This window comes from Bacillota bacterium LX-D (assembly GCA_031628995.1).
Lineage (GTDB): Bacteria > Bacillota > DUOV01 > DUOV01 > Zhaonellaceae > JAVLUO01.
Map to the genome: position 1 here is coordinate 1 of JAVLUO010000008.1, position 56,602 is coordinate 56,602.

Sequence of the window (56,602 nt, forward strand, 5' to 3'; positions counted from 1 at the left end):
GAACCACCCGTTCCCATCCCGAACACGGAAGTTAAGCCCTCCAGCGCCGATGGTACTAGGGAGTATTCCCTGGGAGAGCAGGTCACTGCCAGAATTATATATTCCCTGATAGCTCAATGGTAGAGCACTCGGCTGTTAACCGAGTTGTTGTAGGTTCGAGTCCTACTCGGGGAGCCATTACAACTACCTATCAAGTAAAACGATAGGTAGTTTTTTTATAGCTATTTTATAGTGGTTCATATGCTAAATCGTGGGATTGTTTCATTGTATATCTGACCTGATTAAAAAAATATATTTTGTTAAAAATATAGATAATGACTTGACATTTTAAATATTTATTATATTATTTAATTGAAAGGTCAAACTTGGTCAAAAGGTTAAAGATAGTCAGGGGTGCGTATTTTATGGGTAGTTTAGTCGATGCGATTGAAGCTTATATAAAATACAATTTGGAAAAGAGTCCAACAAATTATGTGGAACTGCAGCGCAGTGAATTGGCTTTAAAGTTTGCTTGTGTTCCTTCGCAGATTAATTACGTGTTAAGTACAAGATTTACTGTGGAACAAGGTTATTTGGTTGAAAGCCGCCGGGGAGGCGGAGGTTACCTTCGTATAGTTAAATTACCAATTAATCAAGATGAACATCTATATCGTCTAATAAATGAAAGTATCGGTAAAATAGTAAATCAAGCGGCTGGTGAGGGTTTAATCAAAAGGCTCCTTGAAGAAGGTTTTTTAACTAAGCGAGAAGGAATGCTAATGAAAGCTATTATCAAAAATGAAAGTATTCCACTTGAAGGGATGCAAAGAGATTTAGTCCGTGCCAATCTGCTTCGGGTAATGCTTTTAACCATACTGCGCGAGGAGTTTCAAGAATAGTATTTGTTTAACTTATTCGGAGGTGGGTTATTATGCTGTGTCAGCAATGCCAAAAGAGGCCTGCAAAAGTGCATATTACTAAAATTGTAAATCAACACAAAACTGAATTAGATTTATGTGAGGAATGTGCTAGTATGTACCAGCAGGAATGGAGCGGTTTTTTTGAACCAACCTTTTCTATAAATAATCTTTTGGCAAGTATTTTGTCAAATGATCCTCAAATAAAGAGTAGTTCTAACAATGTATTGCAAGGCAAGGTTTGCCCACTATGTGGACAGCATTATGCTCATTTTGCTCAGACAGGAAAATTAGGATGTGATCACTGTTATGAGAGCTTTAGTAATGGAATAAATCCATTGCTTCGTAGAGTGCAAGGTAGTCAAACTCATAAAGGGAAGATACCTAAGCGAATTGGTGGAAGTTTAAAAATTCAAAAAGAATTGCAAGACTTACGATATAGGTTACAAGGGCTAATTTTAAATGAAGAGTTTGAGGAAGCCGCTGAAGTTCGAGATAAAATTAAAGAACTGGAAAAGAAACTGAGGGGAAAGGAAAAAGGGGTGGAATAGATGAGAAACATTTTTAAACACAGTAAGTGGATGGAAGGCTATGGCCCAGAGGCAGATATTGTATTATCGAGCAGAGTCAGACTAGCCAGAAATTTTAAGGATATCCCTTTTCCTCAAGTACTCAGCGAACAAAAATTATTAGATGTTGCTGATACTGTTGAACATATGGTACCGGAACTTTTATCTAATAATAAAATTGATACTTTAGAATTTATTTTATTAGATAAATTATCTGCACTAGAAAAGCAAATACTAGTTGAAAAGCATTTAATAAGTATTCAGTTAGCGGAAGGAGGAAAAGGCAAAGCTGTACTCTTAAATAATGATGAATCCATAAGTATTATGGTAAATGAAGAAGATCATTTGCGAATTCAATGTCTGTTGCCTGCTTTGCAATTAAATGAAGCTTTACGAATAGCTAACTTGGTAGATGATGCTTTAGAAAGTAAGTTAGATTATGCTTTTCGCGAACCATACGGTTATTTAACAAGCTGCCCTACTAATGTTGGAACTGGTCTAAGAGCATCCGTAATGATGCATTTACCTGGACTAGTTATTACTAATCAAGTAAAAAAAGTACTTTCTGCGCTGCCAAGAGTAGGTTTAACAGTTAGAGGGCTTTATGGGGAAGGCAGTGAAGCTTCAGGGAATTTATTTCAGATATCTAATCAAATTACCCTAGGACAATCTGAAGAAGATATTATCTATAACTTAAATTCTGTTTGTAATAAAATTATTGAACAAGAACGTTCGGCTAGAAAAGCTATGCAAGCAGAATGGAAAATACAGTTGGAGGATAAAGTAAATAGGGCTTATGGTCTTTTAACACATGCTAAAGTAATAAGCTCTGAGGAAGCAATAAGGTTATTGTCTGATTTACGTTTGGGCATAACCATGAATTTAATTAACGGTGTAAAAACGGACCAACTTAATGAATTATTAGTTGCTATCCAACCTGCATCTCTTCAAGCCCATTACGAAAAGAGTATGTCTTCATTTGAGAGAGATGTAAAAAGAGGAGAACTCATTAAAAAGATATTAATAGAAAAGTAGGTGATTAATTATGTGGGAAAGGTTAACGGAAAGAGCGCAAAATGTGATTAAAATAGCAAAAGAGGAAGCACAAGAGCTAGGTCACCCTGCCATTGGAACAGAACATTTATTGCTCGGCTTAATAAAAGAGGGAGAAGGCGTTGGCGCTAGAGCTTTAAAAAGTTTAAATATAAATATAGATGATATTCGTAACGAGATTACTCAATTATTAGGTAAAAGCTCATCAAGTACTGCCGATATTAGTTTTACACCACGAGCTAAAAGAGTATTAGAACTTTCTTTAATTGAAGCCAGAAAAATGGGCGTTAATTACGTTGGTACTGAACACTTACTATTAGGCATACTTAGGGAAGGCGAAGGTGTGGCTGCCAGAGTGCTAGCTAAATTTGGTATAACAGCAGAAAAAATAAGAAATCAAGTTATGAGTCTCCTTGGCGGTAGTGCCAAAGCATTTAATCCATGGGGGATATTTTTTATTGGAGGCGAAGATCCAGAGTTTACCTCAGGACAGAATATGCAAAGTTCCTCCCAGGGAAAAAGTACTGGTACTTCTACACTAGATCAATTTGGCAGAGATTTAACTGCTATGGCTAGAGAAAATAAGTTAGATCCTGTAATAGGCAGAGAAAAGGAAATAGAAAGAGTCATCCAAGTGTTAAGTAGAAGAACTAAAAATAACCCAGTTTTAATAGGTGAACCTGGTGTTGGGAAAACAGCAATTGCTGAGGGATTGGCACAACGTATTGAAGAGAAAAAGGTGCCAGAAATACTTTTTGGCAAAAGAGTAGTGACCTTGGATATGTCTGGAATGGTTGCAGGTTCCAAATATAGAGGCGAATTTGAAGAGAGATTAAAAAAGGTATTAACTGAAATTACACAAGCAGGCAATATTATTTTATTTATAGATGAGCTGCATACCTTAATTGGTGCAGGAGCAGCAGAAGGAGCTATTGATGCTGCTAACATTTTAAAACCATCATTGGCTCGAGGGGAAATCCAATGTATAGGTGCCACGACTTTAGACGAATACAGAAAACATATTGAAAAAGATGCAGCTTTAGAGCGTCGTTTTCAGCCCATTACGGTAGGTGAACCAACGCAGGAAGAAACTGTTAAAATTTTATATGGTTTAAGGGATAAGTACGAGGCCCATCACAGGGTTAAAATTACTGATGAGGCTATAGAGGCAGCAGTTAGACTTTCTGATCGATATATTACAGACCGATTTTTACCCGATAAAGCAATTGATTTAATCGATGAAGCTGCTTCACGAGTGCGTTTAAATGGACATATTGCTCCTCCCGATTTAAAAGATATGGAAGCAAAACTGGAGGAAATTCGCAAAGAGAAGGAGGCAGCTGTTCATAGCCAAGAATTTGAAAAAGCAGCTACTTTAAGAGATAAAGAGCATGAAATAAGGGATAACCTACAAAAACTAAAGCAAGATTGGGACGCCAAAAAGGGTACCACTAAATCCCAGGTAAATGCTGAAGAAATTGCTCATATTGTTGCTGATTGGACTGGAATTCCAGTGACAAAATTAGCTCAAGAGGAGAGCGAAAAGCTATTAAAATTGGAAGATATCTTGCATGAAAGGGTTATTGGACAGGATGAAGCTGTAAAAGCTGTCAGCAGGGCAGTTCGCCGTGCACGAGCTGGACTGAAAGACCCTAAACGTCCAATTGGTTCATTTATTTTCCTAGGGCCTACTGGCGTAGGTAAAACTGAGTTAGCTAGGGCTCTAGCTGAAGGACTTTTTGGCGATGAAAACGCTTTAGTGCGCCTTGACATGTCCGAATACATGGAAAAGCACACTGTTTCTAGATTAATTGGAGCTCCTCCTGGCTATGTAGGCTATGAAGAAGCCGGTCAGTTAACAGAAGCTGTCCGTCGCAAGCCTTATACAGTAGTATTATTTGATGAAATTGAAAAAGCCCATCCCGATGTGTTTAATATACTATTGCAAGTACTAGAAGATGGCCGCTTAACAGATTCCAAAGGTAAAACTGTTGACTTTAGAAACACAGTGCTTATTATGACCTCTAATGTAGGCGCAAGCAAGCTGAAAGGAACTCGAACTCTTGGCTTTAGTACTACTGAAAAAGCAGAAGAATCCTATCAAGCAATGAAAGACAGGGTAATGGATGATTTAAAACGTACCTTTAGGCCTGAGTTTTTAAATAGAATCGACGAACTTATTGTCTTCCATTCCTTAAGCAAGGAGCATATCCTTGATATCGTTGATTTGATGATTAATGAAGTTAATAAACGGTTAAAAGAACAGGACATTGAAATAACTGTTACTGACGAAGCTAAAGCAAAATTAGTAGAAGAAGGTTTTGACGAGGAATATGGGGCAAGGCCTTTACGCAGAACTATTTTACGCCTAATTGAGGATAATTTAGCTGACGGTATGTTAGAAGGCAAATTTAAAGCCGGTGATAAAATTACTGTTAAATTGTTAGATAGGAAAGTAGTTTTAGAAAAATAATTTTAGCAAAATAAAATCTCTGATTAACTTCAGGGATTTTATTTTTTCTTGAACAATGGTACTATGGCAATAAAATGGGCTGTTAAAAGGATGAGATTACTGTGTCGAAGATTAAAACAAAATATATCTGTCAGCAATGTGGTTTAGAAACAGTAAAATGGTTAGGAAAATGTCCCGGATGTGGTGAGTGGAATAGCCTGGTGGAAGAATTAATACCACAAGAACCCTTTTTAAAAGGTGGGCTAGCACTGGGGTTATCATCTGGACAAAAGCCGGAACAAATAAATAAGGTAGAAACAGACGAATACCCACGGTTTTCAACAGGCTCAGAAGAGCTTAATCGGGTATTAGGTTTGGGGATTATGCCAGGTTCCTTAACATTAATAGTTGGAGACCCGGGTATAGGCAAGTCCAGTCTTACCCTGCAAGTGTGCTCTTTCGTAGCCGAAAACCGTGGAAAGGTGCTCTATGTTACTGGAGAGGAAAGTGCTCGGCAAATTAGGCAAAGGGCTGACCGACTTAAGGCCTTAAATGAAAATTTATTTGTGTTAAGTGAAACTAATCTAGAGATTATAGAAAAATATACACTGGAACTAAAGCCTGAGCTATTAATTATTGATTCAATTCAAACAATCTTTAAACCAGATATTCAAAGTGCTCCAGGCAGCGTCAGCCAAGTTAGGGAAAGTGCGGCCCAACTGTTGAGGCTTGCTAAAACTAATGTCATAGCAACTTTTTTAGTAGGACATGTGACTAAAGATGGGACCCTTGCTGGGCCAAGAGTACTGGAACATATTGTTGACACTGTTCTTTATTTTGAAGGAGATCGAAATGCACAATTTCGGGTCTTAAGAGCAATTAAAAATCGTTTTGGCAGTACTAATGAAATAGGATTATTTGAGATGTGTAATCAGGGATTAGTCGATGTTCCTGATGCGTCTAAGATCTTTTTAGCCGAACGGCCCGTAGATGTTCCAGGCAGTGTCATTATCCCAACTATTGAAGGAACTAGACCATTATTAGTTGAAGCTCAAGCTCTTGTTAGTAAGTCCACTTACCTGCCCCCGCGCAGAACATCGGATTCTGTTGATATTAAACGCATTCAATTGCTTTTGGCTGTTCTTGAAAAGCGGGTTGGCTTAGGATTTGGCAACATGGATGTTTTTGTTAAGGTTGCTGGAAGAATTACTATCGATGAACCTGCTATCGACCTAGGGTTAACAGTTGCTCTAGCATCCAGTTTAAAAAATGTAGCGACTGATAAAGCTACTGTAATTTTTGGTGAGGTTGGCTTGACAGGGGAAGTCCGTGCGGTCACCCAAGTTGAACAGAGGATTAAGGAATCTGAAAAAATGGGATTTAGACGGATTATATTACCTAATGGAAATTTAAATAATTTATCACCCAACATTTCACTAGAGTTAGTAGGAGTGAAGTCGGTAGAAGAGGGTCTTCAAGCGGCTTTTAAGTAGTAGATTAAAGTTAACGAAATATGAATATACAACAATATGGTTAACCCCTAAATGATAGCTAAGAACTATTTGGGGGTTTTTGTATTGACATGTGCTAATTCTCAGCATAAAATTAATTCATTATTTTAGAATAAGCTAATATATTTATTAATAAATATTAGCAATATGGGGGATGTAAAATGGTTTTTCTTGCCGAAATTTTTAGATGGCTCAACAGCCAATTATTGCAAATGAAATGGTTGGCACACTTAATTGAATCCCTGGTGGAAAATGTTTTTGGTCTCCCAACGGATAGCCGTTTAGGTGGAAGTATTCACTTTTTCATCTACGATACCATAAAGATATTAATACTTTTATCAGTCTTAATTTTTATCATATCTTACATCCAAAGCCACTTTCCACCTGAACGGACCAAAAAAATATTAGGAAAGTTTGGCGGTATTACTGGCAACATCATGGGGGCATTGCTGGGCACAATTACTCCCTTTTGTTCATGTTCCAGCATACCGCTTTTTATCGGATTTACGGAAGCAGGTTTGCCTCTTAGTATAACTTTTTCTTTTCTAATCTCTTCACCAATGGTTGACCTGGCTTCTTTGCTACTATTACTCTCAATTTTCGGGGCTAAAATTGCTATTGCCTATGTTTTTGTAGGGCTTATTCTCGCTATTGTGGGAGGTACCATTATCGGCAAGCTTGGTATGGAGCAATATGTGGAGGACTATGTCTGGGGAATACAAAGCCAGGAAGTTGAACTGCCTGAAATGACAAAAAGGGAACGGATTAATTATGCTCTTGATCAGGTTAAAGAAATCGTACATCGTGTTTGGCTCTATATTTTAATTGGAGTAGGTATTGGAGCAGCTATCCATAATTGGATACCCGAGTCTATTATTGAAAATGTTATAGGTTCAAACAACCCTTTTTCAGTTATTTTAGCTACCCTAGTAGGAGTGCCTATGTATGCAGATATTTTTGGGACCCTTCCTATTGCCGAAGCACTCTTTGATAAAGGAGTAGGAATTGGTACGGTGCTGTCTTTTATGATGGCAGTAACTACTTTGTCTCTGCCTTCTATGATTATGTTACGTAAGGTTGTTAAACCGATGCTGTTATGGACATTTATTTGTATTGTCACCTTTGAGATTACTCTAGTTGGATATTTATTTAACGCATTTTCATTTTTTTTAGTTTAGTCAGCTTTGTGAAAGAGAAGAATTTTGAAAGGATGTTGATAGTATGAGTAATGAAAACAAAGAGTTTTGTTGTTCCGACTTGTCCTGCTGTAGTCCTATTAACAAGCAGGAAGAACCTAAAAGACAGCTTGTGGTTGGAAAGTTCTCCTACTATTCGCGTCAATGGTCATGATATTCAGTTTGAGGTAAAAGAAAGCGTATGTAGTTCATGCAGCGATTTAAGCGGCGTTGAAACTGACTGGCACCATTGAAGGGCGCAAGTTTCTTAGGTGGTAATAAGTTTTGCTTATTTTCCTTACCAAAAAATTTTTAGTAAAGTGTTGTATATTTATAAATAATGGCATATAATATATGTGCATATGCGAATAAATAAATATACAATAAATGGTGATTAAAAATGCAATTACTGCTGAATATCTTAAAGGCACTGTCTGATGAAACACGGCTGCGCATAATTAACTTGTTATATGAAAAGGAGCTCTGTGTATGCGATATAATGGAAACCCTGCAAATTACTCAGACCAAAGCTTCCAGGCACCTTTCTTATTTAAAAAACAGCGGACTTGTATCAGATAGAAAGCATGCACAGTGGGTATATTACTCAATTATACATGATACTCAGAATAAATTTTTAGATAGTTTGGTATTCGATAATTTAAGGAATTTAGAGCAGTTCAAGAATGACTTGGCAAACCTAAAGGAGTGGCTGCGAAGAAAAAATATCCCCTGTGATTAAGGGCGAGTTAAGCAATAATAAACTAAGGGAGAAGTGATGGTGTGAAGGTGAAAGTTGCATTCGTATGTACAGGTAACTCTTGTCGAAGCCAAATGGCAGAAGGTTTAGCCAAGCGTTACGGAAATAATGTATTAGAGGTTTATAGTGCAGGCACACACCCTGCGGAAGAAGTCAATCAAAACGCAATAGCAGTTTTACAGGAAATTGGGATTGACATTAGTGACCAATACCCTAAACTATTAAACGATATTCCTCACGAAATGGATGCTCTAATCAAAATGGGCTGTGGTGTTGAGTGCCCCTTTATTCCCAGTAAGTACCAAGATGATTGGGGACTTCCCGACCCTGTAGGTCAGCCAATAGAAGAATTTAGGAGGGTTAGAGAAATTATTAAAGAGAAGGTTCTAGCTCTTGTTAAAAAAGCCCAAAATAATGAATTGTTTTAAGGAGGGTAAAAAATGTCCGAAAAAATTTCAACTCAATTAAATTTTTTGGATCGCTGGCTCACCTTATGGATTTTTGCGGCAATGGCTCTGGGGGTATTAATTGGCTATGTTTTTCCAGGGGTAGCGGATTTATTAAACAGATTTTCTATTGGCACAACGTCTATTCCCATTGCAGTAGGTCTAATTGTGATGATGTATCCGCCCCTAGCCAAAGTTAAATATGAAGAATTGGGGAAAGTATTTCGCAACAGAAGAGTTATCACTTTATCTTTAGTGCAGAACTGGATCATTGGTCCTATATTAATGTTTTTTTTAGCCATAATATTTTTACATAATTATCCCGAATATATGGTAGGACTAATTTTAATTGGTTTAGCTCGTTGCATTGCTATGGTCATTGTCTGGAACAGCTTGGCAAAAGGAGACGGTGAGTATGCGGCTGCTTTAGTAGCTCTAAACTCTATCTTCCAAGTAATATTTTACTCCTTTTACGCCTACGTGTTTATTACACTTTTACCAAGCTGGCTTGGGCTGCAAGGAATGGTCGTTCATATTTCTATGGCAGAAGTAGCAAAGAGTGTAGCAATTTATTTAGGTATTCCTTTTGTAGCAGGTTTTTTAACCCGTTATTTCCTATTGCCAGCAAAAGGACGAGAATGGTATGAAAAAACTTTTGTGCCTAAAATCAGTCCTTTAGCTCTGATTGCTTTATTATTTACAATTGTCGTTATGTTTTCCTTAAAAGGAAATTACATTATTAAATTGCCTCTGGACGTAGTGAGAATTGCTATTCCCTTAGTTATTTATTTCTTAGTTATGTTTTTAGTATCTTTTTATCTTAGTAAACGTATAGGCATTAATTATGAACAAACAACAACCCTAGCTTTTACAGCGGCTAGTAATAACTTTGAGTTAGCAATTGCTGTTGCTGTAGCTGTTTTTGGTATTGAGTCAAGTCAAGCTTTTGCAGCAGTTATAGGACCACTCATAGAAGTACCAATTATGATTTGGCTAGTTAATGTAGCTCTTGGCTTTCGAAAAAAATATTTTGTAGAGGCACCCAAGTAAAGAAATATAGAAATGTCATTAGATTTAACATGAGCCATTTATAAGGCTCATGTTTTTTTATAAAAAGTTTAAATTATGCAATAAATATTAAAATATTTTAACATGATTATTATCTAATTTTTGATATTATAAGATTAGGATAATGTATGCGCTTAGATACTGTTTAAGGAGTTGAATCGGGTGACTTTAATCAAGCATTTACGGAATTTTTTAACTCCAGAACTTTTGTAAAAGAAATCATAGCACAATTCGTCTATTAAAAAGTTATTGCAAAAAATTTACTTGGTCTTTCATTTTATTATTGCATATTTGTAAAAATTAGTTTGCAATTGGAGTTTTTTTGAACTTTTTTTAAAGTTATTAAGCAACATCTACAACAAAAAGATATACTAAGTCTAAACAGATATTCAACACATTTCTTTTAGTTATGATTGTATTAATAATTTATAAGATATTTAAAAAATTACAGTAATACGTAAAACAAATTGGCGTCTTCAAGCAATTTGTCTTGAACGTTGATTTTAGTATTTTTTCATTAGCTTAAACTAGCTTCATTTTTGAAATGTGCAAACTCGCTTTTGCTATCTACATATTTTTAGTAAAGCTTAATACTATTTTCTTAGCAGTTTAAAAAGGGGAAATAAAAAATTATAAGAAGGTGTGTATTTTGAAAAAGTGGTTTACTTCCATGATTTTTGACACGAGTGCTCATACTACCACTTTTTTAATTTAACCGACTAACTTAACTAAAGTCGTTTTGTACTGTAAAAATACGTATCTGTCCGATCATTTTTTATGCTTAGATTATTTCTGTCTAAAAGCAAGCCATAAAGTAGTTTAGCATCTGTGCTTAGTCCTCTGAATCGTTCCGAGAACAATTCTTTAGGTATTCTATTATAAATTTTTGAGATTGTTTTCCACAATTGACAGGGGTTTGGAGAATATGCGAAAACGAAAAATTTTACAAAGGTGATTTTTAGAGTATAATTAAAGTATAATTGTATGGGAGGTGACTAAAATGTTTACAGTTGGCGATAAAGTAGTCTATCCCATGCATGGTGCTGGAGTTATCGAGGCTATAGAAGAAAAAGAAGTACTAGGAGAAAAAAGAAAGTACTATGTCATGCGTTTACCGCTGAGTGAGATGAAAGTTATGATACCTTTTGATAATGTTGGCGGCACAGGTTTACGTCAAGTTATTGATGAAGCTGGTTTTCAAAAAGTTCTAAAAATTTTACAGGATCCTAAAAACGATATGTCTACAAGCTGGAATTTAAGGTATCGGGCAAACTTGGAAAAAATTAAAGGCGGAAATATTTATGAAATAGCCGAAGTAGTTAAAAATTTAAGTATCAGGGATAGGGAAAAAGGTCTTTCGGCAGGGGAAAAGAAAATGTTAGAAAGTGCGCGCCAGATACTAATCAGCGAATTGGTTTTAGCTAAAGATGTAGAAGAACCCCAGGTTAAAAATTTATTGGAAGGGGTATTGACTTGATTCTTTCTGGGGAACGAAAGTTCCTTTTTTCTTAGGAATAGCAGACAAAGTATTGGCGATGGAAAATTTTTGAACTAATTAACTTGAATTAATTTCCAGTATTATTGTATAATAAAATCCTAAGTTAGTAAGAATATTAAAAGGAGGTGGAATAATGATTAGAGGGATAATTAGAGTAATTATAGCACTTTCGGCAGCGGCTGCTGGGGCTTCCTTAGGTTTATTTGTAACTGAGACATGGGTTGATGGCTCTGCCGGATTAAAATGGGCTATCTGGGGATTAACTGGAATTTTTACAGGACTTATAGGGTTTAGTTTAGCACCAAAGTTAATTTCTGCTACTATTCAAACTGCTAAATGGTATGAAAGCAAGTTGAATAGGACACCTACCCAAGATATATTTGGAGGGGTGATTGGTTTAATTGTTGGACTTATTATAGCTAATTTATTAGGTATTCCAATTTCCAGATTGCCATTTGTAGGTCCTTACTTGTTTATTGCAGTAAGTTTACTTATAGGTTATTTGGGCTGGAATGTAGGCGCAAAGAAAAAAGAAGAATTTTTTGGGCTTCTAGCAGTGCTGCGCCCGGGCAGTAAAGATAAACAAGGAAAAGGTGAATTGCCTAAAGCTAGCTATAAGATTTTGGATACAAGTGTAATTATCGACGGCCGGATTGCGGATATCTGTAAAAGTGGATTTGTGGAAGGGACTCTAATAATACCTAATTTTGTTTTGGAAGAGTTGCGCCATATTGCGGATTCTTCAGATCTGCTAAAAAGGAATCGAGGACGCAGAGGCCTAGATATATTAAACATAATCCGTAAGGATTTGGATGTAATGGTCAAAATTTATGAAAAAGATTTTGATGACATACCTGAAGTAGATAGTAAACTAGTTAAGCTAGCCCAGGTAATTGGAGGTCAAGTCATTACGAATGATTATAATTTAAATAAGGTGGCAGAACTGCAAGGAGTAAAAGTGTTAAACATCAACGAACTATCAAATGCTGTAAAGCCCGTTGTTCTGCCTGGAGAAGAAATGATTGTCCAGGTAATTAAAGATGGTAAAGAACTTGGACAGGGTGTGGCTTATTTAGATGATGGGACGATGATTGTGGTAGAAAATGGTAAAAGATATATTGGCCAGATCATTGGTGTCATGGTTACTAGTGTGCTGCAAACTGCTGCCGGCAGAATGATTTTTGCAAAACCTAAAACTTATGAAAAAAAGTTTAACGACCAGCCTGCATTGGAGGTGAATGCTGGTGTCTGAAGTTGCAGCAGTAATTGTTGCAGCAGGACGAGGAAATAGAATGAGGTCCGAAATTCCTAAACAGTACCTAAATCTTGTAAATCGTCCAGTATTAGCGCATACATTACAAATATTTCAAAGCTGTCCGTTGATTAATGAGGTAATACTAGTTGCCAATAAGGATGAAAAGGATAAAACTCAACAGGAAATAATTAAAGCTTATGCTTTTGATAAAGTTACACAAGTTGTTGCTGGAGGTAGGGAAAGACAAGATTCAGTTTATAATGGGCTGCTTGCTCTTAGTGCTGAAACTAATCTAGTGGTCGTGCACGATGGTGTACGGCCACTTTTGACTGTTGATCTTTTGGAAAGGAGTATTTACGAGGGCCAAAAATACGGGGCAGTTATACCAGGAGTTCCTGTTAAGGATACAATTAAAATTGCAAATACAGAGGGCTTTGTTCAAAAGACACCTCCCAGGGATGCCCTTTGGGCAGTCCAAACCCCTCAAGTTTTTAAGAAAGATTTGCTGTTGGCTGCTATGGAAAAGGCAAAAAAAAGCAATTTTTGTTGTACTGATGAGGCTGGAATAGTAGAATGGTATGGAGAAAAAGTTAAAATTTTTCCAGGTGAATTAGAAAATATTAAAATTACCACACCCGAAGATTTAACATTTGCTACTATGATATTGGAGAAGAGATAAGATGAGAGTTGGAATTGGTTATGATGTGCACACTTTGGAGCCTAAAAGAAAACTAGTTCTTGGTGGTGTGGAAATACCCTATGAACTAGGTCTGGCAGGTCACTCCGACGCTGATGTTTTGCTGCATGCAATCATGGATGCTCTTCTAGGTGCGGCGGCTTTAGGAGATATAGGCCGCCATTTTCCCGACACAGACCAGGGCTATAAAGATATTTCCAGCATGGTACTGTTGTTGGAAACGAAAGAAAAAATAACTGCAGCGGGTTTTAAAGTTAATAATATAGACGCAGTAGTTGTTGCCCAAAAGCCACACTTAGCAGCATATATTCCTCAAATGCAAAAAAATATTGCTTTAACTTTAGAAATAAAGGAGCAGCAAGTCAATGTAAAGGCAACTACTACAGAAAACTTAGGTTTTACAGGACGTGGAGAAGGAATAGCTGCACAAGCTGTCTGTATGCTCGATGAGCTGAATAATTAATAGATTTTGCTTTATTATAGCTGTGATGGAGGTAAAAATAGTGGAAAAAGTTCGATTGCGTTTTGCACCTAGCCCTACAGGACCATTACATATTGGCGGTGCAAGGTCAGCTTTATTTAATTTTCTTTTAGCTAAAAAACTGGGCGGGGATTTTATCTTACGCATTGAGGATACGGATTTAGAGCGTTCCAGCAGGGAATCGGAAGAGAATATAAAAAACTCTCTGAAATGGTTAGGAATTACCTGGAACGAAGGCATAGATGTAGGTGGCTCCCATGGGCCGTATCGGCAAACTGAACGTTTGGATTTATACCGTCAAGCTGCAGATAAATTGTTGGAAGAAGGGTTAGCTTATCGCTGCTATTGTAGTGAAGAAGAGTTAGCTGCTCAAAGGGAAGCATTAATCGCTAAGGGTGAATTACCCCGTTATTTAGGAAACTGCCGTCATTTAACTCCTGCCCAGGAAGAGGAGTATCGCAGTCAAGGCCGTAAACCAGTGATTAGATTTAGAGTACCAGATGATCAACTGATTAAGATTCATGACTTGGTACGTGGAGAAGTTACTTTTGAGAGCAACGGCATTGGCGATTTTGTTATTGTCAAATCAGATGGTATTCCAACTTATAATTTTGCTGTAGTTATCGATGATAGTACTATGGGTATTACCCATATCATTCGGGGAGAGGAACATTTATCTAATACGCCTCGCCAAGTGTTGATTTATAATGCTTTGGGACTAAAACAACCTCAATTTGCTCACATATCTTTAATTTTAGGCAAAGACCGTTCAAAAATGAGCAAAAGGCATGGCTCTACTTCTGTAGTTAATTATCAGGAAGCAGGTTATTTGCCTGAAGCTATTGTTAATTTTTTAGCATTGCTAGGTTGGTCTCCTGAAGGAGAGGAAGAAATATTTAGCCTGGAAGAATTGATTCAGCAGTTTTCCCTAGATAGAGTGGCGAAAAACCCAGCAGTTTTTGACTTGGAAAAGTTAAAGTGGATTAATGGATATTATATCCGCCAAAGTTCACCAGAGAGAATAACAGATTTAGCAATACCTTTTTTGCAAAAAGCAGGGATTTTAACTAAAGAGGTTGATGCTCAACAATATGAGTGGCTTAAAAAAGTTATTTCAGCTATTCAGCAGAAATTTGATTACCTTAGTGAAGTACCGGAACATGCTGCTGTCTTTTTTCCAGGGAACCATAAGGTGCAGGACGAAGAAGCCAAAAAGTTAATTGAGGAAGAACAAGTGCCTCAGGTAATAAATCTTCTGATTCAAAAACTACGTGCCCAACCTCAATTAACCCCTGAAAATGTTAAAGTTATGCTGAAAGAGATTACAAAAGAATTAAAATTAGGGGGCAAAAAAGTATATATGCCCATTCGGATTGCCCTAACGGGACAGATGCATGGTCCGGAATTAACCGATTTAATTCCCCTCTTAGGCATTGAAGAAATAATTAAAAGAATAGAGGATAATCTTCAGCTAAAGATTAGTTAATTTCTTGACAGAGGAATAGTGAGCCGCTATAATTTGTTCTAAATTAAGCGTAAAAACGATGATAGGGGAAAGTAACAACAGTTTAGTCTGACTAGAGAAAACTGCCGTGGCTGGAAGCAGTTGAGGCTTATTGTTGTGAAGTGCACCCTGGAGTGGAGAGTTGAAATTCAGTAGACTTTTACGGTAGGCACCGTTATTGGCCAAGGGGATGACCCTTTTAAAAGTGGGGCTTGTTTTTTAAGCCCAAACAGAGTGGAACCGCGAACCTTTCGCCTCTGTATTGAGGCAAAGGTTTTTTTATTTGCATAGAATATGCTGTAGCCAGAATGAGAATATTTTAAAAAAGAAATAAACTAGGCATGTTAAGGGAGTGGTTACCTATGTTTGCCAAAGTTAAAGAGGATATTGCGGCAGTATACGAGCGGGATCCTGCTGCTCGCAGTACTTTAGAAATTTTATTGACTTATTCGGGACTGCATGCTATTTTGCTGCATCGGCTTGCCCATTGGCTTTTTCAAAAGAAGATGTTGTTGCTGGCTAGGATTATATCTCAGTTTAGCAAATTCCTGACTGGAATTGAGATTCACCCTGGTGCTAAGATTGGCCGAGGCTTTTTTATTGATCATGGCATGGGTGTGGTTATAGGTGAGACAACTGAAATTGGTGACAACGTTACTTTATACCAGGGAGTTACATTAGGGGGAACTGGCAAGGAAAAAGGCAAGAGGCACCCAACCATTAAAAACAATGTGGTAGTAAGTGCAGGAGCTAAAGTGCTGGGCTCAATTACTATTGGGGATAATGTTAAAATTGGAGCAGGCTCCGTTGTTTTAAAAGATGTTCCACCTAATTGTACTGTTGTTGGTGTTCCTGGCAAAATTGTCGTACGTGATGGTAAAAGAAATAAAATTGACTTGCAGCATAATCAGCTTCCTGATCCTGTAGCGGAAATGATTGTAAAGCTTCAGCAGCAAGTTGAGACATTAGATAAAAGAGTAAAAGAATTGGAGGTTAAAAATAATCAATGACTATACATGTTTACAATACGTTAGTTAAAAATAAAGAACCTTTTGTTCCGGGAGAACCGGATAAAGTTAAGATGTATGTCTGCGGCCCTACAACATATAACTATATTCATTTAGGAAATGCACGACCAATTGTAGTCTTTGATACGATTCGTAAATATTTAGAATATAAAGGTTATCATGTTGATTATATTCAAAACTTTACTGATATAGATGATAAAATTATTCGCAAAGCATCGGAGGAGAAAGAAGACCCGTTAGCTTTAGCTAAAAAATACATTGCTGAATATTTCCAAGATGCTCATGCCTTAGGGGTAAAAGATGCTACACTGCATCCTAAGGTTAGTGAACACATACCTGAGATTGTAAGTATGGTCAAATCTTTGGTGGATAAAGGGCATGCTTATGTGGTTGATGGAGACGTATATTTTGATATTAGAAGTTTTCCTGACTATGGTAAATTGTCGGGCCGCTCCCAAGATGAACTACAAGCTGGTGCTAGAGTTGAGGTTGACCAACGGAAGAAGGATCCTATGGATTTTGCCTTATGGAAAGCTGCTAAACCTGGTGAACCTGCTTGGGAAAGTCCCTGGGGCTTAGGACGGCCAGGCTGGCACATCGAATGTTCTGCCATGTCCTTAAAATATTTAGGCAATTCTTTTGATATTCACGGGGGAGGTTATGATTTGATTTTTCCCCATCATGAAAATGAAATTGCTCAGGCGGAAGCTGCAACAGGTGCTCCTTTCGTTAAATACTGGCTGCATAACGGCTTTATCACAGTTAATCAAGAAAAAATGTCTAAATCTTTGGGTAATTTCTTTTTAGTTAGGGATGTGTTGGCTAAATTTCCGGCCGATGTGGTACGTTTCTTTTTGTTAGCTACCCATTATCGCAGCCCATTGGATTTCGATGATGTAAAGCTGGAGGAAAATAAAAAAGCTCTAGAAAGAATTAAGAATACTTTCCGCAGACTAAAGGAAGCAATACAAAAAGCAGAGACTGAGCGGCTTAATCAAGATTATTCTGATGATGCTGCAGAGAAATTACTTGCACAGCTTAATAGCAATAAACAATCCTTTGAAAAAGCCATGGATGATGATTTTAACACCGCCTTGGCAATTGGTGTTATTTTTGATATGTGCCGTGAAATTAATACTTATATCCACCATCTAGGTATACTGCCGGGCGATTTAGATGTACTTAAAAAGTCTTGGCAGCTGTTGAAAGTATTAGTTGAAGATATTCTAGGCATTATTCGAACAGCTCAATTAGATTCAGTTCAGGAAAATGATCAATCTAATGGTCTAGTAGAAAACCTATTGAATTTACTGCTGGAAGTGAGGCAAAATGCAAGAAATAAAAAAGATTGGGCTATGGCCGATTTAATCCGGGATAGATTAAAGGATGAGGGAATTATAATAGAAGATACACCTCAAGGAGCTAGATGGAAACGCTAGGAGGGGTGTTTAGATGCGTATTTCGATAGAACTTGAGGAAAATTGTGAACCGGAACAAATATCTCCCCTTGCCCTGGCGTATATTGGCGATGCAGTTTTGGAGCTTTATGTAAGAACTTTTTTGGTGAATCAAGGTTCTTTTAAAGTCAATGCTTTACACAAAAAGGCAGTAAAATTTGTTAATGCAGTAACCCAGGCAAGTCTCTTAAGAAAAATTGAAGAAAGTCTAACCATGGAAGAGCTGGCTATAGCTAAAAGAGGGAGAAATGCTAAATCGGGCCATGTACCTAAAAACGCCGAGGTGATCGATTATCGTTATAGTACAGGATTAGAGACCCTAATTGGTTTTTTGTTCCTGAAAGGACGTACAGATAGAATAGCTGAAATATTTTTAGTGTTGCGCCAAATAGTTGAAGCAATAGAAATTTATTGAAGATAGGGAATTGGAGGGAACAAATGTGCTAATACAGAAACCTCAAGTTTTTGTCCCTGCAAGCCAGCTGGGGGAAGAAGCTCTTTTAAAATTAGAAAGATATGGACGAGTCTGTTATAAATCAGAAGAAAAAACAGAGGATAAATATAACCCCAATTTTTTTAAAACACTGCTTAAAGGTGGACATGAATCTGTTATTGAACATGAAAAGGTCACGGTTTTATTTGTAGTGGATAGAGGTATTTCCCATGAAATTGTTAGGCACCGGATAGGTAGTTATAGTCAGGAATCCACCAGGTATTGCAATTATGCTAAAGAGAAATTTGGGCAGGAAATAGTGGTAATTGAGCCTTACTTTTTAGTGGGCAAGGATGGATATCATTGTTGGAAAAAAGCATGCTTGTCTTGTGAGGAAAATTATTTGGAAATGTTGGATTTGGGTTGTACTCCTCAGGAAGCTCGTTCGGTTTTACCTAATTCCCTAAAAACAGAGATTGTAGTTACCTTTAATTTTAGGGAGTGGAGACATTTCTTTAAACTGCGGGCTTCGCAGGCTGCTCACCCCCAAATTAGACAAGTGGCAATACCGTTGCTTCTACTTTTCCAAGAGAAATTGCCTGCTTTATTTAAAGATATTGAGTATGATACATCTTTTCAAAAAGAACACTATGGGGAGATAGTTCTAACTGATGACTTATTTCAAAAGATTGAAAATTGATACATTTATTCAGGTGCAATAAATAAGCCAATTATAGGAAGTGAATTATTTGACGTACGATACAATAGAAGGTCGTAATCCTGTTTTGGAAGCTCTACGGGCCGAAAGACCCATTAATAAAATCTTTTTAGCTAAGGGTGGCGGGGAGCACACCTGGCAAGAAATTATTAATTTAGCTAAAGTAAGAAATGTACCAATTCAATGGCTGGCCAAACAACAGCTTGAGGAGAAGGCTTTAACTAAAGCTCATCAGGGAATTATTGCCTTAGCCAGCCCTATAAACTATGTTTCAATTGAAGAAATTATTGCAAATGCTAAACAAAAAGGAGAAGATCCCTTTATTGTAATCTTGGATCATTTAGAAGACCCTCATAATTTAGGTGCTATTCTTCGAACTGCAGATGCAGTAGGCGTTCACGGAGTTATTATTCCTTCCCGTCGTGGGGTAAGTGTCAATAGCACAGTAGCCAAAACTTCGGCAGGTGCAGTGGAATATGTACCTGTTGCCAAAGTAACTAATTTAGTGAAATGCATTGAATCTTTAAAAGAACTAGGTTGTTGGGTAGTAGGTTTAGAGGCAGATGCTGAAAAGATGTTTTCTACGGCAAATCTATATGGTCCATTGGCTGTCGTTATTGGCAGTGAGGGAAAGGGGATAAGTAGGCTTGTGAAAGAAAATTGTGATTTTACAGTAAAAATTCCCATGAAAGGTCAGCTTAATTCTTTAAATGCTTCAGCGGCAGCTGCCGTTATGTTTTACGAAATTTTCCGTCAGAGAAAGTACAAATAGTCAAAGGGGCTATAAGGTGGTAATTTTTTGGAAGATGTTTTAATTGTAGACGGATATAATGTTTTAAACGGCTGGCCGGAACTAAATAAGGTAAAAGAAGAAAGCTTGGAACATGCCAGAGAAAAATTGATTGATATCCTCAGTGAGTACAGCGCTTTAAAAGGTGTCCAGGTAATTGTTGTTTTTGATGGACAAATGGTCAAAGGCGGAATTCGGAATGCACAATTTATAAGCGGTATTGAAGTAATTTACACAAATGAAGGGGAAACAGCAGACAGCGTTATCGAAAAATTAATGCACCAACTGCCAAGTAACCTTTTAGCAGCTGTTGCTACTTCTGATTGGGACGAGCAAAAAATTGTTTTAGGCAAAGGTGCCATCAGGATGCCCGTTCGTGAATTAAGGGAGCAAGCATTAGCCCTAGAAAAAGATGTTCAAAAATTTTATCATGTCGGAAAACAAAAAACCGACCTTTTAGAGGCACGTATCGAAAATAAGGTGAGGGCAGTATTGGAAAAATGGCGTCGCCAATAGCAGCACATTATTTTGCAGGTTAATTTCTCGCTTGCTAAGGTAAATGCCATAAGGTATAATAAGTCTTACAGGTGGACAAACTCTGCTTTTGCATTTTATTATGTTGTCTTAAAAAGTCGTTGGTGGGGGCGATTAGATGGGCGTTAATCTCCAAAGAGAGGTTTGCGATACATATGATGGTGTAGACGATGAGATACTTGTAGACGCGGCTCAAGAGGGGGACGATGTAGCCCAAGAGTATCTAATCAATAAATATAAAAACTTTGTTAGAGCCAAAGCTAGATCGTATTTTCTGATTGGAGCAGATAGAGAAGATATTATCCAAGAAGGTATGATTGGACTATATAAAGCTATTAGAGATTTTCGCGGCGATAAATTATCCTCTTTTAGAGCTTTTGCTGAGCTTTGTATAACTAGGCAGATAATTACAGCTATCAAAACAGCCACTAGGCAAAAGCATATTCCTTTAAATTCTTATGTATCTCTAAATAAGCCGATTTATGATGAGGATTCCGATCGTACTCTTTTAGATGTAATATCCGGTTCGAAAATAACTGATCCGGAAGAACTAATTATTAGTCGGGAAGAGTTCGATGATATTGAGGAAAAGATGGGTGAAATACTTAGTTCCCTAGAGTGGCAAGTTCTAATGTCTTATTTAGAAGGCAGGTCATATCAGGAAATTGCAGTGGAATTAAAAAGACATGTTAAATCTATAGATAATGCTTTACAGCGTGTTAAACGCAAACTAGAGCGGTATCTCGAAAAAAAAAGGATGGGTTAATAAAAATGCTTTGTCAGGAAGCATTTTAAATTTATTATTTATTATTTCAACAATTAATTTCGATTAGTAACTTGCATAAATTTGACAGTCTGATTTTGAAAACGAAGTATTTTTAATGCTTGACATCTGTAGACTAAAATATTATAATGTATTTTGTCAGTCGACGCCGAAAGGTGCTGATTGCTAGAAAAATGTGGAGAGATTCCCGAGTTGGCCAAAGGGGGCAGACTGTAAATCTGCTGGCACAGCCTTCGCTGGTTCGAATCCAGCTCTCTCCACCATCTTACATCGCGGGGTGGAGCAGTTGGCAGCTCGTCGGGCTCATAACCCGAAGGTCGATGGTTCAAGTCCATCCTCCGCAACCAGTTGCCTATATAGCTCAGTAGGTAGAGCGTCGCCTTGGTAAGGCGGAGGTCACCGGTTCAATCCCGGTTATAGGCTCCATAGAAAATTAATATCGGCAATACTTTCGAATGACAGAAAGTATTGCCGATTTCTATATTTAGACTATTTGCTAATTTACTATAGGTGCTAGGTACTGATGTCGGCCTGGTTTGACAGATAAGGCAAAATAAGATAAAATATGGAAGAATACATACAATCAATGAATTTAAATTAAGCCTAGCGAATTGATTTTTATTAAGTGTCATTAGAGAGGTGTTTTAAATGGCAAAGGAAAAATATGAGAGGAAGAAACCTCACGTTAACGTAGGAACCATAGGACACGTAGACCATGGTAAAACAACCTTAACAGCAGCAATTACCTTCACCTTATCAAAAGCAGGTGGAGCAGTAGCAAAAGCATATGACGAAATTGACGCTGCCCCAGAAGAAAAAGCAAGAGGAATCACCATTAACACAGCGCACGTAGAATACGAAACAGAAAAAAGACACTATGCCCACGTAGACTGTCCAGGACACGCTGACTACGTTAAAAACATGATTACCGGTGCAGCTCAAATGGACGGTGCAATCCTGGTAGTATCAGCAGCAGACGGACCAATGCCCCAAACACGGGAGCACATTTTACTATCCCGTCAAGTAGGAGTACCATACATCGTAGTATTTTTAAACAAATCAGACATGGTAGACGACGATGAACTAATGGAACTAGTAGAAATGGAAGTAAGAGAACTTCTAAATGAATACGAATTTCCTGGAGATGACACACCAATCGTTGCAGGATCAGCAGCAAAAGCATTAGAATGCGGTTGCGGTTCCAGAGACTGCGAATGGTGCGGCAAGATTTGGGAATTAATGGATCAAGTAGATGAATATATTCCAACACCGGAAAGACCGGTAGACAAACCATTCCTCATGCCTGTAGAAGACGTATTCACCATTACCGGACGTGGAACAGTTGCTACAGGAAGAGTAGAACGTGGAACAATTAAAGTAGGGGAAGAAGTAGAAATAATTGGTTTAAATAGCGAAACACGCAAAACAGTAGTAACAGGGGTAGAAATGTTCCGCAAACTGTTAGATCAAGCAGAAGCAGGAGACAACATTGGAACACTATTAAGAGGTGTAGAACGTAAAGAAATTGAACGTGGTCAAGTATTGGCTAAACCTGGTTCAATTAAACCACACACCAAATTTACAGGAGAAGTATACGTCCTAACTAAAGAAGAAGGTGGAAGACATACACCGTTCTTCAACGGATACCGTCCGCAATTTTATTTCAGAACAACAGACGTAACAGGCGTAGCACACTTGCCGGAAGGTGTGGAAATGTGTATGCCGGGTGATAACGTTAAAATGGAAATAGAATTAATTACCCCAATTGCTATTGAAGAAGGCTTACGTTTTGCTATCCGTGAAGGCGGCAGAACTGTAGGAGCCGGTGTTGTTACTGGAATTAGTGAGTAGTAAATAGTAAACAAACTAAGGAACAGGAACATTTAAGCCAGCGAGATACAATAACAAGTTTATTTGGGAAATTAAGAAGCCGGTTCATCCGGTTTCTTTTTTAGTTCGTCCGGCATGTTGCTGAGCCGATGGGCTGACATGCATAAGCACCAATGACGAGTAGTCAGCATAACGAAACAGGTGAAATAATGAAGAAACGGTACAGTTTGATAGACAAAGTATATAAGAAAGATAACCCGGAAAAAGCCTTTAAGGCCGTAAAAGCAACAATGGCGCTCCCGGAGCAGATGGAGACTTCGGCTTTACCTTACTCGATTAATCCAGTAATATTTTTTAAAAACTTATAAAAAATATCATAATTGGCAAAAAGATAGCTATAGGAGTCTTACTATTGAGATGTTTAAGGGGTAACTCTTGACAGCGTATTCTAATTGTGCTAAACTAGATTAGTAAATCGTGCAATGGGCTTGTTTACCCTAGGGGAGGTGGCACTATGAGAATAGGCATAACGCTGGCTTGTACTGAATGCAAACGGCGTAACTATACAAGTATGAAAAATAAAAAGAATAACCCGGATAGAATGGAATTAAAAAAGTACTGTAGCCACTGCAAAACTCATACTTTGCATAAAGAAACAAAATAGTAATAAGGAAGTGAACGCCAATTGGCTACTAAGAGTTTGGCTAAGCCAGCCAGCGCTAATAAAGCTGCGAAATTCTTTCGTGGTGTCATATCTGAGTTGAAAAAAGTTCAGTGGCCAAACCGCAAGGAAATTTTGACTTATACTTTAGTTGTGTTGGCGTCCGTATTTGTTGTTTCAGCTATGATATGGATAGTTGATTCTATTTTTAGTTCAATTCTTAATGCAATTATTTAATTTGCTGGATTAACTTTTTGGCTTCGGATTGGAGGGAATGGTGCATCCATAGATGCCTGGCTAATGGAAAAAGAATGGTTTGTGATTCATACTTATTCGGGATACGAGAATAAAGTTAAGGCTAATTTGGAAAAAAGAGTTGAATCAATGAATGTTGGAGATAAAATTTTCCGGATTCTCGTACCGCAAGAAGATGAAGTTCAAGTTAAAGAAGGAAAGAAAAAAATAACAAAAAGAAAAATTTACCCAGGCTATGTTCTTGTTGAGATGTATATGACCGATGAATCCTGGTATGTTGTCAGAAATACTCCTGGTGTTACCGGGTTTGTTGGAACAGGGTCTAAGCCGGTTCCTCTCCACACAGCCGAAGTGAAGCAAATCTTAAAACAAATGGGCGTAGAAGAACCTCGAACCAAAATAGATTTTCATGTAGGCCAAGAAATACGTGTTGCTAGTGGACCTTTTGAAAATTTTATTGGTGTCATTGAGGAAATACACCTAGAGAAGGCCAAAGTTAAAGTGGCGGTATCCATGTTTGGTCGTGAAACACCTGTTGAATTAGATTTTTCACAAGTAGAAAAATTATAAGTTCTAGTATTGGCTAGTTTAATAAGGAGGTGGACAAAATGGCAAAAAAAGTTATAGGTTTAATTAAATTACAGTGCCCGGCAGGGAAGGCTAATCCAGCTCCTCCGGTAGGACCTGCACTTGGTCAGCATGGTGTAAATATTATGGCTTTCTGCAAGGAGTTTAATGAGAGAACTGCTGCGCAAGCTGGCTTGATTATTCCTGTAGAAATTACTGTATTTGAAGATAGATCTTTTAGCTTTATAACTAAGACTCCTCCGGCGGCCGTATTGTTAAAGAAAGCTGCCGGTATTGAAACAGCATCTGGTGAACCTAACAAAAAGAAAGTAGCTAAGGTTTCTAGAGATAAAGTTAAAGAAATTGCAGAAACCAAAATGAAAGATTTGAACGCAGTAAGTATTGAAGCTGCAATGCGTATGATTGAAGGTACTGCAAGAAGCATGGGTATTGATATTGTATAGACATAGTATGACTTAAAATTTGTGGGAGGATAAATCCGTTTGACCACAAGGAGGTAATAGATAATGGCAAAACACGGTAAGAAATATGAAGATGCTTTAAAATTGTTTAACCAAGATGAATTATACGATGCAAAAGAAGCTTTGGATATTGTTAAAAAAACAGCTACAGCCAAATTTGATGAAACTATCGAAGCCCATGTAAGACTAGGAGTAGATCCTCGACATGCTGATCAGCAAGTCCGGGGCACTGTGGTATTACCAAATGGTACCGGTAAAACTCGTACTGTTTTGGTTTTTGCCAAAGGAGACAAAGCAAAAGAAGCTGAAGAAGCTGGCGCAGATTTCGTTGGCAGCGACGAAATGGTTGCTAAAATTGAAGGCGGATGGCTTGGTTTTGACGTAGCCATTGCAACTCCAGATATGATGGGAGCTGTAGGTAAATTAGGGCGTGTATTAGGACCTAGGGGATTAATGCCAAACCCTAAAACAGGCACAGTAACCTTTGATTTAAACAAAGCGATTAAAGAAGTAAAAGCCGGTAAAATAGAGTTTAGGGTGGATAAAACATCGATTGTACACGTTCCCCTTGGCAAAGCATCATTTGACTATGATAAGTTAGTTGAAAACTACAATGCCTTCGTAGAAGCCTTGCTTAAAGCTAAACCGGCGGCATCCAAAGGGACTTATATAAAAAGTTTTACCATTTCTTCAACAATGGGACCAGGTGTTAAAATTAATCCTTTAAAATTAATTTCTAAATAAAACATATAATTAAATTTGAAATAAAACTTGATTTATCTCAAATGAAGATATATATTGTATTTAACTGTAGACAGCAGGTGCATTTATGCTTAAAGTACAGCCTGCCGAGGTTATTTTAAAGTGAAATGGTTATACTTGAATTTTAACCATAGACTTAAACCTCTGTTTCTACAACAGAGGTTTTAATATTTTTACCTCAAATACTTTACTTTATTAGTAAGGGGGTGTCACCTTGTCCGATCAACAAAAAGAATTAAAGCAGCAGGTCGTTAATCAAATTAAAGAAAAACTTCAGGATTCTGCTTCGGCAGTACTTACGGATTATCGTGGACTAAATGTTGCTCAGGTTACTAAATTGCGTAACGAACTGCGTCAGGCAGGCGTCGAATATAAGGTATTGAAAAACACCTTAATTAAAAGAGCTGCAGATGATCTAGGCTTAGAAGGGTTAGATCCATACTTAGAAGGCCCCACTGCTCTTGCTTTTAGTAAGGATCCTGTTTCACCGGCTAAAGTTTTATTCGATTTTGCCAAAGAAAATAAAGCTTTAGAAATCAAGGCTGGGGTTTTAGAAGGCAAAGTAATTGAAGTACAGCAGGTTAAGGCTCTAGCTGATTTGCCTTCCAAAGAAGAACTTTTGGCCAAAATTGTGGGCGGTATGCAAGCTCCGTTATATGGATTTGCTGCTGTGCTTAACGGAAATCTTCGAAATTTTGTTTACGCTTTGGAAGCTGTACGTCAACAAAAAGAAGCTAATGCTTAATTGTAAGTACAATTATATTTAAAATTAAAATTTGCTATTACAAAAATGTGATAAAACGAAAGGGGAAAATTTATAATGTCTAAAGTTGCTGAAATTTTAGAAGCCGTAAAAGGCATGACTGTATTAGAATTAGCTGAATTAGTTAAAGCTTTTGAAGAAGAATTTGGTGTGAGCGCTGCAGCACCTGTTGCAGTTGCAGCTGCACCTGCTGCCGCTGCTGCACCTGCAGCTGCTGCCGATGAAAAAACTGAGTTTGACGTAATTTTGACAGGCGCTGGCGACAAGAAAATTAACGTAATTAAAGTCGTTCGCGAAATTACCGGCTTAGGCTTAAAAGAAGCTAAAGAATTAGTTGATGGAGCTCCTAAACCTGTTAAAGAGAAAATTGGTAAAGAAGAAGCAGATTCCATTAAAGCTAAACTTGAAGAAGCAGGCGCTGCTGTTGAAGTTAAATAAGAAAATTAAATTAACATCGTTAATTTTTAGACTCTCATAAATTAAGGCACAATTGTGCCTTAATTTATTTTTAGCTTTCGCATTTAATATCTAATTTGACAAAAACCAGAATATATGTTATTATCAAAAAATGTCATTAGATTCTAATATTTTTAAAAATATGCATAAGAAATTATCAAATGGGAATAATAGGCAGATATGAAAGCAAGTGCTAATCAAGTGTAATTTGTTTTACTTTGTAGTAAATGTTGATTGGTATTGCTTTAATTATTTGTCTAATTTTTGATATGCGTATGGGGGTGAAAGTATGGTATATCCTGTTAAAGTCGGAATCAGGGAGAGGTGGAGTTTTGCCGAAATCCAAGAAGTTCTTGATATGCCTAACTTAATTGAGGTGCAAAAGAACTCATATAAATGGTTTATTGACGAGGGTTTGCAAGAAATGTTTGAAGATATCTCTCCTATACAGGATTTTACCGGCAACCTAATTTTAGAATTTATAGGTTATATACTTGGTGAGCCAAAATATTCAGTTGAGGAATGCAAGGAGAGAGATGTTACCTATGCAGCCCCGCTTAGGGTTAAAGTAAGATTAATTAATAAGGAAACAGGAGAAGTTAAGGAGCAAGAGGTCTTTATGGGGGATTTTCCCTTAATGACCGAAAATGGAACTTTCATTATTAATGGGGCGGAAAGGGTAATTGTTAGTCAGTTAGTACGTTCCCCTGGCGTCTACTATAGTGAACAAGTAGATCCTAGCGGTGTAAAGTTGTATGGAGCTACGGTTATTCCTAATAGGGGTGCATGGCTGGAGTTTGAAAGCGATGTAAATGAAAATCTATATGTACGGGTTGATCGCACTAGAAAAGTGCCTGCTACAGTATTGATTCGTGCCTTAGGTTATGGTACTAATGCTCAAATCTTAGAGCTTTTTGATAATGACCGGAGAATACAACTTACTTTAGAAAAAGATAATGCAAACAGCGAAGAAGAGGCATTGATAGAAATTTATAAAAGGCTCAGACCCGGTGAACCCCCAACAGTTGATAGCGCTCGTTCACTATTGGAAACCTTGTTTTTTGATCCAAAGCGCTATGACTTAGGAAACGTAGGACGCTATAAATTAAATAAAAAGTTAAAACACGGAATCCTCTATCGAGAAAGTGACGAGGAAGAAAAAAAAGAATACATAAAATCCTTAACCAAGGAAGATATAATAGCTACACTGGCAAATTTCCTGCGCCTAATGAACGGTGAGATCAGTCCGGATGATATTGACCATTTAGGCAATCGCCGATTACGTTCAGTAGGGGAACTGCTGCAAAATCAGTTCCGCATTGGTTTGTCAAGAATGGAAAGAGTTGTTCGGGAAAGAATGACAATTCAGGATGTAGAGGTTATTACTCCCCAAGTCCTAATTAATATTCGCCCTGTAGTAGCTGCGATTAAAGAGTTCTTTGGCAGCAGCCAGCTTTCCCAATTTATGGATCAGACTAATCCTTTAGCGGAACTTACCCATAAAAGACGTTTAAGTGCCCTTGGACCTGGTGGACTTAGTAGAGAAAGAGCAGGCTTTGAGGTACGGGACGTGCACCATTCTCACTACGGAAGAATGTGTCCTATTGAAACTCCTGAAGGACCTAATATTGGTTTAATTGGTTCATTAAGTACTTATGCTAGAATTAATGAGTTCGGTTTTATAGAGACTCCTTATCGAAAGGTAGATAAGGAAAGGGGTATTGTCACAGACGAAATACATTATCTGACGGCAGATGAAGAAGAAAACTATGTTATAGCTCAGGCTAACGCTGTTTTAGATAGTGAGGGACGTTTTACAACAGCAAAAGTAAATGCAAGGCATGGCAGCGAGATTATTGTTACCTCTACAGATCGGGTGGACTTTATGGATGTTACGCCTAAACAGGTTTGGAGTATTGCTACAGCCTTAATTCCCTTCCTTGAACATGACGATGCTAACCGAGCTTTAATGGGCGCAAACATGCAACGTCAGGCGGTACCTCTTTTGTGTACAGATTCGCCCTACGTTGGTACTGGAATGGAATGGAAATGTGCTAGGGATTCTGGAGTCGTGATCCTCGCTAAAAATAGCGGAGTTGTTGAAAAGGTTACTGGCAATGAGATAGTTATTAGAACTGATGATCAAAAGCTGGATCGTTATAAACTGCTAAAATTCACTCGTTCCAATCAGGGAACCTGTATTAATCAAAAACCAATTATATATAAAGGGGATAGGATTGAGGCAGGAGATGTTATTGCTGATGGGCCATCTACGGATCACGGAGAACTAGCTTTAGGTCGTAACGTATTAGTGGCATTTATGACCTGGGAAGGCTACAACTACGAAGATGCTATTTTAGTTAGTGAAAAGCTAGTTAAAGAAGATTACTTCACATCTATTCATATTGAAGAATACGAATGTGATGCCAGGGATACTAAGCTTGGACCTGAGGAAATAACCCGAGATATCCCTAACGTTGGAGAAGAGGTGCTGAAAGATCTGGACGATCGAGGTATTATTCGGGTAGGTGCTGAAGTGCGCCCCGGAGATATTTTGGTAGGTAAAGTAACTCCGAAGGGAGAAACGGAACTGACAGCAGAGGAACGTTTGCTGCGGGCTATTTTCGGTGAAAAAGCAAGGGAAGTACGGGATACCTCTTTAAGGGTGCCTCACGGTGAGTCGGGTAAAATTGTTGATGTCAAAGTTTTCTCAAGGGAAAATGGGGACGAATTGGCACCTGGAGTCAACCAACTAGTGCGGGTTTATATAGCGCAAAAACGAAAAATATCTCAAGGAGATAAAATGGCCGGAAGACACGGTAATAAGGGTGTTATTTCTAGGATATTACCAGAACAAGACATGCCCTTTTTGCCAGATGGTACTCCCGTTGAAATTGTTTTAAATCCTTTAGGAGTTCCCTCTCGGATGAATATTGGACAGATTTTGGAATGCCACCTAGGCTGGGCTGCAAAAGGACTGGGCATTCGTGTGGCAACGCCTGTGTTTGATGGAGCCAGTGAGGATGATATAGTCGAAATGCTAGAGAAGGCGGGTAAGCCTACCAGCGGTAAAACAAAATTATACGATGGCCGGACAGGGGAACTATTCGATAATGAAGTAACTGTCGGTTATGTTTATATGTTGAAATTAGCTCACTTAGTAGACGATAAAATTCACGCTCGTTCTACTGGTCCATACTCCCTAGTTACTCAACAGCCTTTAGGTGGTAAAGCTCAATTTGGTGGGCAAAGATTTGGAGAAATGGAAGTTTGGGCTTTAGAGGCCTATGGCGCAGCCTATACTTTGCAGGAAATTCTTACTGTAAAATCCGACGATGTAGTAGGTAGGGTAAAAACTTATGAAGCCATTGTCAAAGGAGAAAATATTCCCGAACCAGGTGTTCCGGAATCCTTCAAAGTACTAATTAAAGAATTGCAAAGCCTATGCTTAGATGTAAAAGTATTATCTGAGGAAGATAATGAAATTGAGATTAAGGAAGAGGATGACGATGTCAGCGAAACTGCTAAAGAGTTAGGCATTGACATTGGCGAGGAAGAAGACGATGAGAAACTGCATGTAGCAAGAATACCTAAAGAAGATGACTACACAGAGGATGAAGAATCAGAAAACGAAGATGATGATGACGACATATTGCTGCAGTTAGAAAAAAAGGCAAATCCAAATGGATTAGAACAGGATAAAGATGAATTTATAGACGACGACCCATTTGAGGATGAAGACTAATAGCCTTCGCGAATACTGTACTTAGTTTTTAAACCAATCCTGAGCTGAGCCTATGACTTGGCTTAAAGCTAAGACGAAGGGAGAGAAGGTCTTTGTTGGATGTTAACAACTTTGATCGTATGCGCATTGGTCTAGCTTCGCCGGAACAAATTCGTGCTTGGTCCAGCGGAGAGGTTAAAAAGCCTGAAACAATTAACTATCGTACGCTTAAACCTGAAAGAGATGGTTTGTTCTGCGAACGGATCTTTGGCCCAACTAGAGACTGGGAATGTCATTGTGGTAAATATAAACGGGTAAGGTATAAAGGAATTGTCTGTGATCGATGTGGAGTTGAAGTAACCCGTTCCAAAGTACGGCGGGAACGCTTAGGACATATTGAATTAGCTGCTCCTGTCTCCCACATCTGGTACTTTAAAGGAATACCCAGCCGAATGGGATTGTTATTGGATATTTCCCCTCGTTCCTTGGAAAAAGTTTTATATTTTGTTTCCTACGTAGTAACAGACCCAGGGGATACTCCTTTGATGAAAAAACAATTGTTATCGGAAAACGAATATCGTGAATATAGAGATAAATACGGCAGTAATTTTGATGCGGGAATGGGTGCCGAGTCAGTCAAAAAGCTTTTGGAAGAAATGAACCTTGATGAATTAGCTGCTGAATTGCGGGAAGAATTAAAAGATGCCAGCGGACAAAGAAAAGTTCGTGCCGTTCGCCGCTTAGAAGTAGTAGAGGCTTTTAAAAACTCTGGCAATAGGCCTGAATGGATGATTTTAGATGTGGTTCCTGTTATTCCTCCCGAACTGAGACCTATGGTGCAGTTAGACGGAGGTAGATTTGCCACTTCTGATTTAAATGACTTATACCGTCGAGTTATTAACCGAAATAACCGCCTTAAAAGATTGTTGGATCTAGGTGCCCCTGATATTATTGTTCGTAACGAAAAAAGGATGCTGCAAGAGGCTGTAGATGCTTTAATAGATAACGGCCGACGTGGCAGACCTGTCACCGGTCCCGGCAACCGTCCCTTAAAATCTTTAAGCGATATGCTAAAAGGAAAGCAAGGGCGCTTTAGACAGAACTTGTTAGGGAAAAGGGTAGACTATTCTGGCCGTTCCGTTATTGTAGTTGGGCCTGAATTAAGTATGCATCAGTGTGGTTTACCTAAGGAAATGGCTTTAGAACTCTTTAAACCCTTTGTCATGAAGAGGTTAGTGGATGAAGGTTACGCCCATAACATTAAAAGTGCCAAAAGAATGGTTGAAAGAGTAAGAAATGAAGTTTGGGATGTTTTGGAGGAAGTTATTAAGGAACACCCAGTTCTTCTAAATAGGGCTCCAACCTTGCACCGCTTGGGAATTCAAGCCTTTGAACCTGTGTTGGTTGGGGGAAGGGCTTTGCAGCTTCACCCCTTAGTTTGTACAGCTTATAATGCGGACTTTGACGGTGACCAAATGGCAGTACACGTACCATTATCAGCGGAAGCTCAGGCTGAAGCAAGGCTATTGATGCTTTCCTCTAACAACATTTTGAATCCTAAAGATGGCCGCCCTGTTTCAACGCCAACGCAAGATATGGTCTTGGGCTCTTATTACTTGACCGTGGACAAGGATGGTGCTAAAGGAGAAGGAAAAATATTTAAAAACTACGAAGAAGCTTATTTAGCCTATACATTTGGAACCGTTGATTTGCATGCCAAAATTAAAGTTAAAGATAATGGGCAGTGGCTAGAGACAACTGTGGGAAGGTTAATCTTTAATAAAGAAGTTCCTATCCCCCCTGAACTTGGCTTTTATAACGAAGAAGTAGGTAAAAAGAAATTAGGGGAAATTGTCGGACGTTGTTATAAAATTCTTGGCAATTCAGTTACTGCTAAACTATTAGATGGGATCAAAAGATTAGGATATAAATATTCCACTAAGGCAGGAATAACTATTAGTGTTCCTGACATAAAAGTTCCCGAAGCGAAAAAGGTAATTTTGGAACAAACTGAAGAACAAGTTGATAAGGTTGAACAAATGTATCGCCGGGGATTAATTACAGAGGAAGAAAGATATCAAAAAATAACAACTATGTGGAGCAAAGCAACGGAAGACGTTACAAATTCATTAATGACTTCTTTGGATAAATTCAATCCTGTCTATATGATGGCTAATTCTGGTGCTCGTGGTAACGTGCAGCAAATTCGTCAGTTGGCAGGAATGAGAGGCTTAATGGCTGACCCCTCAGGAAGAATTATTGACTTGCCAATTAAAGCAAACTTTAGAGAAGGTTTGACAGTTCTAGAGTATTTTATCTCGACTCACGGAGCTAGAAAGGGTTTGGCGGATACGGCCTTAAGAACAGCTGACTCTGGTTATCTGACTCGCCGTCTGGTTGATGTAGCACAAGATGTTATAGTGCGTGAGGAAGATTGCGGAACAACGACGGGTATTATAGTTGAAGAAATAAAAGAAGGCAACGAAAAAATTGAACAGCTGTCCGAACGCATTGAGGGGAGATTTGCTTTAGAAGATATTAAGGATCCTGCTACAGGTGAAATAATCGTAGCTGCAGATACAGAAATCAGCGAAGCGGCAGCCAAACAAGTCGTAAATGCAGGAATTAAACAGGTTAAAATCCGCTCTGTAGTAACTTGTAAAAGTAAATATGGAGTATGCGCCAAATGTTATGGCCGAAACTTAGCTACAGGTTCTTTAGTAGAAATAGGTGAAGCAGTAGGCATTATTGCTGCTCAGTCTATTGGTGAACCAGGTACCCAGTTAACCATGCGTACCTTCCACACTGGGGGTGTTGCCGGTGATGACATTACTCAAGGTTTGCCGAGGGTAGAAGAACTCTTCGAAGCTCGTAAGCCAAAAGGTCAGGCTATTATTGCTGAGGTCAGCGGTAAAGTAGAAATAACTGAAAATAAGGGCCGTCGTGAAGTTGTAATTACAACAAATGATGGAGAACGCTTTGATTATCAAATTCCCTATGGCTCGAGAATTAAAGTAGAAGAAGGTTCCATAGTGGAGGCAGGGGACGAATTAACGGAAGGCTCCGTTAATCCCCATGACTTATTAAAGGTAAAAGGTGTCCGTGGTGTTCAAGTTTACCTTTTGCGTGAAGTCCAACGGGTTTATAGACTCCAAGGTGTGGATATTAATGATAAGCATATTGAAGTTATGGTTCGACAAATGCTGCGGAAAGTTAAAGTTGAGGATCCAGGAGATACCATGCTCTTGTCTGGCGGCTTAATAGATATGTTTGAATTTGAAGAGGAAAATGAAAAAGCAATTGCAGCAGGAGGGGAACCGGCTGTTGGTAAACCGGTGTTACTTGGTATAACTAAGGCATCTCTAGCAACGGACTCCTTCTTATCGGCAGCCTCCTTCCAGGAAACAACGAGAGTTTTAACGGAAGCAGCCATTAAAGGCAAATTAGATCCATTAATAGGATTAAAAGAAAACGTAATTATTGGTAAGTTGATTCCGGCAGGCACTGGTATGTCTAGATACCGCAATATTAGGGTCTTTAACAGTGAAACCAATAGCGAAGAAATACAAAATTCTTGACACTAATGTTGAGTAATGTTAATATGTATAAGTGTGTATTGTCAAAGGGAGGTTCTTGAAGAATGCCCTATGAAAGGCTAAAAAATGCCACCAAAAAAACTATTGGTACAAAACAGACCATTAAAGCCGTTCAAAGAGGTGCTGCTTTAGTGGTGTATATAGCAAAAGATGCTGAACCTCGTGTCCTTGACCCTTTGGTTAAGTTGTGCCAGGAAAAAGGTCTGGAAGTAGTCATGGTAGATTCCATGTTGGAATTGGGTAAAGCATGTGGCATTGAAGTCGGTTCAGCTTCGGCTGCGGTTGTGACAGACTAAGTAAAGGAAATGCGTGGTTGGCAATGCAAATACATTGCTAACCACTATACCTTTTGATTGAGGAAGGAGGTGGATTAGATGCCGACAATTCACCAACTAGTAAGAAAAGGCAGGGAAGTTGCAGAAAAGAAATCAACAGCTCCCGCTTTAAAAGAGTCACCACAAAAAAGAGGAGTTTGCACAAGAGTCTATACTACCACACCTAAAAAGCCTAACTCAGCACTACGTAAAGTAGCTCGTGTAAGGCTCACTAATGGTATTGAAATAACAGCCTATATTCCTGGAATTGGACACAATTTACAGGAACACTCGGTGGTGTTGGTTAGAGGCGGCAGGGTTAAGGATTTACCTGGTGTAAGATATCACATTGTTCGTGGTGCCCTTGATACGGCAGGTGTGCAAAAAAGAGAACAAGGCCGCTCTAAATATGGTGCAAAAAGAGCTAAGAAAAAATAATTAATTAAATAAAATAAGTAACTGTTTGAATTGAGTGCCCTTGAAAAATGGCCAGAAGAATAGATTAGAACTCCAAAAAAAGTTCGGAAGCCAAAAAAGAATTGCAAAGGGGGGAACTTAATGCCAAGAAGAGGCGGAGTACAAAAACGGGACGTATTACCTGACCCGATTTATGGCAGCAAAGTTTTAACTAAATTTATCAATCAAATTATGCTTGATGGGAAGAAAGGCACTGCAGAATCAATTTGCTATGGTGCCTTAGATATGATTCAAGAAAAAACCGGCAAAGATCCTATAGAAGTCTTTGAACAGGCTTTGAAAAATGTAATGCCCGTTCTTGAAGTAAAAGCACGCCGAGTAGGTGGTGCTAACTACCAAGTACCCATAGAAGTTAGACCAGAAAGGCGCCAAACCCTAGCTATCCGTTGGTTAGTCAATTATGCACGCCAACGTGGTGGGAAGAGTATGCAAGAAAAATTAGCTAGCGAATTAATGGATGCAGCTAACAATACGGGCGCTTCGGTTAAAAAACGCGAAGATACTCATAAAATGGCTGAGGCAAATAAGGCATTTGCCCATTACAGATGGTAATATTTTCAGGGGCCAGGTTTACTAAATAACGTAAACCAGTTGAAGCAGAAGGGGGGATAACTATGGCAAGACAATTTTCGTTGGAAAATACGAGAAATATAGGTATCATGGCCCATATTGATGCAGGAAAAACAACTACCACTGAACGTATTTTGTTCTATACCGGTAGAGTTCATAAAATTGGTGAAGTACACGATGGTGCGGCTACCATGGACTGGATGGTTCAAGAACAGGAAAGAGGTATTACAATTACTTCTGCTGCGACGACTTGTAAGTGGAGAGATCATCGTATTAACATCATTGATACGCCAGGCCACGTGGACTTTACAGTTGAAGTTGAACGTTCTTTAAGGGTGTTAGATGGTGCAGTGGCAGTTTTTTGTTCCGTAGGCGGTGTTGAGCCCCAGTCGGAAACAGTATGGCGCCAAGCTGATAAATATGGGGTACCTCGTATCGCATTTATTAATAAAATGGACCGTATGGGTGCTGACTTCTTTAGAGGAGTCAACATGATCAAGGAAAGATTAGGTGCAAACCCGGTACCGATTCAAATACCTATTGGTGCAGAAGATGGATTTAAAGGAATTGTAGATTTAGTAACCGAAACAGCAATTGTTTATACAGACGATTTAGGCACAGAGAGCGAAGAAACGGCTATACCTGATGATTTAAAAGAAATCGTTGCGGAATATCGTGAAAAACTTATTGAAGCAGTTGCTGAGTCTGATGAAGAACTAATGATGAAATACTTAGAAGGCGAAGAGCTTACTGAAGATGAAATTAGAAGGGGAATTAGAAAAGGGACATTATCCGTTAGTATGATTCCTGTACTGTGTGGTTCTGCCTTTAAAAACAAAGGGGTTCAACCTTTACTCGATGCAGTTGTGGATTATATGCCGTCACCCTTGGATGTACCTGCTATTAATGGTACAAATCCAGAAAACTGTGAGGAAGACCATCGGAGGGCTGCTGATGATGAGCCTTTCTCTGCACTAGCATTTAAAATTATGAGTGATCCATATGTTGGAAAGTTAACATTCTTTAGGGTCTACTCTGGTACTATGAAATCTGGTTCTTACGTTTATAACTCAACTAAAGGAAAAAGAGAACGTATTGGACGGATTTTGCTAATGCATGCCAACCACAGAGAAGAAATTTCCGAAGTTATGGCTGGGGATATTGCCGCTGCAGTAGGGTTGAAAGAAACTACCACGGGTGATACGTTGTGTGACGAAGAAAAGCCGATTGTCTTGGAATCTATGGAATTCCCAGAACCGGTTATTGATGTGGCTATAGAACCTAAAACCAAAGCGGACCAAGAGAAAATGAGCATTGCACTGCAAAAATTAGCTGAAGAAGACCCGACTTTCAAGATGCATACTGATCAAGAATCGGGGCAGACCATAATTTCCGGAATGGGTGAATTGCACCTGGATATTATTGCAGACCGTTTATTGCGTGAGTTCAAAGTTGATGCGACAGTTGGACGTCCGCAAGTTGCTTATAGGGAAACAATCAAAAGTTCGACTAAAGTTGAAGGGAAATTTGTACGCCAGTCTGGCGGCCGTGGACAATATGGCCACGTGTGGTTAGAATTAGAACCATTGGAAAGAGGTAAAGGTTACGAATTCGAAAGTAAAATTGTTGGAGGTGCTATTCCTAAGGAATATATAGCACCTGTAGACAGTGGCGTACGGGAAGCCATGGAAAACGGAGTTTTAGCGGGCTATCCTACTATCGATGTAAAGGTAACATTATATGATGGTTCATACCACGATGTAGACTCTTCAGAAATGGCATTTAAAATTGCTGGTTCCATGGGATTTAAGGCCGGTGCCAAGAAAGCTAATCCGGTGATTTTAGAACCAATTATGAAAATAGAAGTTGTTGTACCCGATGAATATATGGGTGACGTAATTGGTGACATCAATTCAAGACGTGGACGAATTGAAGGTATGGAACCAAGATCTGGAACCCAGGTAATTAGAGGATATGTGCCTTTGGGAGAAATGTTTGGTTATGCTACTGATTTGCGTTCTCGGACTCAAGGAAGAGGCGTTTACACAATGCAGTTTTCCCACTATGATGAAGTTCCCAGAAACATTGCTGAAGAAATCATTGCAAAACGCCAGGGTGCGTAACTTATCTGCTTAATCTGGCGGCTATTAAATACTGCTAGATACTATACATTATAATAATTTGATAAAATTAAGGAGGAAAGATCCTAATGGCAAAGGAAAAATATGAGAGGAAGAAACCTCACGTTAACGTAGGAACCATAGGACACGTAGACCATGGTAAAACAACCTTAACAGCAGCAATTACCTTCACCTTATCAAAAGCAGGTGGAGCAGTAGCAAAAGCATATGACGAAATTGACGCTGCCCCAGAAGAAAAAGCAAGAGGAATCACCATTAACACAGCGCACGTAGAATACGAAACAGAAAAAAGACACTATGCCCACGTAGACTGTCCAGGACACGCTGACTACGTTAAAAACATGATTACCGGTGCAGCTCAAATGGACGGTGCAATCCTGGTAGTATCAGCAGCAGACGGACCAATGCCCCAAACACGGGAGCACATTTTACTATCCCGTCAAGTAGGAGTACCATACATCGTAGTATTTTTAAACAAATCAGACATGGTAGACGACGATGAACTAATGGAACTAGTAGAAATGGAAGTAAGAGAACTTCTAAATGAATACGAATTTCCTGGAGATGACACACCAATCGTTGCAGGATCAGCAGCAAAAGCATTAGAATGCGGTTGCGGTTCCAGAGACTGCGAATGGTGCGGCAAGATTTGGGAATTAATGGATCAAGTAGATGAATATATTCCAACACCGGAAAGACCGGTAGACAAACCATTCCTCATGCCTGTAGAAGACGTATTCACCATTACCGGACGTGGAACAGTTGCTACAGGAAGAGTAGAACGTGGAACAATTAAAGTAGGGGAAGAAGTAGAAATAATTGGTTTAAATAGCGAAACACGCAAAACAGTAGTAACAGGGGTAGAAATGTTCCGCAAACTGTTAGATCAAGCAGAAGCAGGAGACAACATTGGAACACTATTAAGAGGTGTAGAACGTAAAGAAATTGAACGTGGTCAAGTATTAGCTAAACCTGGTTCAATTAAACCACACACCAAATTTACAGGAGAAGTATACGTCCTAACTAAAGAAGAAGGTGGAAGACATACACCGTTCTTCAACGGATACCGTCCGCAATTTTATTTCAGAACAACAGACGTAACAGGCGTAGCACACTTGCCGGAAGGTGTGGAAATGTGTATGCCGGGTGATAACGTTAAAATGGAAATAGAATTAATTACCCCAATTGCTATTGAAGAAGGCTTACGTTTTGCTATCCGTGAAGGCGGCAGAACTGTAGGAGCCGGTGTTGTTACTGGAATTAGTGAGTAGTAGTTCATTTTGGTCAGTGGCTGGGTTGGAAAATTTCCAGTCACTGGCTGTTTCATGTACTAAAGCATAAAACTCTCAACTGATACAGTAGGTGCTGTAAGGCGCTACAGGGGCGATGAGGTGGGAGGTTGCCGGTATAGCTTTGGGTTCGCCGGGTAATTTTCACTGAGAATGTCCGTTTATGATCGGGCGAAAAGGAGGAAAAATAATGGCTAAACAAAAAATCAGGATTAGATTAAAAGCATTTGACCATAAGGTACTTGACCAATCATCCCTAAAGATTGTGGAAACAGCGAAAAGAACAGGTGCAACAGTATCTGGTCCTATTCCTTTGCCAACTGAAAAAAACATTTTTACTATTCTACGTTCTCCCCACGTAAATAAAGACTCTAGAGAGCAGTTCGAGATGAGGACTCATAAAAGATTAATTGATATTTTAGAGCCCACACCTAAAACAGTTGATGCCCTAATGCGTTTAGATTTACCTGCCGGAGTAGATATTGAAATCAAACTGTAGAATTTTATTTTAAGGAATAGATTAGATATGGAGGTGCCGAAAATTGACTAAAGGAATCTTAGCAAAAAAAATAGGGATGACGCAGATTTTTATGGATGGTAAAGCCGTTCCGGTTACTGTAATTGAAGCAGGTCCCTGTTACGTAATACAAAAGAAAACGGTAGAAAATGATGGTTATAATGCAATTCAAGTAGGTTTTGTTGCAAAAGAAGAAAGAAAGGTTAACAAACCTTTGAAAGGCCATTTTGCAAAGGCTAAAGTTACACCTTTTCAATATATTAAGGAATTCAAAGTAGATAATGTTGACGATTATCAAATCGGACAAGAAATTAAAGTAGATTTATTTGCTGATGGTGATAATGTAGATGTAATTGGTACTTCTAAAGGTAAAGGATTTACTGGTACCATTAAAAGATATAATTTCCAAAGGGGTCCAATGGGTCATGGTTCAAAAAACCATAGAAGACCAGCCTCTGCAGGAGCAAAAGGTCCAGCCCGAGTGTTTAAAGGTAAAAAATCACCTGGACGTTCCGGCGGGGAAAAGGTTACTATACAAAACTTGCAAATTGCAAAAGTTGATACTGATAGGAACTTATTGCTTATTAAAGGATCCATTCCTGGACCAAACAAAAGTATGGTAATTGTAAGAGACGCAGTTAAAGCAAAGTAATTGGGTGGAAAGGAGGAAAGGTAAATGCCTAAAGTAGCTGTTTATAATATAGAAGGAAATCAAGTTGGCGAGATGGAACTTGACGACGCAGTGTTCGGCGTTCCTTTCAACGAAGCGGCAGTGCATAATGCTGTAGTAATGCAGCTGGCCAGCAAAAGATTGGGAACTCATAAGACTAAAACCAGAGCAGAAGTAAGCGGCGGTGGAAGAAAGCCGTGGAGACAAAAAGGTACAGGACGGGCAAGAGCCGGAAGCACCAGGTCTCCTATTTGGAGAAAAGGTGGTATTGTATTTGGCCCTACTCCTAGAAGCTATGCTTATTCCATACCCAAAAAAGCTAGAAGAGTAGCATTGAAATCCGTTTTGTCGGCTAAAGTTGAAGAAGGCAATTTGATCGTTCTTGATGAATTGTCCTTAAATCAATCAAAAACAAAAGAAATGGTTAAAATCCTTAATGCACTTAATGCTGAACCAAAAGCATTGGTTGTGACAAGCGATAAAGATGAAAATGTTATAAAATCTGCAAGAAATATCAAAGGCATTATGCCGATGACAGCACTAGGTTTAAATGTGTATGATGTTTTAAATCATGACAAATTGGTCATAACCAAAGATGCTGTGGCCAAAGTAGAGGAGGTGCTGGGATAATGCGCAGCCCACAAGAGGTATTAATTAAACCGGTTATCTCCGAAAGATCAATGGGATTAATGGAAGATAATAAATATACTTTTTATGTTGACCGAAACGCTAATAAAATTGAAATTCGTCATGCAGTGGAAAAACTTTTTAAAGTTAATGTTTTGAATGTAAACACCATAACAGTACGTGGTAAAAAAAGACGTCAAGGTAAGTATGAGGGTAGAACCTCTGATCGTAAAAAAGCTATAGTTACTTTAAAACCAGGCGATAAAATTGAAATATTTGAAGGCCTGTAAGGTTTTGACGTAAAGGAGGGAAAACAAATGGCGATTAAAAAGTTTAAACCTATAACACCGGGCCGCCGTCAAATGACAGTATCAAGCTTTGAAGAAATTACGGCTTCTGAACCTGAGAAATCATTACTGCAACCTTTAAAAAAATCTGCCGGTAGAAATAAACAAGGTAGGCTGACTGTTAGACACCGTGGTGGCGGGCATAAGCGGATGTATAGAATCATTGACTTTAAGCGAAATAAAGATGGCATACCTGCTAAAGTTGCTACTATTGAATATGACCCAAATAGATCAGCAAATATTGCATTATTAAATTATGTGGACGGGGAAAAAAGATATATTATTGCTCCAAACGGCTTGCAAGTAGGGGATACAGTTGTTTCTGGTCCGGATGCAGATATTAAGACGGGAAATGCCCTTCCACTTAAAAAGATCCCTGTCGGTAGTATTATCCATAATATTGAGATGAAAGCTGGTAAAGGCGGCCAACTGGTACGTTCTGCAGGAGTATCTGCTCAGCTTATGGCCAAAGAAGGCAAGTATGGTCAAGTTAGAATGCCTTCCGGTGAAGTCCGCTTAATTAATTTAGAATGTAAAGCTACAATTGGACAAGTTGGAAATTTAACCCATGAGAATATTTCTATTGGGAAAGCTGGTCGTAAAAGATGGATGGGAATTAGGCCAACAGTTCGCGGTGTCGTAATGAACCCTGTAGATCACCCGCATGGTGGTGGTGAAGGACGTTCACCAGTTGGACGTAAACACCCTGTAACTCCTTGGGGTAAACCTGCTACAGGCGCTAAGACAAGAAAGAAAAAGAATGTTTCTGATAAAATGATTGTTAAAAAACGTGCCTAGATAGTTAGATTTTATTTTTCGCAGGGAAGGAGGTATTAGCAAGGTATGGGTAGATCTCTAAAAAAAGGTCCTTATTGTGATGATAAACTTTTGTCCAAAGTTAAAAAGATGAACGATAATAATGAGAAAAAGGTATTAAAAACCTGGTCCCGGCGTTCAACAATTTTTCCAGAAATGGTAGGGCATACTATAGCTGTACACGCCGGTAAAAAACATATACCTGTTTATATAACTGAAGATATGGTAGGTCATAAGTTAGGGGAATTTGCTCCAACACGAACCTTTAAAGGACACGGTGCACATACTGAACGGTCTACGTCCTTAAAATAATCTGCAATGAAGGGGGGTAACATCATGGAAGCAAAAGCAGTTGCTAAATTTCTGCGTATTTCTCCTCGAAAAGTACGGCCGGTCATGGACTTAATCAGGGGAAAGAAAATAAATGAAGCTTATGCAATTTTGAAATTTACGCCTAAAAAGGCTGCAGCTTTTATTGAAAAAGTATTAACTTCTGCCGTTGCAAACGCAGAACATAATTATGATTTAAATAAAGATGCGTTATATATTGCTAAAGCCTATGTTGATCAAGGACCAACATTAAAGCGCTATAAACCGAGAGCTATGGGACGTGCGGATTTAATGCGTAGAAAAACTAGCCACATTACAGTGGTTGTAAGTGAGAAGGAGGATTGATTGTGGGTCAGAAAGTAAATCCTAAAGGTTTGCGGATCGGTATTGTTAAAGACTGGGATGCAAAATGGTATGCAGGTAAAGAATATGCAGGCCTTTTGCTGGAAGATATTAAAGTACGCCGTTACATTAAAAAAGCACTATATCAAGCTGGTATTTCCGCAGTGGAAATTGAAAGAGCAGCTAACCGCTTAAAAGTTGCAATTAAAACAGCTAAACCGGGTATTGTAATTGGGCGCGGTGGTACTGAAGTAGAGAAGCTGCGTAAAAGTTTAGAAAAAATGACTGGACGTCAGGTGAGCGTTAACATTGTTGAAATTAAGAAGCCTGAAATTGAAGCTCAGTTAGTTGCAGAAAACGTTGCTTCCCAATTAGAAAGAAGAATTTCGTTCCGACGTGCTATGAAACAGGCTGTTACTAAAGCAATGAGAATAGGTGCTGAGGGAATTAAAATTTCTGTTTCAGGCAGACTAGGCGGGGCAGAAATTGCTCGTACTGAGTGGTATAGCGAAGGTAAAGTACCCCTTCATACCTTAAGAGCAGATATCGACTATGGTTTTGCCGAAGCTGATACAACCTATGGAAAAATCGGGGTTAAGGTTTGGGTATACAAAGGGGAAATCCTTCCAGAGACAAAAAAGGTCGCTGAAGAAGGGGGCAAATAATTATGTTGATGCCAAAAAGAGTAAAGCATCGTAAACAACATAGGCCCAAAATATCTGGAAAAGCTCATAAAGGAAATGAAGTAACCTATGGTGAATATGGGCTTCAAGCATTAGAACCTGCATGGATTACATCCAGACAAATTGAGGCCGCACGTATTGCGATGACACGTTATATTAAACGTGGTGGTCAGGTGTGGATTAAAATATTCCCTGACAGACCTATTACAGCTAAACCTGCTGAAACCCGGATGGGTAGTGGTAAAGGTGCTCCTGAGTACTGGGTAGCAGTAGTTAAGCCGGGTAGAGTTATGTTCGAACTGGCCGGCGTTCCGGAAGAAATAGCTAGAGAAGCTATGCGACTAGCAGCTCATAAGCTTCCTATTAAATGTAAGTTTGTAAAACGAGGAGAAGCAGGTGGTGAGGTTAATGAAGGCTAGTGAAATCAGAGATTTAACAACTGCAGAAATACTGCGTAAAGTAGATGATTTAAAGCAAGAATTATTTAATTTAAGGTTTCAACTAGCTACAGGCCAGCTTGATAACCCTACTAGAATCAAAGAAGTACGCCGGAACATTGCTAAAGCAAAAACCGTTTTAAAGGAAAGGGAAATCAAACAGGCGTAAGTTAAACCTGAACATTAAATATTTGAGGATTATATAGAGAATTGAGCAAAGGAGGCGAAATTCTTATGGAAAGAGCTGCACGTAAAACGAGAATTGGTACCGTAGTTAGCAACAAAATGGAAAAGACAGTTGTAGTAGCTGTTGAAACATTTATTAAACACCCTTTGTATGGCCGTCGTGTCAAAAGCAGTAAAAAGTTTAAAGCTCATGATGAAGCTAATGTTTGTCATGCAGGAGATAAAGTTTTAATTATGGAAACCAGGCCCCTAAGCAAGGAAAAAAGGTGGCGCGTAGTTGAAGTATTGGAAAAAGCTAAAGAATTATAAGTTTTGATATTATAAGGATTACCAAGTAAAGGGGGTTAGTCCGAATGATCCAACAACAAACTATACTTAAAGTTGGGGACAATACTGGAGCCAAAAAACTGATGTGTATCCATATTATGGGCGGTTCTACAAGAAGATATGCTTCTGTTGGTGATGTCATTGTTGCTTCTGTTAAAGAAGCTACACCAGGCGGCGTTGTCAAGAAAGGCGACGTAGTAAAGGCCGTTGTTGTTCGTACAACAAGACAAGTTAGAAGACCAGACGGTTCATATATTAGATTTAGTGAAAATGCTGCAGTTATCATTAACGATGGGGGTAACCCCAAAGGTACGCGTATTTTTGGACCTGTAGCAAGGGAACTGAGAGAAAAAAATTTCATGAAGATTGTTTCACTGGCACCGGAAGTATTATAAAAAGTAAGTGTGCATAATGAAAAGTAAAGCAATATGGAGGTGAACTTAGTGGCACCGAAAGTACATGTTAAAAAGGGAGACACTGTAATGGTAATTACCGGTAAATCAGCCGGTAAGAAAGGCAAAGTACTTGAAGTGATACCTGAGAAGCAGAGAGTAATTGTTGAAGGCGTAAATGTTGTAAAACGTCATACCAAAGCTAATCCTAAAGCTCCTCAGGGTGGAATCGTGGAAAAAGAAGCTCCTATTTCCAGTTCCAATGTGATGCTTTTCTGCAGCAAGTGCAATAGCCCCACCAGAGTAGGTCATAAATTTTTGGACGACGGAAGTAAGGTTAGACATTGTAAAAAATGTGGTGAAGTGATCGAGAAGTAGTTTGCCGGAAAGGAGGTTAAATAGCTGTGGCTAAGCTGAAAGATAGATATAATTCGGTAGTAAAACCGGCGTTAAAAGAAAAGTTCGGATATAAAAACGACATGGAAATTCCTAAACTGGTTAAAGTTGTGGTTAACATGGGGGTTGGCGAAGCCGCCCAAAATTCTAAAGCCTTAGATGGTGCAATTGCTGATTTAACATTGATTACAGGGCAAAAACCCATTGTTACAAGGGCGAGAAAATCAATTGCTGCCTTTAAAGTTCGTGAAAATATGCCTATCGGCTGTAAGGTTACTTTAAGAGGCGATAGAATGAATGAATTTGCAGATAAACTTATAAATGTCGCATTGCCAAGGGTACGTGATTTTAGAGGTATTTCTGCAAAAGGTTTCGATGGTAGAGGTAACTTTACTATGGGTATAAAAGAACAATTGATTTTCCCTGAAATCGAATATGATAAAATCGATAAATTGCGTGGAATGGATATTTCCTTTGTTACCACGGCAAAAACAGACGAGGAATGCTTTGAACTATTAAAATTATTGGGTATGCCTTTTGCTGACAAATAAAGTAAATCACAGGTCAGCCTCAAAATAAGAAGAATTAAGGGGGGAAAAGTTAAAGTGGCAAAAAAATCAATGATTGTTAGCCAAGAGAGAACTCCTAAGTACAAAGTTAGAGGCTATAATCGCTGCAAATTATGTGGCAGGCCCCATGGATATATTAGAAAGTTTGGGATTTGTAGAATTTGTTTCCGCGAACTGGCTTATAAAGGCGAATTACCAGGAGTGAGGAAAGCCAGTTGGTAATCATTTACGGAAGGGGGTAGAATCATGGTTATGACTGATCCAATTGCGGATTTCCTTACGCGTATTCGCAATGCAAATACTGTGTTTCAAGAAGTCGTTGAAGTTCCAGCTTCTAGAATTAAAAAGGCCTTGGCTGAAATCCTTAAAGAAGAAGGATTTGTAAAGGATTATGAATATATTGAAGATGATAAACAAGGTATCTTGCGGATCTATTTGAAATATGGGTCGAACCGTGAAAAAGTTATTACTGGTTTAAAAAGAATCAGTAAACCTGGCTTAAGAGTTTATGTTCAAAAAGATGAGATACCTAAAGTACTAGGCGGGCTTGGCATAGCTATAATTTCCACATCTAAAGGAATTATGACAGATAAAAGTGCCCGTAAAGAAGGCATAGGCGGAGAAGTACTTTGTTACGTATGGTAACAAAAATACGGGTAATGCAGTAGGAGGTGTAAACGTGTCTAGAATTGGTAGGTTACCTATAAATATTCCAGCAGGTGTTGAAGTTAAAATTGATGGTCATAAAGTTAGCGTTAAAGGTCCTAAAGGCATCTTATCAAAAGAATTTGATCGGGATATGGATATAAAAATAGAAGATAATCAGATTATCGTAACCCGCCCAAGCGATGAAAAAGGACACCGCTCTTTACATGGCTTAACGAGAGCTCTCTTAAATAACATGGTTAATGGCGTAACAGAAGGGTTCCAAAAAAGTCTTGAATTAGTCGGTGTTGGTTATAGGGCTGCAAAACAAGGCAATAAGCTAGTGTTGACTGTTGGTTACTCTCATCCTGTAGAAATGGATCCCGGGAAAGACCTAGAAATCGAAGTACCGGCTGCCAACAAGATTGTTGTTAAAGGTATTGATAAAGAGAAAGTTGGTGCTTTTGCTGCTAATGTCCGTGCTGTTAGAGAGCCGGAACCATATAAAGGCAAAGGTATTAAGTATGAAGGCGAAGTTATCCGCCGTAAAGTAGGTAAAACTGGAGGCAAGAAATAGGAAAACTTCTGCGAAAGGAGTGAAACTAAATGTTTAAGGCGCTAGATAAAAACAAAGCTCGCTTAAAAAAACATTTACGCGTTCGTAAAAAAATTAAGGGCACAGATACTAGACCAAGACTGTGTGTTTTTAGAAGCTCAAATAATATCTATGCTCAGATTATTGACGATACAAAAGGCTTTACCTTGGTAGCAGCATCTACCCTTGATCCAGTTTTAAAAGGTAAGCTAGAAAACAATGGAAATGTTGAAGCTGCCAAAGCTGTTGGCAAACTTCTAGCTGAAAAGGCCAAAGCACAAGGAGTAACCTCCGTTGTATTTGACCGTGGAGGCTATATCTATCATGGAAGAGTTGCTGCCTTAGCTGAGGGAGCACGTGAAGGCGGCTTAGAATTCTAATTACGTTCAAAGGAGGGATAGTAAGTGCGAATTGATGCACGTGACCTGGAATTAAGTGAAAAAGTTGTTAGTATCAATCGTGTTGCCAAGGTTGTTAAAGGTGGACGCCGCTTTAGTTTCAGTGCGCTAGTTGTAGTGGGAGATCAAGATGGTCATGTGGGAGCAGGCCTAGGTAAAGCTTCAGAAGTTCCCGAGGCTATTCGTAAAGGGGTAGAAGATGCTAAAAAGAACTTGATTAAAGTTCCAATGGTAAATACTACAATTCCTCATCCCATAATTGGAAAATTCGGCGCTGGTTCAGTTTTATTAAAACCGGCATCAGAAGGTACTGGAGTTATTGCTGGCGGACCTGCAAGGGCAGTACTAGAATTAGCTGGCATCAGAGACATTTTAACAAAATCCCTAGGTTCTTCAAATCCTAATAACATGGTCTATGCAACTATTGAAGGTTTAAAGAACTTAAAGCGGGCGGAAGATGTCGCGAAGCTTCGCGGCAAAACAGTTGAAGAACTGTTAGGTTAGGAGGTATAAATGTGGCTAAAAAGCTAAAAATTACGCTTGTGCGTAGCCTAATAGGCCGTCCCGAAACGCAGAGAAAAACGGTAAAGGCACTTGGTTTAGGTAAGCTGAACAGTGTTGTTGTTCAGAACGATACACCGGATATTCAAGGAAAAATCGCCCAGGTTGCTCACATGCTAAAAGTAGAAGAAATTGAAGCGTAAGGAGGTGTAATCATGAAACTTCACGAACTAAAACCGGCAGAAGGGTCTCGCAAAGCACCAACTCGTGTTGGAAGAGGAAATGGCTCCGGATTAGGTAAAACATCAGGTCGCGGACATAAAGGTCAAAAGGCTAGATCAGGCGGAGGAGTAAGACCTGGTTTTGAAGGTGGACAAATGCCTTTGCACCGTCGTTTGCCTAAAAGAGGTTTTACAAACATATTTCGCAAAGATATTGTTAGTATTAATGTAGATGTATTGAATCGCTTTGAGAACGGAACAGTGGTTACACCAGAATTGCTATTAGAATATGGTGTTGTCAAAAATTTAAGAGATGGTTTAAAAATTTTGGGTGAAGGGAACGTGGAGAAAGCCCTAACTGTACAGGCTCATGGGTTTAGTAAAGCGGCTGTGGAAAAGATTGAAGCAGCTGGCGGAAAAACAGAGGTGATCTAAGTGCAAGTACTTGAAACTTTGCAAAGTGCTGCTAAGGTAACTGAGCTTAGGAAAAAAATTCTCTTCACATTAATGATGTTTCTGGTTTTTCGCTTAGGTGCGCACATTCCTGTACCTGGAATTAATAATGAAGTTTTAACCCAAATGATGCAAAATAACCTTTTCGGTTTTTTTGACATTGTTTCCGGTGGTGCGTTTAAGAAGTTCACTATTTTTGCCATGGGCATTATGCCTTATATTAATGCATCAATTATTATGCAATTGTTGACGGTTGTGATCCCTTCTTTAGAAAAATTAGCTAAAGAAGGGGAAGAAGGCCGTAAAAAAATTGTTCAGTTCACACGTTATGGAACCGTTGTTTTAGGACTTGTTCAGGCTATAGGTATGGTTATCTACCTAAAAAATGCTTTGCTACAGGCGAATATTTGGTCCTATATTGTTGTGGTAATTTCCTTAACTGCTGGAACTGCCTTTTTAATGTGGTTGGGAGAGTTAATTACGGAAAAGGGAATCGGTAATGGAATATCTCTAATTATTTTTGCCGGTATTGTTTCCAGAATACCTTCCGGTGCTTATAATATGTACCAATATGTAAAAGCCGGAGAAGTAGGTATTTTTTCAATAATTGCTTTCTTGATCATTGCAGTTATTGTTATAGCAGGAGTTGTTGCCATTCATGAAGGTCAAAGAAGGATTCCTGTGCAATATGCAAAACGTGTTGTTGGCAGAAGAGTATATGGAGGGCAAAGTACGCACATACCATTGAAAGTAAACCAGGCAGGTGTAATTCCAGTTATCTTTGCAATGTCAATTTTACTCTTTCCGTCGACTATTGCATCTTGGTTTCCAACAAACAAGTTTGCAATGTTTATTACTAGTGTTTTTAATTTCCGTTCAGTCTGGTATATGATTATGTACGCTTTACTAATTATATTTTTTGCATATTTTTATACTGCTGTTACTTTTAATCCAACAGATGTTGCTGAAAATATGAAAAAATATGGGGGCTTTATACCTGGCCTGCGCCCAGGTCGGCCTACTGCAGAATATATTGAGAAGGTACTTAACAGAGTAACCCTAGCAGGCGGAATTTTTCTAGCATTTATTGCATTGCTTCCTAATTTAGTATTTGCTACAACCAAGCTGAATTTGCAGTTTGGAGGAACAAGCTTATTGATTGTAGTTGGGGTAGCTCTAGAAACAATGAAACAGTTAGAGTCTCAACTGCTTATGAGACACTATCAAGGTTTTATGAAATAATCAAATGAAATTTTAAATTATGTATGGAATAGGGGGAGTCATAGTGAGGTTGCTAATTATGGGACCTCCAGGTGCTGGAAAAGGTACTCAGGCAGTAGAAATTACTGAAAAACTGGGCATTCCTCATATCTCCACCGGCGATATGTTTCGAAAAGCAATCAAAGAAGGCACTGGGATGGGTAAAAAAGCAAAAGAATATATAGATGCTGGACAATTAGTCCCTGATGAGGTAACTGTGGGGATTGTCAAGGAAAGGCTGGCTGAAGAAGACTGTAAGAAAGGTTTTTTACTTGACGGTTTCCCCAGGACTGTTAAGCAGGCAGAAAGTTTAGATACAATTCTAGCGGAGCTGAATTATAAGCTGGATAAAGTACTTTGCTTAGAAGTTCCTTTTGAAATATTAATGCAGCGTCTAACGGGCAGGAGGGTTTGCCCTAACTGTGGTGCCAGTTATCACATCTCAAATAATCCACCAAAAGAAACTGGTGTCTGCGATAAATGTGGCGGTCAACTTGTTCACCGTAGTGATGACACAGAAGAGACTGTTTCAAGCAGACTAAAGGTTTACGAGCAGCAAACAGCTCCTTTAATTGTATTCTATGAAGCCAAAAAGATTATCTGCCATATCAATGGTAATCAGGCCGTAGATAATGTTTTAAAAGATATTGGCAGCTGCTTGGGGAGAGATATGTGATGATTACTCTTAAATCGGAACGTGAAATACAGTACATGAAAGATGCGGGTGAAATAGTCGCTAATGCTCATCGGGAAGCTGCAAAAGCTGTTAAACCCGGAGTAACAACTGGCGAAATAGATAAGGCCGTTGAAGACTATATTGAAGGGCAAGGGGCTAGATCTTCTTTTAAGGGTTACCATGGTTTCCCTGCTAGTATTTGTGCATCAGTCAATGAGGAAGTAGTTCATGGCATTCCAGGTTTAAGAAAACTAAAAGATGGGGATATTATTAGTATTGACATCGGCGCGGAATTAAATGGCTATCATGGTGATGCAGCCCAAACTTTGCCTGTAGGACAAATCACCGCCGAGTTAGAGAACCTATTGAAAGTAACTAAAGAATCATTAAATAGAGGAATTGCTCAAGCGATTAATGGGAACAGACTAAGTGATATTTCCCACGCCGTTCAAAGCTACGTAGAAGAAAACGGATATTCAGTTGTACGGGACTACGTTGGACATGGAATTGGTCGTGAGATGCACGAAGATCCACAAGTACCGAACTTTGGTATGCCTGGAAGAGGACCACGTTTAAGGCCGGGAATGGCTTTAGCTATAGAACCAATGGTTAATATGGGTACTTATCAGGTGAAAACTCTTAGTAACGATTGGACAGTTGTGACAGTTGATCATAAACCTTCTGCCCATTTCGAAAAATCAATCGCTATCAATTATGAGGGTGAGCCTGAAATATTAACTAAGCTTTAGCTCCTGTTTGGCTAACGGAGGTAAGGCATGGCAAAATGCAGACTCGGGCAATAGTTTTATTCTATGAAAGGCCGCGAAGGAGGTTAATCGTGTGTCCAAACAGGATGTAATAGAGGTTGAAGGAAAAGTTATTGAGCCCCTACCAAATGCCATGTTTAAAGTAGAACTAGAAAACGGGCATAAAGTTTTGGCTCATGTATCAGGAAAAATCAGAATGAACTTTATTAGAATTCTTCCTGGGGATCGGGTTACAATTGAATTATCACCTTATGATCTAAACCGGGGAAGAATTGTTTACCGTTTTAAATAAATTAGAGCAAGGGATTTAGCTTGCAAAAGGAGGGTTTTAAATGAAAGTCAAACCATCGGTGAAACCCATCTGTGAAAAGTGTAAAGTTATTAAAAGAAAAGGCCGTGTTATGGTTATTTGCGAAAACCCCAAGCACAAACAAAAACAGGGATAATATAATAGACGCTTAAGCTACGAATTGTAATGATGAAGCATACCTAACCCTCGGGTATAGCTTGAGATGAAAAAAATAAAGAATATTTTGCGCTATGAATAATGGAGGTGTAGCCTAATGGCACGTATTTCCGGTGTAGATTTACCCCGGGATAAGCGGGTTGAAATAGGTTTGACCTATATATATGGTATTGGCAGACCTACCGCTAATAAGATCTTAGCCAGTACGGGAATTAATCCTGATACTAGAGTAAGAGACTTAACCGAAGATGAAGTTTCAAAACTACGTGAGTATATTGACCAAAATCATACCGTTGAAGGTGACTTGCGACGGGAAGTTTCATTAAATATTAAACGCCTGATTGAAATTGGTTCCTACAGAGGGTTGCGACACCGCCGGGGTTTACCGGTTAGGGGACAACGTACTAAAACTAATGCACGGACAAGAAAAGGTCCAAAACGCACTGTAGGCGTGAAACGTAGTAAATAATTAACTATCCAATGAAAGGGGGACAATTAGGTGGCAAAAAGACAGACCCGTACTAGAAGAAGAGACCGAAAAAATATTGAAAATGGGATTGCCCATATTAAATCCACTTTTAATAATACGATTGTTACAATTACTGATAAAGTCGGCAACGCTATTTCTTGGGCAAGTGCCGGTGAAATGGGCTTCAAAGGTTCTAGAAAAAGTACACCTTTTGCAGCCCAAATGGCAGCTGAGCAAGCAGCTAAAGCTGCAATGGAACATGGTTTAAAAGAAGTCGAATGTTACGTTAAGGGACCTGGCTCAGGCAGGGAAGCTGCGATTAGATCATTACAGGCAGCAGGTTTAGAGGTTAGCGTTATTAAAGACGTTACTCCTATCCCGCATAATGGCTGCAGGCCGCCAAAACGCAGAAGAGTATAGGAGGTGTATAAGGTTTGGCAAGGTATAAAGAAGCAGTATGCCGCTTGTGTCGTCGTGAAGGCATGAAGTTATATCTAAAAGGAGATCGTTGCTATTCCGATAAGTGTGCAGTGGATAGAAGAAATTATGCTCCCGGACAACACGGTCAAAATAGGAAAAAAGTATCAGAGTATGGACTACAGTTAAGGGAAAAGCAAAAAGCACGTCGTGTTTATGGCGTACTGGAAAAGCAGTTTGAAAATTATTTTGCTAAAGCTGACCGTCAAAAAGGCGTAACAGGTGAAAATCTCTTGCGTTTGTTAGAAAGACGTTTAGACAATGTGGTTTACCGTTTAGGTTTTGCTGGTTCTAGACCTGAAGCACGTCAACTGGTTAGACATGGCCATTTCACCATTAACGGTAGAAAAGTTAACATTCCATCACTCCAAGTTCGAGTAGGCGATGAAATAGCCGTACGTGAAAAGAGCGTTGGATCCGAAAAATTTAAAGAATTAGCTGAATTAGCTGCCCAAAAAACTGTACCTAATTGGCTGGAACTAAATGCCCCTGCTTTACGGGCTAGAGTTATAGCACTTCCTTCCAGAGAAGATATCGATATTCCTGTGGAAGAACACTTGATAGTAGAGCTATATTCCAGATAATGAAAGCTGTAGCTCTAACTAAGAAAGTTTGAGGTCTCGGAAGGAGGGTTTATTATGTTAGAAATCGAAAAACCAAAAATTGAATGTATTGAGCGAAGCGAGGATAATAAGTACGGTAAATTTGTGGTGGAACCCTTGGAAAGGGGTTATGGCATCACGCTGGGCAATTCCCTCCGGAGAATCTTACTTTCATCTCTGCCCGGCGCAGCAGTTACATCAATCAAAATTGATGGGGTACTTCATGAGTTTTCTACAATACAAGGGGTTAGAGAAGATACCACTGATATAATTATTAATCTTAAGTCCTTGTCGGTTAAACTTTATTCTGATGAACCTGCAACCGTACGCATTGAGGCGGAAGGAGAAGGAGAAGTAACTGCTGGGGATATAATTACAGAAGCTGACGTAGAGATTTTAAACCCTGATCTGCACATTGCTACCTTAGATAAAGACGGTCGTCTTTATATGGATATAGTTATTGAAAAGGGTAGGGGATATGTGACATCTGAGAAAAACAAAAAGGAAGATCAGGTTATTGGTGTAATTCCTGTAGATTCCATTTTTACCCCAGTCCCTAGGGTAAACTATGCTGTGGAAAATACACGTGTAGGACAAATTACGGACTATGATAAGTTGATTTTAGAAGTTTGGACTGACGGAAGCATATCTCCGGACGAAGCAGTAAGTTCCTCTGCAAAAATTTTAAACGACCATCTTAAACTTTTTATTGGACTAACAGAGACCATTAGTGATGAAGTTACGATGGTAGAAAAGGAAGAGGAAAAGAAAGATAAGATTCTGGATATGACCATTGAAGAATTGGATCTTTCCGTTCGCTCTTACAATTGCTTAAAAAGGGCTGGTATTAACACCGTTGAAGAGTTAATCCAGCGTTCAGAAGAAGATATGATGAAGGTCAGAAACTTAGGGCGTAAGTCCCTAGAGGAAGTTGATCAAAAACTACAAGCCTTAAATTTAAGTTTACGTAAGTCAGATGAGTGATAAAGGAGGTTTGAATCATGGCATATCGCAGACTAGGGCTTTTGTCCAGCCATCGTCGAGCCATGTTCAAAAACATCGTTACTTCTTTACTCAAAGCAGAACGCATTGAAACAACAGAACCAAGGGCTAAAGAGGTAAGACGGATAGCAGAAAAAATGATTACCCTAGGCAAAAGAGGGGATCTCCACGCTAGACGCCAAGCCTTAGCGTATCTGACAGAGGAAGATGTTGTGACGAAATTATTTGAAACAATTGGCCCGCGTTATAAGGAACGTCAGGGAGGATATACTAGAATTATAAAAACAGGGTACCGCCGTGGTGACGCAGCACAAATGGTACTTATTGAATTAGTTTAATAAGCTTTTGATAGTTAGATTTAAGGTCAGGCAGCGGGAGCAAAAAACCCCTTCCTGGCTTAATTTTTAGGTTTGTGTGGTGTAAAAATGATAAAAATTGAAAAACTTTATCATAGATATAAAGCCGGTACACCTCAAGAAGTTACTGCACTGGACAATATAAATTTAGAAGTAAAAAAAGGAGAATTTGTAGTTATTATCGGGCATAATGGTTCCGGTAAATCGACCTTAGCTAAGCACCTTAATGGCCTGTTATTGCCATCAGAAGGAAATGTTATAGTTAATGGGATGAATACCCGCGAGAGTAAATATGTTTGGGAAATTCGGCGTGAAGTTGGAATGGTTTTTCAAAACCCTGACAATCAGCTTGTGGCCACTATGGTTGAAGAAGATGTGGCTTTTGGGCCAGAAAATCTTGGGGTCCCTCCCTCTGAAATTAGAAGAAGGGTAGATGAATCCCTAGAACTAGTAGGTATGCAAGAGTTTAAACATAAGGAACCTCATCACTTGTCAGGAGGACAAAAGCAAAGGGTCGCTATAGCAGGCGTTATTGCCATGAAGCCCAATTATTTAGTATTAGATGAACCTACAGCAATGCTGGACCCCAAAGGCAGGAAAGAAGTTATGGATACGGTAATCAAGCTGAACAGAGAAGAAGGTTTAAGTATCATTCACATTACTCATTATATGGAAGAAGCAGTTAATGCGCACCGTGTTATAGTAATGGAACAAGGGAAAATTGTCGAAGGTGGTTTACCCAGGCAAATTTTCCAGCAAGTAGAGTTATTGAAAAAATTAAGAATGGATGTACCCCAAATGACTGAGTTAGCCTATGAGTTAAAAAAAGCTGGGCTGGAACTGCCTGGGGATATTCTCACTGTTGAAGAAATGGTGAAGTACTTATGTTGATAAAACTGGAAGCTGTTGAACACACTTATAAAACCAATACTCCGTACGAAACTAAGGCGTTAGATAACATTAATTTGGAAATACCTTTTGGGCAGTTTGTTGGCTTAATTGGACATACGGGTTCAGGCAAATCTACCTTAATTCAACATTTAAACGGCCTATTATTTCCAACTGCCGGCAGGGTAATTATTGAAGGACAAGAGATTGTCCAGAAAAGCCCGGAACTAAAAAAGATACGGCATAATGTAGGCATTGTTTTTCAGTACCCTGAACAGCAATTATTTGAAGAAACTGTCTTTGCAGATATTGCCTTCGGGCCAAAAAATCTAGGCTTTAATGAACAACAAATAACTGCTAAAGTAAAGAAAGCAATGGAGGCAGTCCATCTAGATTACGATGCCTTGAAAGATCGTTCCCCCTTTGCTTTAAGCGGCGGGCAAATGCGTCGCGTTGCCATTGCAGGGGTTTTAGCTATGGAGCCTAAAGTATTAATTTTAGATGAACCCACCGCTGGACTGGATCCTAAGGGACGAGATGAAATACTAAATGAAATTTCGGCCCTCCACCAACAACTTAAAATTACAATTATCCTAGTATCTCATAGCATGGAAGACATAGCTCGCTTTACAGAGAGAGTAATTGTTATGTCTAAAGGGAAAATAGTTTTAGACGGTACTCCCAGGGAAATATTTCAGCAAACGCAGCTCTTAGAAAAATTAGGGCTGGGAGTTCCTTTAGTAGCGACTTTAATGCATAAGTTGAAAGAGCAGGGGTTAAATGTACGTACGGATATTTTGACGGTCAATGAAGCCAAAATGGAGATCTTAAGGTGGTGGAAAGAAAAGCATGTTTAAGGATATAACCATTGGGCAATATATTCCTGGAGAATCAATAATTCATCATCTGGATCCCCGTACTAAAATATTTGCAGTACTAATCTACATGATTGGCCTCTTTATGATGGATAATTTACAAGGTTATTTAGCTATAACTATTGTTACAGCTTTAATCATTTGGTTTTCCCAGATCCCTTTAAATTATTTACTAAAGGGTTTAAAGCCAATTTTTATTATTTTAACATTTACTTTAGTTTTAAATTTATTTCTAATCCCAGGTAAGATTCTCTGGAGCTTTGGACCATTGCATATTACAGTTGAGGGTGTTAGACAAGGTATCTTTATGTCTATTCGC

The 56,602-nt window shown here is 38.8% G+C and carries 72 protein-coding genes, 4 tRNA genes, 1 rRNA gene and 2 other annotated features (1 of these 79 cut by a window edge); of the genes, 76 read left to right on the forward strand and 1 reads right to left on the reverse strand.

Annotation, left to right across the window (positions count from 1 at the left end; all coding sequences use genetic code 11):
• The 12 genes from rrf to arsB all read left to right on the forward strand — a co-directional run.
• A 5S ribosomal RNA gene (gene rrf, locus RDV78_07765) occupies positions 1–94 on the forward strand; the annotation flags it as partial.
• 8 nt (positions 95–102) lie between these two features.
• A tRNA-Asn gene (locus RDV78_07770) sits at positions 103–177 on the forward strand.
• Between the two features lie 227 nt (positions 178–404).
• Positions 405–878: a CtsR family transcriptional regulator gene (locus tag RDV78_07775; protein MDS1030379.1), complete on the forward strand. Its 474-nt coding sequence runs from the start codon at positions 405–407 to the stop codon at positions 876–878.
• Between the two features lie 68 nt (positions 879–946).
• Positions 947–1,447: a UvrB/UvrC motif-containing protein gene (locus RDV78_07780; protein ID MDS1030380.1), complete on the forward strand. Its 501-nt coding sequence runs from the start codon at positions 947–949 to the stop codon at positions 1,445–1,447.
• Positions 1,448–2,500 (forward strand): protein arginine kinase, encoded by a 1,053-nt coding sequence (locus tag RDV78_07785; GenBank protein ID MDS1030381.1) that lies wholly within the window; start codon positions 1,448–1,450, stop codon positions 2,498–2,500.
• 10 nt (positions 2,501–2,510) lie between these two features.
• Positions 2,511–4,991 carry an ATP-dependent Clp protease ATP-binding subunit gene (locus tag RDV78_07790; protein ID MDS1030382.1) on the forward strand — a complete coding sequence of 827 codons (2,481 nt, stop codon included), beginning with the start codon at positions 2,511–2,513 and terminating at the stop codon, positions 4,989–4,991.
• 101 nt (positions 4,992–5,092) lie between these two features.
• A complete protein-coding gene (radA, locus tag RDV78_07795) occupies positions 5,093–6,463 on the forward strand; it encodes a DNA repair protein RadA (GenBank protein ID MDS1030383.1) in 1,371 nt (456 codons plus the stop codon).
• A gap of 179 nt (positions 6,464–6,642) precedes the next feature.
• A complete protein-coding gene (locus RDV78_07800) occupies positions 6,643–7,659 on the forward strand; it encodes a permease (protein MDS1030384.1) in 1,017 nt (338 codons plus the stop codon).
• Positions 7,660–7,709: 50 nt separating this feature from the next.
• Positions 7,710–7,910, forward strand: a complete 201-nt coding sequence (locus RDV78_07805) for a DUF2703 domain-containing protein (GenBank protein MDS1030385.1) — start codon at positions 7,710–7,712, stop codon at positions 7,908–7,910.
• Positions 7,911–8,056: 146 nt separating this feature from the next.
• Positions 8,057–8,395 carry a metalloregulator ArsR/SmtB family transcription factor gene (locus RDV78_07810; protein ID MDS1030386.1) on the forward strand — a complete coding sequence of 113 codons (339 nt, stop codon included), beginning with the start codon at positions 8,057–8,059 and terminating at the stop codon, positions 8,393–8,395.
• Positions 8,396–8,436: 41 nt separating this feature from the next.
• A complete protein-coding gene (locus tag RDV78_07815) occupies positions 8,437–8,841 on the forward strand; it encodes an arsenate reductase ArsC (GenBank protein ID MDS1030387.1) in 405 nt (134 codons plus the stop codon).
• A 12-nt stretch (positions 8,842–8,853) separates the two neighbouring features.
• Positions 8,854–9,909 carry an ACR3 family arsenite efflux transporter gene (gene arsB / locus RDV78_07820; GenBank protein MDS1030388.1) on the forward strand — a complete coding sequence of 352 codons (1,056 nt, stop codon included), beginning with the start codon at positions 8,854–8,856 and terminating at the stop codon, positions 9,907–9,909.
• Between the two features lie 746 nt (positions 9,910–10,655).
• On the opposite strand, the gene RDV78_07825 is transcribed toward arsB, so the two are convergent.
• Complete coding sequence (locus tag RDV78_07825) at positions 10,656–10,832, reverse strand: replication initiator protein A (protein MDS1030389.1); 177 nt, start codon at positions 10,830–10,832, stop codon at positions 10,656–10,658.
• A 95-nt stretch (positions 10,833–10,927) separates the two neighbouring features.
• Between RDV78_07825 and RDV78_07830 the strand changes: the two genes are divergently transcribed.
• The 64 genes from RDV78_07830 to RDV78_08145 all read left to right on the forward strand — a co-directional run.
• Positions 10,928–11,404, forward strand: coding sequence for a CarD family transcriptional regulator (locus RDV78_07830; GenBank protein ID MDS1030390.1), 477 nt, complete (start codon positions 10,928–10,930; stop codon positions 11,402–11,404).
• 154 nt (positions 11,405–11,558) lie between these two features.
• On the forward strand, positions 11,559–12,677 hold the full coding sequence (locus RDV78_07835; GenBank protein ID MDS1030391.1) for a PIN/TRAM domain-containing protein: 1,119 nt from the start codon (positions 11,559–11,561) through the stop codon (positions 12,675–12,677).
• Positions 12,670–13,359, forward strand: a complete 690-nt coding sequence (gene ispD / locus RDV78_07840; GenBank protein ID MDS1030392.1) for a 2-C-methyl-D-erythritol 4-phosphate cytidylyltransferase — start codon at positions 12,670–12,672, stop codon at positions 13,357–13,359. The genes RDV78_07835 and ispD overlap by 8 nt, the downstream gene beginning before the upstream one ends.
• Position 13,360: 1 nt before the next feature.
• Complete coding sequence (gene ispF, locus RDV78_07845; GenBank protein ID MDS1030393.1) at positions 13,361–13,840, forward strand: 2-C-methyl-D-erythritol 2,4-cyclodiphosphate synthase; 480 nt, start codon at positions 13,361–13,363, stop codon at positions 13,838–13,840.
• A gap of 40 nt (positions 13,841–13,880) precedes the next feature.
• Positions 13,881–15,344 (forward strand): glutamate--tRNA ligase, encoded by a 1,464-nt coding sequence (gene gltX, locus RDV78_07850; GenBank protein ID MDS1030394.1) that lies wholly within the window; start codon positions 13,881–13,883, stop codon positions 15,342–15,344.
• Between the two features lie 49 nt (positions 15,345–15,393).
• Positions 15,394–15,624, forward strand: a binding site (T-box leader).
• Positions 15,625–15,724: 100 nt separating this feature from the next.
• Positions 15,725–16,372 (forward strand): serine O-acetyltransferase EpsC, encoded by a 648-nt coding sequence (epsC, locus tag RDV78_07855; GenBank protein ID MDS1030395.1) that lies wholly within the window; start codon positions 15,725–15,727, stop codon positions 16,370–16,372.
• A gap of 2 nt (positions 16,373–16,374) precedes the next feature.
• Positions 16,375–17,829, forward strand: coding sequence for a cysteine--tRNA ligase (gene cysS / locus RDV78_07860; protein ID MDS1030396.1), 1,455 nt, complete (start codon positions 16,375–16,377; stop codon positions 17,827–17,829).
• A gap of 13 nt (positions 17,830–17,842) precedes the next feature.
• Complete coding sequence (locus tag RDV78_07865) at positions 17,843–18,262, forward strand: ribonuclease III domain-containing protein (protein ID MDS1030397.1); 420 nt, start codon at positions 17,843–17,845, stop codon at positions 18,260–18,262.
• A 25-nt stretch (positions 18,263–18,287) separates the two neighbouring features.
• Positions 18,288–18,980 carry an FAD-dependent thymidylate synthase gene (gene thyX / locus RDV78_07870; protein ID MDS1030398.1) on the forward strand — a complete coding sequence of 231 codons (693 nt, stop codon included), beginning with the start codon at positions 18,288–18,290 and terminating at the stop codon, positions 18,978–18,980.
• 49 nt (positions 18,981–19,029) lie between these two features.
• Positions 19,030–19,770 (forward strand): 23S rRNA (guanosine(2251)-2'-O)-methyltransferase RlmB, encoded by a 741-nt coding sequence (rlmB, locus tag RDV78_07875; GenBank protein MDS1030399.1) that lies wholly within the window; start codon positions 19,030–19,032, stop codon positions 19,768–19,770.
• 27 nt (positions 19,771–19,797) lie between these two features.
• Positions 19,798–20,304 (forward strand): NYN domain-containing protein, encoded by a 507-nt coding sequence (locus RDV78_07880; GenBank protein MDS1030400.1) that lies wholly within the window; start codon positions 19,798–19,800, stop codon positions 20,302–20,304.
• A gap of 136 nt (positions 20,305–20,440) precedes the next feature.
• Positions 20,441–21,088, forward strand: a complete 648-nt coding sequence (sigH, locus tag RDV78_07885; GenBank protein ID MDS1030401.1) for an RNA polymerase sporulation sigma factor SigH — start codon at positions 20,441–20,443, stop codon at positions 21,086–21,088.
• A 195-nt stretch (positions 21,089–21,283) separates the two neighbouring features.
• A tRNA-Tyr gene (locus tag RDV78_07890) sits at positions 21,284–21,369 on the forward strand.
• Between the two features lie 8 nt (positions 21,370–21,377).
• Positions 21,378–21,453: transfer RNA gene (locus RDV78_07895), tRNA-Met, on the forward strand.
• Between the two features lie 3 nt (positions 21,454–21,456).
• Positions 21,457–21,532 (forward strand) — tRNA-Thr (locus RDV78_07900).
• Positions 21,533–21,754: 222 nt separating this feature from the next.
• Positions 21,755–22,957 carry an elongation factor Tu gene (tuf, locus tag RDV78_07905; protein ID MDS1030402.1) on the forward strand — a complete coding sequence of 401 codons (1,203 nt, stop codon included), beginning with the start codon at positions 21,755–21,757 and terminating at the stop codon, positions 22,955–22,957.
• A gap of 493 nt (positions 22,958–23,450) precedes the next feature.
• Positions 23,451–23,600, forward strand: coding sequence for a 50S ribosomal protein L33 (gene rpmG / locus RDV78_07910; GenBank protein MDS1030403.1), 150 nt, complete (start codon positions 23,451–23,453; stop codon positions 23,598–23,600).
• A 21-nt stretch (positions 23,601–23,621) separates the two neighbouring features.
• Positions 23,622–23,834, forward strand: coding sequence for a preprotein translocase subunit SecE (secE, locus tag RDV78_07915; protein ID MDS1030404.1), 213 nt, complete (start codon positions 23,622–23,624; stop codon positions 23,832–23,834).
• Between the two features lie 63 nt (positions 23,835–23,897).
• A complete protein-coding gene (nusG, locus tag RDV78_07920; GenBank protein ID MDS1030405.1) occupies positions 23,898–24,422 on the forward strand; it encodes a transcription termination/antitermination protein NusG in 525 nt (174 codons plus the stop codon).
• 38 nt (positions 24,423–24,460) lie between these two features.
• On the forward strand, positions 24,461–24,883 hold the full coding sequence (gene rplK, locus RDV78_07925) for a 50S ribosomal protein L11 (GenBank protein ID MDS1030406.1): 423 nt from the start codon (positions 24,461–24,463) through the stop codon (positions 24,881–24,883).
• A 63-nt stretch (positions 24,884–24,946) separates the two neighbouring features.
• A complete protein-coding gene (gene rplA, locus RDV78_07930) occupies positions 24,947–25,645 on the forward strand; it encodes a 50S ribosomal protein L1 (GenBank protein ID MDS1030407.1) in 699 nt (232 codons plus the stop codon).
• Between the two features lie 46 nt (positions 25,646–25,691).
• Positions 25,692–25,840, forward strand: a sequence feature (ribosomal protein L10 leader region).
• Between the two features lie 37 nt (positions 25,841–25,877).
• Complete coding sequence (rplJ, locus tag RDV78_07935) at positions 25,878–26,408, forward strand: 50S ribosomal protein L10 (GenBank protein MDS1030408.1); 531 nt, start codon at positions 25,878–25,880, stop codon at positions 26,406–26,408.
• A gap of 75 nt (positions 26,409–26,483) precedes the next feature.
• Positions 26,484–26,864, forward strand: coding sequence for a 50S ribosomal protein L7/L12 (gene rplL, locus RDV78_07940; GenBank protein ID MDS1030409.1), 381 nt, complete (start codon positions 26,484–26,486; stop codon positions 26,862–26,864).
• Positions 26,865–27,171: 307 nt separating this feature from the next.
• Positions 27,172–30,627, forward strand: a complete 3,456-nt coding sequence (rpoB, locus tag RDV78_07945; protein MDS1030410.1) for a DNA-directed RNA polymerase subunit beta — start codon at positions 27,172–27,174, stop codon at positions 30,625–30,627.
• 92 nt (positions 30,628–30,719) lie between these two features.
• On the forward strand, positions 30,720–34,184 hold the full coding sequence (gene rpoC, locus RDV78_07950; GenBank protein MDS1030411.1) for a DNA-directed RNA polymerase subunit beta': 3,465 nt from the start codon (positions 30,720–30,722) through the stop codon (positions 34,182–34,184).
• A 62-nt stretch (positions 34,185–34,246) separates the two neighbouring features.
• On the forward strand, positions 34,247–34,498 hold the full coding sequence (locus tag RDV78_07955) for a ribosomal L7Ae/L30e/S12e/Gadd45 family protein (protein MDS1030412.1): 252 nt from the start codon (positions 34,247–34,249) through the stop codon (positions 34,496–34,498).
• 78 nt (positions 34,499–34,576) lie between these two features.
• Complete coding sequence (gene rpsL, locus RDV78_07960; GenBank protein ID MDS1030413.1) at positions 34,577–34,954, forward strand: 30S ribosomal protein S12; 378 nt, start codon at positions 34,577–34,579, stop codon at positions 34,952–34,954.
• Between the two features lie 120 nt (positions 34,955–35,074).
• Positions 35,075–35,545, forward strand: coding sequence for a 30S ribosomal protein S7 (rpsG, locus tag RDV78_07965; GenBank protein MDS1030414.1), 471 nt, complete (start codon positions 35,075–35,077; stop codon positions 35,543–35,545).
• Positions 35,546–35,607: 62 nt separating this feature from the next.
• Positions 35,608–37,686, forward strand: a complete 2,079-nt coding sequence (gene fusA, locus RDV78_07970) for an elongation factor G (GenBank protein MDS1030415.1) — start codon at positions 35,608–35,610, stop codon at positions 37,684–37,686.
• A gap of 86 nt (positions 37,687–37,772) precedes the next feature.
• Positions 37,773–38,975: an elongation factor Tu gene (gene tuf, locus RDV78_07975; GenBank protein MDS1030416.1), complete on the forward strand. Its 1,203-nt coding sequence runs from the start codon at positions 37,773–37,775 to the stop codon at positions 38,973–38,975.
• A 208-nt stretch (positions 38,976–39,183) separates the two neighbouring features.
• On the forward strand, positions 39,184–39,492 hold the full coding sequence (rpsJ, locus tag RDV78_07980; protein ID MDS1030417.1) for a 30S ribosomal protein S10: 309 nt from the start codon (positions 39,184–39,186) through the stop codon (positions 39,490–39,492).
• Between the two features lie 43 nt (positions 39,493–39,535).
• Positions 39,536–40,162 (forward strand): 50S ribosomal protein L3, encoded by a 627-nt coding sequence (gene rplC, locus RDV78_07985; protein ID MDS1030418.1) that lies wholly within the window; start codon positions 39,536–39,538, stop codon positions 40,160–40,162.
• Between the two features lie 24 nt (positions 40,163–40,186).
• A complete protein-coding gene (gene rplD, locus RDV78_07990; GenBank protein ID MDS1030419.1) occupies positions 40,187–40,810 on the forward strand; it encodes a 50S ribosomal protein L4 in 624 nt (207 codons plus the stop codon).
• A complete protein-coding gene (gene rplW / locus RDV78_07995) occupies positions 40,810–41,097 on the forward strand; it encodes a 50S ribosomal protein L23 (protein MDS1030420.1) in 288 nt (95 codons plus the stop codon). The genes rplD and rplW overlap by 1 nt, the downstream gene beginning before the upstream one ends.
• Before the next feature lie 27 nt (positions 41,098–41,124).
• Positions 41,125–41,952 (forward strand): 50S ribosomal protein L2, encoded by an 828-nt coding sequence (rplB, locus tag RDV78_08000; protein MDS1030421.1) that lies wholly within the window; start codon positions 41,125–41,127, stop codon positions 41,950–41,952.
• Positions 41,953–41,997: 45 nt separating this feature from the next.
• On the forward strand, positions 41,998–42,282 hold the full coding sequence (gene rpsS, locus RDV78_08005) for a 30S ribosomal protein S19 (protein MDS1030422.1): 285 nt from the start codon (positions 41,998–42,000) through the stop codon (positions 42,280–42,282).
• A gap of 24 nt (positions 42,283–42,306) precedes the next feature.
• Entirely contained in the window at positions 42,307–42,645 is a 339-nt protein-coding gene (rplV, locus tag RDV78_08010) for a 50S ribosomal protein L22 (GenBank protein ID MDS1030423.1), read from the forward strand.
• 2 nt (positions 42,646–42,647) lie between these two features.
• A complete protein-coding gene (rpsC, locus tag RDV78_08015) occupies positions 42,648–43,307 on the forward strand; it encodes a 30S ribosomal protein S3 (protein ID MDS1030424.1) in 660 nt (219 codons plus the stop codon).
• 2 nt (positions 43,308–43,309) lie between these two features.
• Positions 43,310–43,744: a 50S ribosomal protein L16 gene (gene rplP / locus RDV78_08020; protein MDS1030425.1), complete on the forward strand. Its 435-nt coding sequence runs from the start codon at positions 43,310–43,312 to the stop codon at positions 43,742–43,744.
• Entirely contained in the window at positions 43,734–43,931 is a 198-nt protein-coding gene (gene rpmC, locus RDV78_08025; protein ID MDS1030426.1) for a 50S ribosomal protein L29, read from the forward strand. The genes rplP and rpmC overlap by 11 nt, the downstream gene beginning before the upstream one ends.
• Before the next feature lie 65 nt (positions 43,932–43,996).
• A complete protein-coding gene (rpsQ, locus tag RDV78_08030) occupies positions 43,997–44,257 on the forward strand; it encodes a 30S ribosomal protein S17 (GenBank protein ID MDS1030427.1) in 261 nt (86 codons plus the stop codon).
• Positions 44,258–44,301: 44 nt separating this feature from the next.
• The gene (rplN, locus tag RDV78_08035) at positions 44,302–44,670 is read left to right on the forward strand and encodes a 50S ribosomal protein L14 (GenBank protein MDS1030428.1); all 369 of its coding nucleotides are present in this window, start codon (positions 44,302–44,304) and stop codon (positions 44,668–44,670) included.
• Between the two features lie 33 nt (positions 44,671–44,703).
• Positions 44,704–45,045, forward strand: coding sequence for a 50S ribosomal protein L24 (gene rplX, locus RDV78_08040; GenBank protein MDS1030429.1), 342 nt, complete (start codon positions 44,704–44,706; stop codon positions 45,043–45,045).
• 26 nt (positions 45,046–45,071) lie between these two features.
• Positions 45,072–45,614, forward strand: a complete 543-nt coding sequence (gene rplE, locus RDV78_08045) for a 50S ribosomal protein L5 (protein ID MDS1030430.1) — start codon at positions 45,072–45,074, stop codon at positions 45,612–45,614.
• 54 nt (positions 45,615–45,668) lie between these two features.
• Positions 45,669–45,854: a type Z 30S ribosomal protein S14 gene (locus RDV78_08050; protein MDS1030431.1), complete on the forward strand. Its 186-nt coding sequence runs from the start codon at positions 45,669–45,671 to the stop codon at positions 45,852–45,854.
• Positions 45,855–45,878: 24 nt separating this feature from the next.
• Positions 45,879–46,277 (forward strand): 30S ribosomal protein S8, encoded by a 399-nt coding sequence (gene rpsH, locus RDV78_08055; protein MDS1030432.1) that lies wholly within the window; start codon positions 45,879–45,881, stop codon positions 46,275–46,277.
• 34 nt (positions 46,278–46,311) lie between these two features.
• A complete protein-coding gene (gene rplF / locus RDV78_08060) occupies positions 46,312–46,854 on the forward strand; it encodes a 50S ribosomal protein L6 (GenBank protein ID MDS1030433.1) in 543 nt (180 codons plus the stop codon).
• Between the two features lie 29 nt (positions 46,855–46,883).
• The gene (gene rplR, locus RDV78_08065; GenBank protein MDS1030434.1) at positions 46,884–47,252 is read left to right on the forward strand and encodes a 50S ribosomal protein L18; all 369 of its coding nucleotides are present in this window, start codon (positions 46,884–46,886) and stop codon (positions 47,250–47,252) included.
• Between the two features lie 24 nt (positions 47,253–47,276).
• Positions 47,277–47,774, forward strand: coding sequence for a 30S ribosomal protein S5 (gene rpsE, locus RDV78_08070; protein ID MDS1030435.1), 498 nt, complete (start codon positions 47,277–47,279; stop codon positions 47,772–47,774).
• Between the two features lie 11 nt (positions 47,775–47,785).
• On the forward strand, positions 47,786–47,974 hold the full coding sequence (gene rpmD, locus RDV78_08075; GenBank protein MDS1030436.1) for a 50S ribosomal protein L30: 189 nt from the start codon (positions 47,786–47,788) through the stop codon (positions 47,972–47,974).
• A 12-nt stretch (positions 47,975–47,986) separates the two neighbouring features.
• Positions 47,987–48,427, forward strand: coding sequence for a 50S ribosomal protein L15 (rplO, locus tag RDV78_08080; protein MDS1030437.1), 441 nt, complete (start codon positions 47,987–47,989; stop codon positions 48,425–48,427).
• Positions 48,428–49,687, forward strand: a complete 1,260-nt coding sequence (gene secY / locus RDV78_08085; protein MDS1030438.1) for a preprotein translocase subunit SecY — start codon at positions 48,428–48,430, stop codon at positions 49,685–49,687.
• 43 nt (positions 49,688–49,730) lie between these two features.
• The gene (locus tag RDV78_08090; protein MDS1030439.1) at positions 49,731–50,381 is read left to right on the forward strand and encodes an adenylate kinase; all 651 of its coding nucleotides are present in this window, start codon (positions 49,731–49,733) and stop codon (positions 50,379–50,381) included.
• Positions 50,381–51,130, forward strand: coding sequence for a type I methionyl aminopeptidase (map, locus tag RDV78_08095; GenBank protein ID MDS1030440.1), 750 nt, complete (start codon positions 50,381–50,383; stop codon positions 51,128–51,130). The genes RDV78_08090 and map overlap by 1 nt, the downstream gene beginning before the upstream one ends.
• Positions 51,131–51,221: 91 nt before the next feature.
• Complete coding sequence (gene infA, locus RDV78_08100; GenBank protein MDS1030441.1) at positions 51,222–51,440, forward strand: translation initiation factor IF-1; 219 nt, start codon at positions 51,222–51,224, stop codon at positions 51,438–51,440.
• 40 nt (positions 51,441–51,480) lie between these two features.
• Positions 51,481–51,594 carry a 50S ribosomal protein L36 gene (gene rpmJ, locus RDV78_08105; GenBank protein MDS1030442.1) on the forward strand — a complete coding sequence of 38 codons (114 nt, stop codon included), beginning with the start codon at positions 51,481–51,483 and terminating at the stop codon, positions 51,592–51,594.
• Positions 51,595–51,711: 117 nt separating this feature from the next.
• Positions 51,712–52,083, forward strand: coding sequence for a 30S ribosomal protein S13 (gene rpsM / locus RDV78_08110; GenBank protein ID MDS1030443.1), 372 nt, complete (start codon positions 51,712–51,714; stop codon positions 52,081–52,083).
• Between the two features lie 30 nt (positions 52,084–52,113).
• Positions 52,114–52,503, forward strand: a complete 390-nt coding sequence (gene rpsK, locus RDV78_08115) for a 30S ribosomal protein S11 (GenBank protein ID MDS1030444.1) — start codon at positions 52,114–52,116, stop codon at positions 52,501–52,503.
• 14 nt (positions 52,504–52,517) lie between these two features.
• Positions 52,518–53,144 (forward strand): 30S ribosomal protein S4, encoded by a 627-nt coding sequence (rpsD, locus tag RDV78_08120; protein MDS1030445.1) that lies wholly within the window; start codon positions 52,518–52,520, stop codon positions 53,142–53,144.
• A 54-nt stretch (positions 53,145–53,198) separates the two neighbouring features.
• A complete protein-coding gene (locus tag RDV78_08125; protein MDS1030446.1) occupies positions 53,199–54,146 on the forward strand; it encodes a DNA-directed RNA polymerase subunit alpha in 948 nt (315 codons plus the stop codon).
• A 17-nt stretch (positions 54,147–54,163) separates the two neighbouring features.
• Positions 54,164–54,502, forward strand: coding sequence for a 50S ribosomal protein L17 (gene rplQ / locus RDV78_08130; protein ID MDS1030447.1), 339 nt, complete (start codon positions 54,164–54,166; stop codon positions 54,500–54,502).
• Between the two features lie 87 nt (positions 54,503–54,589).
• Positions 54,590–55,411 (forward strand): energy-coupling factor transporter ATPase, encoded by an 822-nt coding sequence (locus tag RDV78_08135; GenBank protein ID MDS1030448.1) that lies wholly within the window; start codon positions 54,590–54,592, stop codon positions 55,409–55,411.
• Entirely contained in the window at positions 55,405–56,265 is an 861-nt protein-coding gene (locus tag RDV78_08140) for an energy-coupling factor transporter ATPase (protein MDS1030449.1), read from the forward strand. Before RDV78_08135 ends, RDV78_08140 begins: the two co-directional genes overlap by 7 nt.
• Positions 56,258–56,602, forward strand: partial view of an energy-coupling factor transporter transmembrane component T gene (locus tag RDV78_08145; GenBank protein ID MDS1030450.1) — the start only. 456 nt of this gene lie beyond the right edge of the window; 345 of the gene's 801 nt are visible here — the first part of the coding sequence; its start codon is at positions 56,258–56,260; the stop codon falls past the right edge of the window. The genes RDV78_08140 and RDV78_08145 overlap by 8 nt, the downstream gene beginning before the upstream one ends.

Bases quoted from the DNA above. Each gene is read 5' to 3' on its own strand.
- RDV78_07775 (MDS1030379.1), top strand. From the start codon at position 405: ATGGGTAGTTTAGTCGATGCGATTGAAGCTTATATAAAATACAATTTG.
- RDV78_07785 (MDS1030381.1), top strand. From the start codon at position 1,448: ATGAGAAACATTTTTAAACACAGTAAGTGGATGGAAGGCTATGGCCCA.
- RDV78_07790 (MDS1030382.1), top strand. From the start codon at position 2,511: ATGTGGGAAAGGTTAACGGAAAGAGCGCAAAATGTGATTAAAATAGCA.
- RDV78_07800 (MDS1030384.1), top strand. From the start codon at position 6,643: ATGGTTTTTCTTGCCGAAATTTTTAGATGGCTCAACAGCCAATTATTG.
- RDV78_07805 (MDS1030385.1), top strand. From the start codon at position 7,710: ATGAAAACAAAGAGTTTTGTTGTTCCGACTTGTCCTGCTGTAGTCCTA.
- RDV78_07810 (MDS1030386.1), top strand. From the start codon at position 8,057: ATGCAATTACTGCTGAATATCTTAAAGGCACTGTCTGATGAAACACGG.
- arsB (MDS1030388.1), top strand. From the start codon at position 8,854: ATGTCCGAAAAAATTTCAACTCAATTAAATTTTTTGGATCGCTGGCTC.
- RDV78_07830 (MDS1030390.1), top strand. From the start codon at position 10,928: ATGTTTACAGTTGGCGATAAAGTAGTCTATCCCATGCATGGTGCTGGA.
- RDV78_07835 (MDS1030391.1), top strand. From the start codon at position 11,559: ATGATTAGAGGGATAATTAGAGTAATTATAGCACTTTCGGCAGCGGCT.
- ispF (MDS1030393.1), top strand. From the start codon at position 13,361: ATGAGAGTTGGAATTGGTTATGATGTGCACACTTTGGAGCCTAAAAGA.
- epsC (MDS1030395.1), top strand. From the start codon at position 15,725: ATGTTTGCCAAAGTTAAAGAGGATATTGCGGCAGTATACGAGCGGGAT.
- RDV78_07865 (MDS1030397.1), top strand. From the start codon at position 17,843: ATGCGTATTTCGATAGAACTTGAGGAAAATTGTGAACCGGAACAAATA.
- sigH (MDS1030401.1), top strand. From the start codon at position 20,441: ATGGGCGTTAATCTCCAAAGAGAGGTTTGCGATACATATGATGGTGTA.
- tuf (MDS1030402.1), top strand. From the start codon at position 21,755: ATGGCAAAGGAAAAATATGAGAGGAAGAAACCTCACGTTAACGTAGGA.
- rpmG (MDS1030403.1), top strand. From the start codon at position 23,451: ATGAGAATAGGCATAACGCTGGCTTGTACTGAATGCAAACGGCGTAAC.
- nusG (MDS1030405.1), top strand. From the start codon at position 23,898: ATGGAAAAAGAATGGTTTGTGATTCATACTTATTCGGGATACGAGAAT.
- rplK (MDS1030406.1), top strand. From the start codon at position 24,461: ATGGCAAAAAAAGTTATAGGTTTAATTAAATTACAGTGCCCGGCAGGG.
- rplA (MDS1030407.1), top strand. From the start codon at position 24,947: ATGGCAAAACACGGTAAGAAATATGAAGATGCTTTAAAATTGTTTAAC.
- rplL (MDS1030409.1), top strand. From the start codon at position 26,484: ATGTCTAAAGTTGCTGAAATTTTAGAAGCCGTAAAAGGCATGACTGTA.
- rpoB (MDS1030410.1), top strand. From the start codon at position 27,172: ATGGTATATCCTGTTAAAGTCGGAATCAGGGAGAGGTGGAGTTTTGCC.
- RDV78_07955 (MDS1030412.1), top strand. From the start codon at position 34,247: ATGCCCTATGAAAGGCTAAAAAATGCCACCAAAAAAACTATTGGTACA.
- rpsL (MDS1030413.1), top strand. From the start codon at position 34,577: ATGCCGACAATTCACCAACTAGTAAGAAAAGGCAGGGAAGTTGCAGAA.
- rpsG (MDS1030414.1), top strand. From the start codon at position 35,075: ATGCCAAGAAGAGGCGGAGTACAAAAACGGGACGTATTACCTGACCCG.
- fusA (MDS1030415.1), top strand. From the start codon at position 35,608: ATGGCAAGACAATTTTCGTTGGAAAATACGAGAAATATAGGTATCATG.
- tuf (MDS1030416.1), top strand. From the start codon at position 37,773: ATGGCAAAGGAAAAATATGAGAGGAAGAAACCTCACGTTAACGTAGGA.
- rpsJ (MDS1030417.1), top strand. From the start codon at position 39,184: ATGGCTAAACAAAAAATCAGGATTAGATTAAAAGCATTTGACCATAAG.
- rplD (MDS1030419.1), top strand. From the start codon at position 40,187: ATGCCTAAAGTAGCTGTTTATAATATAGAAGGAAATCAAGTTGGCGAG.
- rplW (MDS1030420.1), top strand. From the start codon at position 40,810: ATGCGCAGCCCACAAGAGGTATTAATTAAACCGGTTATCTCCGAAAGA.
- rplB (MDS1030421.1), top strand. From the start codon at position 41,125: ATGGCGATTAAAAAGTTTAAACCTATAACACCGGGCCGCCGTCAAATG.
- rpsS (MDS1030422.1), top strand. From the start codon at position 41,998: ATGGGTAGATCTCTAAAAAAAGGTCCTTATTGTGATGATAAACTTTTG.
- rplV (MDS1030423.1), top strand. From the start codon at position 42,307: ATGGAAGCAAAAGCAGTTGCTAAATTTCTGCGTATTTCTCCTCGAAAA.
- rplP (MDS1030425.1), top strand. From the start codon at position 43,310: ATGTTGATGCCAAAAAGAGTAAAGCATCGTAAACAACATAGGCCCAAA.
- rpmC (MDS1030426.1), top strand. From the start codon at position 43,734: ATGAAGGCTAGTGAAATCAGAGATTTAACAACTGCAGAAATACTGCGT.
- rpsQ (MDS1030427.1), top strand. From the start codon at position 43,997: ATGGAAAGAGCTGCACGTAAAACGAGAATTGGTACCGTAGTTAGCAAC.
- rplN (MDS1030428.1), top strand. From the start codon at position 44,302: ATGATCCAACAACAAACTATACTTAAAGTTGGGGACAATACTGGAGCC.
- rplX (MDS1030429.1), top strand. From the start codon at position 44,704: ATGGAGGTGAACTTAGTGGCACCGAAAGTACATGTTAAAAAGGGAGAC.
- rpsH (MDS1030432.1), top strand. From the start codon at position 45,879: ATGGTTATGACTGATCCAATTGCGGATTTCCTTACGCGTATTCGCAAT.
- rplR (MDS1030434.1), top strand. From the start codon at position 46,884: ATGTTTAAGGCGCTAGATAAAAACAAAGCTCGCTTAAAAAAACATTTA.
- rplO (MDS1030437.1), top strand. From the start codon at position 47,987: ATGAAACTTCACGAACTAAAACCGGCAGAAGGGTCTCGCAAAGCACCA.
- map (MDS1030440.1), top strand. From the start codon at position 50,381: ATGATTACTCTTAAATCGGAACGTGAAATACAGTACATGAAAGATGCG.
- rpmJ (MDS1030442.1), top strand. From the start codon at position 51,481: ATGAAAGTCAAACCATCGGTGAAACCCATCTGTGAAAAGTGTAAAGTT.
- rpsM (MDS1030443.1), top strand. From the start codon at position 51,712: ATGGCACGTATTTCCGGTGTAGATTTACCCCGGGATAAGCGGGTTGAA.
- RDV78_08125 (MDS1030446.1), top strand. From the start codon at position 53,199: ATGTTAGAAATCGAAAAACCAAAAATTGAATGTATTGAGCGAAGCGAG.
- rplQ (MDS1030447.1), top strand. From the start codon at position 54,164: ATGGCATATCGCAGACTAGGGCTTTTGTCCAGCCATCGTCGAGCCATG.
- RDV78_08135 (MDS1030448.1), top strand. From the start codon at position 54,590: ATGATAAAAATTGAAAAACTTTATCATAGATATAAAGCCGGTACACCT.
- RDV78_08140 (MDS1030449.1), top strand. From the start codon at position 55,405: ATGTTGATAAAACTGGAAGCTGTTGAACACACTTATAAAACCAATACT.